The organism is Altererythrobacter sp. KTW20L (assembly GCF_023501975.1).
Lineage (GTDB): Bacteria > Pseudomonadota > Alphaproteobacteria > Sphingomonadales > Sphingomonadaceae > Alteraurantiacibacter.
On sequence record NZ_JAMFLH010000015.1, the window covers coordinates 1 to 50634 of the forward strand.

General features: G+C 65.2%; 47 protein-coding genes and 1 tRNA gene. 14 read left to right on the forward strand and 34 right to left on the reverse strand.

Translation table 11 applies throughout. The features are described 5' to 3' along the window. The first annotated feature begins 87 nt into the window (after positions 1 to 87). Complete coding sequence (locus M3P36_RS13835) at positions 88 to 2835, forward strand: G8 domain-containing protein (protein ID WP_249704283.1); 2748 nt, start codon at positions 88 to 90, stop codon at positions 2833 to 2835. Between the two features lie 33 nt (positions 2836 to 2868). Here M3P36_RS13835 and M3P36_RS13840 read toward each other — a convergent pair whose 3' ends face one another. Further along, a complete protein-coding gene (locus M3P36_RS13840; protein ID WP_249704284.1) occupies positions 2869 to 3210 on the reverse strand; it encodes a hypothetical protein in 342 nt (113 codons plus the stop codon). Positions 3211 to 3473: 263 nt separating this feature from the next. On the opposite strand from M3P36_RS13840, the gene M3P36_RS13845 reads away from it, so the two are divergent. Genes M3P36_RS13845 through M3P36_RS13860 form a run of 4 tightly spaced genes read left to right on the forward strand, consistent with a single transcriptional unit; the run spans position 3474 to position 8115 of the window. Continuing rightward, complete coding sequence (locus M3P36_RS13845; RefSeq protein WP_249704285.1) at positions 3474 to 3992, forward strand: Csu type fimbrial protein; 519 nt, start codon at positions 3474 to 3476, stop codon at positions 3990 to 3992. A gap of 16 nt (positions 3993 to 4008) precedes the next feature. Then, positions 4009 to 4746, forward strand: coding sequence for a fimbrial biogenesis chaperone (locus M3P36_RS13850; RefSeq protein ID WP_249704286.1), 738 nt, complete (start codon positions 4009 to 4011; stop codon positions 4744 to 4746). Continuing rightward, the gene (locus M3P36_RS13855) at positions 4697 to 7120 is read left to right on the forward strand and encodes a fimbria/pilus outer membrane usher protein (protein ID WP_249704287.1); all 2424 of its coding nucleotides are present in this window, start codon (positions 4697 to 4699) and stop codon (positions 7118 to 7120) included. Before M3P36_RS13850 ends, M3P36_RS13855 begins: the two co-directional genes overlap by 50 nt. Further along, entirely contained in the window at positions 7117 to 8115 is a 999-nt protein-coding gene (locus tag M3P36_RS13860) for a Csu type fimbrial protein (RefSeq protein WP_249704288.1), read from the forward strand. The genes M3P36_RS13855 and M3P36_RS13860 overlap by 4 nt, the downstream gene beginning before the upstream one ends. Before the next feature lie 9 nt (positions 8116 to 8124). Here M3P36_RS13860 and M3P36_RS13865 read toward each other — a convergent pair whose 3' ends face one another. Both M3P36_RS13865 and queF read right to left on the reverse strand, forming a co-directional pair. Then, complete coding sequence (locus M3P36_RS13865) at positions 8125 to 9441, reverse strand: UDP-glucose dehydrogenase family protein (protein WP_249704289.1); 1317 nt, start codon at positions 9439 to 9441, stop codon at positions 8125 to 8127. A gap of 98 nt (positions 9442 to 9539) precedes the next feature. Beyond that, a complete protein-coding gene (gene queF, locus M3P36_RS13870) occupies positions 9540 to 9998 on the reverse strand; it encodes a preQ(1) synthase (RefSeq protein ID WP_249704290.1) in 459 nt (152 codons plus the stop codon). Positions 9999 to 10077: 79 nt separating this feature from the next. Here queF and M3P36_RS13875 point away from each other — a divergent pair, with 79 nt between their 5' ends. The 8 genes from M3P36_RS13875 to M3P36_RS13910 all read left to right on the forward strand — a co-directional run bounded on the left by M3P36_RS13875 (position 10078) and on the right by M3P36_RS13910 (position 17175). Beyond that, the gene (locus M3P36_RS13875) at positions 10078 to 10923 is read left to right on the forward strand and encodes a sulfurtransferase (protein ID WP_249704291.1); all 846 of its coding nucleotides are present in this window, start codon (positions 10078 to 10080) and stop codon (positions 10921 to 10923) included. Beyond that, positions 10875 to 12122, forward strand: a complete 1248-nt coding sequence (gene metC, locus M3P36_RS13880) for a cystathionine beta-lyase (RefSeq protein WP_249704292.1) — start codon at positions 10875 to 10877, stop codon at positions 12120 to 12122. Before M3P36_RS13875 ends, metC begins: the two co-directional genes overlap by 49 nt. After that, positions 12119 to 13168: a mechanosensitive ion channel family protein gene (locus M3P36_RS13885; RefSeq protein WP_249704293.1), complete on the forward strand. Its 1050-nt coding sequence runs from the start codon at positions 12119 to 12121 to the stop codon at positions 13166 to 13168. The genes metC and M3P36_RS13885 overlap by 4 nt, the downstream gene beginning before the upstream one ends. A 78-nt stretch (positions 13169 to 13246) precedes the next feature. Continuing rightward, the gene (cobA, locus tag M3P36_RS13890) at positions 13247 to 14008 is read left to right on the forward strand and encodes a uroporphyrinogen-III C-methyltransferase (RefSeq protein ID WP_249704294.1); all 762 of its coding nucleotides are present in this window, start codon (positions 13247 to 13249) and stop codon (positions 14006 to 14008) included. Next, entirely contained in the window at positions 14002 to 14301 is a 300-nt protein-coding gene (locus M3P36_RS13895; RefSeq protein WP_249704295.1) for a DUF2849 domain-containing protein, read from the forward strand. Before cobA ends, M3P36_RS13895 begins: the two co-directional genes overlap by 7 nt. 1 nt (position 14302) lies before the next feature. Continuing rightward, entirely contained in the window at positions 14303 to 15937 is a 1635-nt protein-coding gene (locus M3P36_RS13900) for a nitrite/sulfite reductase (protein ID WP_249704296.1), read from the forward strand. Continuing rightward, entirely contained in the window at positions 15930 to 16385 is a 456-nt protein-coding gene (locus tag M3P36_RS13905; RefSeq protein WP_249704297.1) for a DUF934 domain-containing protein, read from the forward strand. Before M3P36_RS13900 ends, M3P36_RS13905 begins: the two co-directional genes overlap by 8 nt. Then, positions 16378 to 17175 carry a phosphoadenylyl-sulfate reductase gene (locus tag M3P36_RS13910; protein ID WP_249704298.1) on the forward strand — a complete coding sequence of 266 codons (798 nt, stop codon included), beginning with the start codon at positions 16378 to 16380 and terminating at the stop codon, positions 17173 to 17175. The genes M3P36_RS13905 and M3P36_RS13910 overlap by 8 nt, the downstream gene beginning before the upstream one ends. Before the next feature lie 151 nt (positions 17176 to 17326). Here M3P36_RS13910 and M3P36_RS13915 read toward each other — a convergent pair whose 3' ends face one another. The 31 genes from M3P36_RS13915 to M3P36_RS14065 all read right to left on the reverse strand — a co-directional run bounded on the left by M3P36_RS13915 (position 17327) and on the right by M3P36_RS14065 (position 49655). Beyond that, entirely contained in the window at positions 17327 to 18520 is a 1194-nt protein-coding gene (locus tag M3P36_RS13915; protein ID WP_249704299.1) for a cupin domain-containing protein, read from the reverse strand. A gap of 72 nt (positions 18521 to 18592) precedes the next feature. Then, complete coding sequence (locus M3P36_RS13920; protein WP_249704300.1) at positions 18593 to 19039, reverse strand: hypothetical protein; 447 nt, start codon at positions 19037 to 19039, stop codon at positions 18593 to 18595. Positions 19040 to 19207: 168 nt separating this feature from the next. Then, complete coding sequence (locus M3P36_RS13925) at positions 19208 to 20134, reverse strand: NAD-dependent epimerase/dehydratase family protein (RefSeq protein WP_249704301.1); 927 nt, start codon at positions 20132 to 20134, stop codon at positions 19208 to 19210. Then, entirely contained in the window at positions 20131 to 21264 is a 1134-nt protein-coding gene (proB, locus tag M3P36_RS13930) for a glutamate 5-kinase (RefSeq protein WP_249704302.1), read from the reverse strand. Before proB ends, M3P36_RS13925 begins: the two co-directional genes overlap by 4 nt. Before the next feature lie 49 nt (positions 21265 to 21313). Continuing rightward, positions 21314 to 22387, reverse strand: a complete 1074-nt coding sequence (gene obgE / locus M3P36_RS13935) for a GTPase ObgE (RefSeq protein ID WP_249704303.1) — start codon at positions 22385 to 22387, stop codon at positions 21314 to 21316. Between the two features lie 176 nt (positions 22388 to 22563). Continuing rightward, positions 22564 to 22639 (reverse strand) — tRNA-Ala (locus tag M3P36_RS13940). A 98-nt stretch (positions 22640 to 22737) separates the two neighbouring features. Continuing rightward, complete coding sequence (locus tag M3P36_RS13945) at positions 22738 to 23613, reverse strand: hypothetical protein (RefSeq protein ID WP_249704304.1); 876 nt, start codon at positions 23611 to 23613, stop codon at positions 22738 to 22740. 169 nt (positions 23614 to 23782) lie between these two features. Next, positions 23783 to 24541, reverse strand: coding sequence for a Bax inhibitor-1/YccA family protein (locus M3P36_RS13950; RefSeq protein ID WP_249704305.1), 759 nt, complete (start codon positions 24539 to 24541; stop codon positions 23783 to 23785). A gap of 113 nt (positions 24542 to 24654) precedes the next feature. Next, the gene (locus M3P36_RS13955) at positions 24655 to 25458 is read right to left on the reverse strand and encodes a pyrroline-5-carboxylate reductase family protein (RefSeq protein WP_249704306.1); all 804 of its coding nucleotides are present in this window, start codon (positions 25456 to 25458) and stop codon (positions 24655 to 24657) included. A 13-nt stretch (positions 25459 to 25471) separates the two neighbouring features. Then, positions 25472 to 25978, reverse strand: coding sequence for a type III secretion system chaperone family protein (locus M3P36_RS13960; protein ID WP_249704307.1), 507 nt, complete (start codon positions 25976 to 25978; stop codon positions 25472 to 25474). Between the two features lie 195 nt (positions 25979 to 26173). Next, the gene (locus tag M3P36_RS13965; RefSeq protein ID WP_249704308.1) at positions 26174 to 27706 is read right to left on the reverse strand and encodes an SPOR domain-containing protein; all 1533 of its coding nucleotides are present in this window, start codon (positions 27704 to 27706) and stop codon (positions 26174 to 26176) included. 56 nt (positions 27707 to 27762) lie between these two features. Continuing rightward, entirely contained in the window at positions 27763 to 29457 is a 1695-nt protein-coding gene (gene ftsZ, locus M3P36_RS13970) for a cell division protein FtsZ (RefSeq protein WP_249704309.1), read from the reverse strand. A gap of 132 nt (positions 29458 to 29589) precedes the next feature. Then, positions 29590 to 30879, reverse strand: coding sequence for a cell division protein FtsA (ftsA, locus tag M3P36_RS13975; protein WP_249704310.1), 1290 nt, complete (start codon positions 30877 to 30879; stop codon positions 29590 to 29592). Further along, complete coding sequence (locus M3P36_RS13980; RefSeq protein ID WP_249704311.1) at positions 30879 to 31790, reverse strand: cell division protein FtsQ/DivIB; 912 nt, start codon at positions 31788 to 31790, stop codon at positions 30879 to 30881. The genes ftsA and M3P36_RS13980 overlap by 1 nt, the downstream gene beginning before the upstream one ends. Continuing rightward, positions 31790 to 32737, reverse strand: coding sequence for a D-alanine--D-alanine ligase (locus M3P36_RS13985; RefSeq protein ID WP_249704312.1), 948 nt, complete (start codon positions 32735 to 32737; stop codon positions 31790 to 31792). The genes M3P36_RS13980 and M3P36_RS13985 overlap by 1 nt, the downstream gene beginning before the upstream one ends. A 37-nt stretch (positions 32738 to 32774) precedes the next feature. Further along, the gene (murB, locus tag M3P36_RS13990) at positions 32775 to 33653 is read right to left on the reverse strand and encodes a UDP-N-acetylmuramate dehydrogenase (protein WP_249704333.1); all 879 of its coding nucleotides are present in this window, start codon (positions 33651 to 33653) and stop codon (positions 32775 to 32777) included. A gap of 98 nt (positions 33654 to 33751) precedes the next feature. Next, a complete protein-coding gene (gene murC / locus M3P36_RS13995) occupies positions 33752 to 35185 on the reverse strand; it encodes a UDP-N-acetylmuramate--L-alanine ligase (protein ID WP_249704313.1) in 1434 nt (477 codons plus the stop codon). Beyond that, complete coding sequence (murG, locus tag M3P36_RS14000) at positions 35182 to 36366, reverse strand: undecaprenyldiphospho-muramoylpentapeptide beta-N-acetylglucosaminyltransferase (RefSeq protein ID WP_249704314.1); 1185 nt, start codon at positions 36364 to 36366, stop codon at positions 35182 to 35184. Before murG ends, murC begins: the two co-directional genes overlap by 4 nt. Further along, positions 36363 to 37598: an FtsW/RodA/SpoVE family cell cycle protein gene (locus M3P36_RS14005; protein WP_249704315.1), complete on the reverse strand. Its 1236-nt coding sequence runs from the start codon at positions 37596 to 37598 to the stop codon at positions 36363 to 36365. Before M3P36_RS14005 ends, murG begins: the two co-directional genes overlap by 4 nt. Next, complete coding sequence (gene murD / locus M3P36_RS14010) at positions 37595 to 38935, reverse strand: UDP-N-acetylmuramoyl-L-alanine--D-glutamate ligase (RefSeq protein WP_249704316.1); 1341 nt, start codon at positions 38933 to 38935, stop codon at positions 37595 to 37597. The genes M3P36_RS14005 and murD overlap by 4 nt, the downstream gene beginning before the upstream one ends. Further along, complete coding sequence (gene mraY, locus M3P36_RS14015) at positions 38932 to 40002, reverse strand: phospho-N-acetylmuramoyl-pentapeptide-transferase (protein WP_249704317.1); 1071 nt, start codon at positions 40000 to 40002, stop codon at positions 38932 to 38934. The genes murD and mraY overlap by 4 nt, the downstream gene beginning before the upstream one ends. Before the next feature lie 13 nt (positions 40003 to 40015). Further along, positions 40016 to 41476, reverse strand: a complete 1461-nt coding sequence (locus M3P36_RS14020) for a UDP-N-acetylmuramoyl-tripeptide--D-alanyl-D-alanine ligase (RefSeq protein ID WP_249704318.1) — start codon at positions 41474 to 41476, stop codon at positions 40016 to 40018. After that, a complete protein-coding gene (locus M3P36_RS14025; RefSeq protein ID WP_249704319.1) occupies positions 41473 to 42945 on the reverse strand; it encodes a UDP-N-acetylmuramoyl-L-alanyl-D-glutamate--2,6-diaminopimelate ligase in 1473 nt (490 codons plus the stop codon). Before M3P36_RS14025 ends, M3P36_RS14020 begins: the two co-directional genes overlap by 4 nt. Next, positions 42945 to 44702 carry a peptidoglycan D,D-transpeptidase FtsI family protein gene (locus M3P36_RS14030; RefSeq protein ID WP_249704325.1) on the reverse strand — a complete coding sequence of 586 codons (1758 nt, stop codon included), beginning with the start codon at positions 44700 to 44702 and terminating at the stop codon, positions 42945 to 42947. Before M3P36_RS14030 ends, M3P36_RS14025 begins: the two co-directional genes overlap by 1 nt. Then, on the reverse strand, positions 44699 to 45253 hold the full coding sequence (locus M3P36_RS14035; RefSeq protein ID WP_249704326.1) for a hypothetical protein: 555 nt from the start codon (positions 45251 to 45253) through the stop codon (positions 44699 to 44701). Before M3P36_RS14035 ends, M3P36_RS14030 begins: the two co-directional genes overlap by 4 nt. Continuing rightward, positions 45250 to 46221 (reverse strand): 16S rRNA (cytosine(1402)-N(4))-methyltransferase RsmH, encoded by a 972-nt coding sequence (rsmH, locus tag M3P36_RS14040; protein ID WP_349630578.1) that lies wholly within the window; start codon positions 46219 to 46221, stop codon positions 45250 to 45252. The genes M3P36_RS14035 and rsmH overlap by 4 nt, the downstream gene beginning before the upstream one ends. Then, on the reverse strand, positions 46218 to 46715 hold the full coding sequence (locus tag M3P36_RS14045; RefSeq protein ID WP_249704327.1) for a division/cell wall cluster transcriptional repressor MraZ: 498 nt from the start codon (positions 46713 to 46715) through the stop codon (positions 46218 to 46220). Before M3P36_RS14045 ends, rsmH begins: the two co-directional genes overlap by 4 nt. 231 nt (positions 46716 to 46946) lie before the next feature. Beyond that, positions 46947 to 47726, reverse strand: coding sequence for a motility-associated ABC transporter substrate-binding family protein (locus M3P36_RS14050; RefSeq protein ID WP_249704328.1), 780 nt, complete (start codon positions 47724 to 47726; stop codon positions 46947 to 46949). A 34-nt stretch (positions 47727 to 47760) separates the two neighbouring features. Further along, positions 47761 to 48117 carry a hypothetical protein gene (locus tag M3P36_RS14055; protein WP_249704329.1) on the reverse strand — a complete coding sequence of 119 codons (357 nt, stop codon included), beginning with the start codon at positions 48115 to 48117 and terminating at the stop codon, positions 47761 to 47763. 17 nt (positions 48118 to 48134) lie between these two features. Further along, positions 48135 to 49148, reverse strand: a complete 1014-nt coding sequence (locus tag M3P36_RS14060) for a cysteine synthase A (protein WP_249704330.1) — start codon at positions 49146 to 49148, stop codon at positions 48135 to 48137. 189 nt (positions 49149 to 49337) lie between these two features. Beyond that, positions 49338 to 49655, reverse strand: coding sequence for a 2Fe-2S iron-sulfur cluster-binding protein (locus M3P36_RS14065; protein ID WP_249704331.1), 318 nt, complete (start codon positions 49653 to 49655; stop codon positions 49338 to 49340). A 74-nt stretch (positions 49656 to 49729) separates the two neighbouring features. Here M3P36_RS14065 and M3P36_RS14070 point away from each other — a divergent pair, with 74 nt between their 5' ends. Then, on the forward strand, positions 49730 to 50344 hold the full coding sequence (locus M3P36_RS14070; RefSeq protein ID WP_249704332.1) for a DNA-3-methyladenine glycosylase family protein: 615 nt from the start codon (positions 49730 to 49732) through the stop codon (positions 50342 to 50344). Positions 50345 to 50634: the final 290 nt, after the last annotated feature.

A 50634-nucleotide genomic window follows, 5' to 3' on the forward strand; every position in this document is an offset into this window, starting at 1 on the left:
AGGCTACAGGCTGTCCACGATGCCACCCGGTTTTGCCGCAGCAGCCCCCTCGCCCGAAACAAGACTCCTGGACGGTTCCCCAGGTCAATGCTGACCATTGCGAACCGCTCGATACCAGACGGTCCGCTTTTTGCTGCTCGACCGCTTGGCAACAGAGATCATTCGATGCACAATCCTTCCCAAAACAAACAAAAGCGGGACACGGCGTCCCGGAGGGGGAAAGCCGTCATGCGTAAACAGTCTCGCCTGTGCCTTTACACTCGCCTCGTAACCGCCTCCCTGCTGCTCGGCACAGGCGCGGGTGTTGCGGCGCAGGATCACCATGATCACACCACCATGGCGATGGACTTGGCACCGCCGTCGGCGTTCTCGCGGACCGTCAGGTGGTCGGACGCCTCGGCATGGCCGTCGGGCCGGGTGCCCGCAGCGGGCGAGGAAGTGACGATTCCGCGCGGCACCGAAATGCTGCTCGATGTGAGCCCGCCCGAACTGCGCAGCCTGACCGTGCAGGGCAAGCTGACCTTCCTCAACGAGCGCGACCTGACGCTCACCACCGACTGGATCTACCTGCCCGGCGGCGAGCTGGAAATCGGCACCGAGTCCGATCCGTTCGAGCATCAGGCGATCATCACACTGACCGACAAGGTTCGGGGCGAAGACATCAACACCATGGGCGACCGCGGCATCATGATGTTGCGCGGCACGCTCAGCCTGCATGGCAATCGCCAGCACACCTGGTCGAAGCTATCCTCCACGGCAGAGGCTGGCAGCAGTTCCCTCACCGTGCTGGATGCGAGCGGATGGCGCGTAGGTGACGAGATCGTTCTGGCCTCCACCGACTTCGACCCGCGCCAGGCGGAAAAGCGCACCATCGCCGCCATCAGCGGCAACACCGTCACCATCGATGCGCCGCTGCGATACATGCATTTCGGCGAGATCACTTATGGCGTGGATCAGCGCGGCGAAGTTGCCAACCTGACGCGCAACATCCGTATCCAGGCCTCCGAAGATGCGGCGACGAGCCATTTCGGCGGGCACATCATGGCGATGAGCGGCTCCAGGGTGTTTATCGACAGTGTCGAGCTTTCGCGCATGGGGCAGCACCTAGAACTGGCGCGCTATCCCATCCACTTCCACATCCTTGGCGAAGGCGCGGGCCAATATGTACGCAACGCCTCCATCCATGACACTTTCAACCGCTGTGTGACGGTCCACGGTACAAACAATCTCCAGGTGGAGAACAACGTCACCTACAACACAGTAGGCCACTGCTTCTTCCTTGAAGACGGGATCGAAACAGGCAACCGCTTCGTCCGGAACCTGGCGATCCAGACCAAGTGTCATCCGACATTGCCATGCGTGCCGACCAACCTCGCCGCCAACGGAGAGAACAACTACACCTACGCCAACAGGATGACCGTCAGGCAGATCAGTTTTGCAGGCGGAGCAACGCTGCTGCCGTCGGACAACACGGTGGCGTCCTTCTGGATCACCAACCCGAACAACAGCTACATCGACAATGTCGCGGCCGGTTCCGACCAGAACGGTTTCTGGTTGTCCCTGCCTGAACATCCCAATGGCGCCTTCCTGGGTACGGAGGTCAGCCTCAACACCTGGCCGCGCCGGACGCCGATGGGCGAGTTCAGGGGCAACGTGGCCCATTCCAACTTCGACGGGTTCATGTTCGACCGGAACATCAATGAAGACAACACCTTCGGCCTGGCCGGCAACGCCTTCATGCCGCGGGAAAATCCGGCTGACCCGGACAGCGCCTTCGTGGAAACGGTGTTCGAGGACCTGACCGCCTACAAGAACCGCAATGGTGGCCTGTGGGGTCGGGGCGAGCTGCAAATATTCCGCAACATGAAATTCGCCGACAACGCCATCGGCATGACGCATTCGTCGGGCGACTTCGGCAGCCAGGAGTTTACCTCGCGGCTGGAGGATTCGCTGTTCGTGGGTGAAACAGACAATATCGGAAACCCGACCACGCCGGAGGAATTGGCCTATGGGCGCAGCCTGCCGAAGCCTTCCATCCCGGACTTCCCGATCCGCGCCTACGAATACTACGACTACCGCGATGAAGTGGCGAATACGACATTCGTGAATTACCAGGACAACGACAGGCGCAAGACAGGGGCCCTATCATGGCTGCTGTTCACCAGCTCAGGCGTCACGACAGCAAGCACCATCGAGGGCGCGCAATTCGTCAATGCCAAGCCGGTGTATTTTCCGAACATCGAACCCAGGTTCGACAATGATAATCGTGGCGGCGTGGCCTATCGGACCCTGTCGTTCCTCGATCTGGACGGTTCGGTGACCGGCATCGCCAATTCCCATGTCCTGCTCCACGACGGCGAGAACAACAGCGTCGCCACCGACGACACCTGCGAGATTCATCCGACCTGGAACGCCTCTGTTTGCACAGGCGATGTCGGGCGCCTGTATCTTGCACAAAGAAACGGGCGGCTCGGCGCCCAAACCGCCCCCGATGAAGCGTCCGTCGCGCTTGTTCGCAACGGCACGGAATTTCCCGTCACCGGCAACCAGAGCACTGTGCGTGCCGGGACCGACATCCAAGTGAAAACCGAAAGGCCGGAAGTAACTCTCAGCATCAGCGAAATGGACCAGGGCTCCTGGGTCATGTTCGAGCTGCCAGGATTCGCCAATGCAGCCTCCGGAACGCAAGCTGCCAGCATGGACGCATTGCGCCGCGCGAACGAGACATCCTGGTTCAGGGGCGAGGATGCCCTGTGGGTCAAACTGGTGGCCGCGCCTCCGGTCATGCCGGTTCGTCCATTGGTCATGCAGGCCAGTATTGCGGTCAGCAGATAGGGGCCGATCGCCTTTGGCTACTTGAGCGCGGGGTTACCAGTCGTCGTCAACGGGCGCGGGGTCCATTGCGTGCTGGGACGGGTCGAGCACTTCATCGAAGGTGTTGTCCGGCTCGACTACGTCAGGCGGACCGCTGTCGAAAAATTCCGCGTCGTCGATCACCGGCTCGTCATCCCAACCGACGGCTTCTTCGACATAATCGGCTGTGGCGGGGCGCTGGCTGTTGGCCAACTGTACTTCGCCCTGCGGCGTCCCATCGGTCTGCGCTTCAGCCGCAACAGTCCCCAGCGTGCCACGTTCATCGGCCACCATTGCCACCAACAGCAGGATGCCGGCAGCAAACAACAGGGTGTGCGAAGTGCGCGTAAAGATCATCGGTCCTGTCAGTCGAACGAGGTGGATATGCGACTGCCTAGCAACGATATGCCAAGAATTCTTTAACTGCCCGCCGGACCCCGCCCGCCCGCGTCGCCCTGCTCACAAGGCGGCCCGATAACTATTTCGCCAAGAGGGAACGCTGCTGTTTTTACGGGAATTTCCCAGGGCTCGCGACGACGTCCCGTTAACCACATCTTCAAAACCTATATTTAGTCAGCGCCCCGTCACCGCCTGTTGGTGGCACTACTGGGGATAATACAATGACCATGACCATCCGGTCGTCGGTCGTGCTTGCCAGCGTTGCTTTCGCCGCCATTTCGGCGACGGGCGCGCGGGCTGCCACGGAAACCGACACCTTCGATATCTCGCTTGAAATCACCGCTGCCTGTTCGGTTACCGCCGGCAGCGCATCGGACATCGACCTCGGCACCGTGGCGTCGACCGCGACCGACCTGTCGGGCAGCAGCACCATCACGGTGAACTGCTCGAACACCGTGCCCTATTTCGTCGGCCTGGCGCCGTCGAACAACGCCACCGACGGCGCGGGCGAACTGGATCCGGCTTCGGGTCCGGACACCGTGCCCTACCAACTGCGTTCGGCCTCCGGTTCGAGCGGCGCGATATGGGGCAACACTGCCACGACCACGGCAGTGGGCAATGGCGTGAGCGGCACCGGCAACGGCGCCGACCAGACGCTGACCGTCTATGTCACGGTTGACGACGCCAACTACGCTCCGGCTGTCTATTCGGACACCGTGACCGTGACGGTCAACTACTGACCGTTCGATGATTGTCATGCGATCCCTTCCGCATATCGCAATCGCCCTGCTGGCATGCGTGGCCCCCACCGGGGCCGCGCATGCCGAGGGATTGCAGGTGGCCCCGGTTTCGGTGACGATCCCGGAGCTTTCGGGCGTTGTCTGGCTCAACAACGGGTCGGACACGGCCCTGCGGGCCCAGGTGCGGGTGTTCCGCTGGCACCAGGACAATGGCGAGGACGAACTGGTCGAAACCGAGGACCTGGTCGCCAGCCCGCCGTTTGTGGAAATTGCGCCCAATGGCCAGCAGGTGATCCGCCTGGTGCGCTTCGGCAATGCGGCAACGCAGGCCGAGTGCGAGCGCAGCTACCGCATCATTGTCGATGAACTGCCACCGGCAGCCAGCGGCGAAGCTGCGGGACTGCAGTATGTCCTGCGCTATTCGGTGCCGGTTTACCTGACCAATCCTGCCTGCAATGCACCGCAGCAACCCGAACTAGACTTGAGCATCGTGGCCAACGGCGATGCCGCGTGGCTCGACGTAGTTAATTTGGGACAAACGCGGGCCCAGCTCGCCAATGTCCATTTCGTGGCACAGGACGGCCGGCGCACTGCAATCGCAGGCGGCCTGCTGGGCTATGTGCTGCCCGGGGCACAGCGCCGCTTTGCCCTGACACAGTCTGCTGCGGCCCTTGGCAGCGGCGGACAGATCGAGGTTCAACTCAATGGCTCGCAGACCAGGCAGCCGGTGTCGCTGGCTCCTTCGGGGCAGTGAGGCGGTAGTCCTGGGCTCGGCGCTGCTGGTTCAACCGGTTGCTGCCAGTGAGGACACCACCACCGGCGAGACCGCCAACATCATCGACCGCGCGCAGCTTCGTTCTGCCGTGGCACTGGAACAGCCTGGCATGCAGTTCCTGCAGGATAGCCGCGGCGTGGCCCTGATCCTGGCAGTCGAGGTGAATGGTATGGACCACGGCCTGGCGCAGTTCCGCCTGATAGACGACCAGCTTTGGGCGACGCGCCAGGTGATCGGCGAGCTGGGGCTCAAGACAGCGGCCGACGGCACGCCTGCCGACCTGCTTGCCCTGGCTGATGCGCTCGATGCCGCTGTGACCTACAACGCCGCGCTGCAATCGGTCTCGGTCATGGTCGAGACCAGCCGCCTTGCGGTGGGCACCAGCCGCCTGAACACCAATGATCAGAGCCGTCCGGTTCCCTCCAGCGCCACCGGCGCGCTGCTGAACTACGATCTCAACGCCAACTTCATCGGCGACGATGTGTCAATCGACGGCTTCACCGAAACGCGGCTGTTCTCAGGCAATGCCCTGGCGGAAAACACCGCCCTGTTCCATGTGGGCGGCGGGCCGGGCCGACGCAGCTTTCTGCGGCTGGATACCACTGTGTCACTGTCGCTGCCCGAACAGGGGCTGACGATCCGCGCGGGTGACATCATCACGCGCGGCACGAGCTGGTCGCGTGCGACGCGGCTGGGCGGTGTGCGGATCGGGACGGACTTCGCGCTGCAACCCTATCTGGTTACCGCCCCCATCCCGGCGTTCTTCGGCGACGCCGCGCTGCCATCGACGGTCGATCTCTATATCGACGGGCTGAAGCGCTTTTCGGGCGCGGTCGCGCCGGGGCCGTTCGAAGTCGGCAGTGGCGCCAACCGGATCAACGGTGCGGGCCTCGCGCAACTGGTGGTCACCGACGCCTTGGGGCAGGTCAACACCTTCGACTTCCCTATTTACGACACGCCCGCACTGCTGCGCGAAGGCCTGACCGACTGGTCGATCGAACTGGGCGCGGTGCGGCAGAGCTATGGCCTGCGCTCGTTCGACTATGCCTCCGACCCGGTGGCGAGCACCAGCTTGCGCACCGGTCTAAGCAATTACCTCACGCTCGAAGCCCACGCGGAAGCGGGCGCGGGGCTGGTCAACGGCGGGGCGGGAGCGGCCTGGCTGATGCCATTTGGCGGAGTGCTGGCCGGATCGGTCGCCGCCAGCGATCATCGCGGCGAGAGCGGTGCACGGGTCGAACTGGGCTATTCATGGACCGATAGCCGCTTCAACCTGTCGGCCACGGCCCAGCGCGCCAGCCGCGATTACCGCGATCTGGCCGCCGTCCACGACGCCCGCGTCCCCCGCGAGCGCGACGTGGTGACAGTGGGCCACAACTCAGGCCGGCTCGGCAGTTTCGGTGTCAGCCTTGTCCGCCAGCGCCATACCGCGCAGCCGACCACCAGCTTTGCCAGCATGAACTGGTATCGCTCCCTCGGACCGCGCTTCTCGCTCAGCCTATCGGCCCACCAGGATCTTCAGCGGACACGCGAGCGGGGAGCATTTCTCAGCCTGTCCTTCGTGCCGGGATCGGGCGATCATGTATCCGCGGGGCTGCAGGCCAACGAACGGCGGACCAGTGCCTCGTTCGGCTATCGCCGCTCGCTTCCGTATGAAGGCGGCACCGGCTGGGCCGCCGATGCTACCTTTGATGGCGACCGCTTGCAGACAGCCGGACAGGTCGATCACCTTGCGTCGGTCGGCCAGGCGACAGTCGGCGGACGGATGATCGGCGGGCAGGCCTCGGCCTATGCCGGTTATTCGGGCGCGCTGGTGGTGATGGAAGAAGGCCTGTTCGCCAGCCGCAAGGTGTTCGACGGGTTTGCCGTGGTTTCAACCAGCGGGGTCGCCGACGTGCCGGTGCGGGTCCACAACCGCGAAATCGGCCGCACCAACGACCGCGGCCACCTCCTCGTCACCGGTCTCAACGCCTGGCAGAACAACCGCGTGACAATCGACACCAGCGATCTTCCTCCCACCTTGTGGGTCGAACGGATCGAGAGCCAGGCGGTCCCCGCCGACCGCTCGGGCGCGGTGGTCGATTTTGCCATTACGCCGATCCGCTCCGTCCTGGTGAGCCTCGTGGATGAAGCCGAGGCCGAACTGCCGGTCGGTATGGCCGGATTGATGGATGACGATGCCAGCCAGCCGCTCATGGTGGGCTTCGGCGGGCAGTTGTTCATCGAGCGGGCCGAACCCGGCGCGCTGGTCGTGCTGCAATCCGATAGCGGCACCTGCACCTTCCGCCTGCCTGACGAACTGCCGTCCGACAATGCGGGACGGCTGGGCAAGACAACCTGCGAGGTTCTATGACACGCGCAATGGCCGACCTTTTCTCCCGCTTGCCGCTGGACAGCTTGATGCGGCTGTGCCTGATGCTTGTCGCAGCTCCGCTATTGTCGGCCCTGTTCCCGCAGGAAGCCAAGGCCAATATCGTTTGCCTGGTCGGTTCAGCGGGGTTGGACATGGGCAACTCCTCGTCAGGGACGGGCACGATCACCTGGACCTGCACCAAATATGTCAACCCACGGCGCACCTTCACCCTGTGCGTGGCGCTGGGATTCCCCAGCTGGCCAGGCACTGCTGCCCAGCCGGTGCTGCGCCACACCGGCAGCAACACCTTCCTCAACTACAACGTCTATCGCAATGCCAGCCTCTCCACCATCTGGACCGCCAGCCAGCCGCTGAGCCAGTCGATCACGATCACCGGCCGCCTCGGGTCGTCGGTTTCGGGCAGCTTCACCTTCTATGCCGGACGCGATGCGGGCAGCACGGCAGGCAATTACAACGCCTTTTTCTACAACAGCATTCTCGGCTTCCTCGACAACAACGGCAATTGCCAGACCTTTGGAAGCGTGGGGGGTACGCCACTCTCGGCCCAGCAGTTCACCCTGCCGGTGACCGCAGCAGTCTCGAACAGTTGCAATGTCTCGGCACTCGGCAATGCCAATCTTGGCACGGTGGCGGCAACCGCCGGCCCGGTGTTCGGGTCGACCGCGATCAGCGTGACCTGTCCCAATGGTACGCCCTATGCCATCAGCCTTGCACCATCCAACGGCAACAGCGCCGGCGCGGGCGTGCTAAGTGGGACCGGCAGCAACACCGACCAGCCAGCCTACCAGCTCCACCGCAACAGCAATACCGGACCGATCTGGGGCAATACGGCCAGCACCAGCGGCGCAGGCAACGGCGCTTCAGGCACGGGCAACGGCTCTGCGCAGAACTTCCCGGTCTATGTCACCGTGCCCGATGCTGACTATACACCCGACAACTACAGCGACACGGTGACAGTGACCGTGCACTTCTAGGCTGAACGCCTAGCGTCCCACGGCGACATATTCGAAACCCTGTTTCTCCACGTCTGACCGGCTGTAGAGGTTGCGCAGGTCTACCAGCAGCGGGCGCTTCATAACCTTGCGGGCGCGGGCAAGGTCGAGCGCGCGGAAGGCGTCCCATTCGGTCACGATCACTGCCGCATCGGCCCCTGTCATCGCGTCGTACGAACTTTCGCAATAGACCAGCCCGTCGATCACGGCTTTCGACGTTTCCATGCCTTCGGGATCATAGGCCCGCACGGTAATGCCGGCCGCACGCAGGGCGCGGGTGATGTCGATCGCGGGCGAATCACGCATATCGTCGGTATCGGCCTTGAAAGTGAGGCCGAGCAGGGCGACGGTCTTGCCGGCCACGTCCCCGCCCTCAACTCCGCCGCCCATCGCAGCCATGATCTTGCCGCCCATCGCCTGCTTGCGCTGGTCGTTCACCTTGACCACGGCATCGACGATCTGCAGCGGCGCACCATAGTCCAGCCCGGTCTTGAGCAGGGCCAGGGTATCCTTGGGAAAGCACGATCCGCCATAACCCGGCCCCGGCTGCAGGAACCGCGCGCCGATGCGGGTATCGCTGCCGATGCCACGCGCCACATCGCGCACGTCCGCGCCCACTTTTTCGCACAGGTCGGCGATCTCGTTGATGAAGCTGATCTTGGTGGCAAGGAAGGCGTTGGCGGCATATTTGGTCAATTCCGCCGCGCGCCTGCTCATCACCAGGATCGGCGAATCGTTGCGGGTCAGCGGGCGGTAGATTTCCTGCAGCACTTCTTCGGCATGGGGATCGTCCACCCCGATCACCACGCGGTCGGGCCGCTTGAAATCGTCGATCGCGGCGCCTTCGCGCAGGAATTCGGGGTTGGAGGCGACGGCGAACTTCAGGTCCGGCCGCGCCTTTCGGATGATCGCTTCCACCTCGTCGCCGGTGCCGACCGGCACGGTGGATTTATCCACTACCACCGCGCCATCACGCAGCAGCGGAGCCATCTCGGCAGCGGCGGCATAGACATAGCTGAGGTCCGCGTGCCCGTCGCCGCGCCGCGAGGGCGTGCCGACCGCGATAAACACCGCATCGGCCTGCGGCAGCACCGAGGCGAGATCGAGCGTGAAGTCGAGGCGGCCCGTGGCCACGTTGCTCGCCACAAGGTCATCTAGGCCAGGTTCGAAAATCGGAATGCGGCCCGCCAGCAGCGCGTCGATCTTGGACTTGTCCTTGTCCACGCAGGTCACATGGTGGCCGAAATCGGCGAAGCAGGCGCCTGAAACCAGGCCCACATAGCCCGTTCCGATCATCACGATACGCATTCAAGCAACCCTTTTTCCCCTCGGCCAGGCGGAAGCGCCCTTTACCCGGCAAACCTTGCGCTCGTCCTAACCAGACGCCTTCCCTGCAAGCAAGCGGATCAACCGCGCCCGCGATAGGAGGCAACGCCCTGGTCGGGCACCCACAGGCCGTCGGGGGCCGCGCCGCTCTGCCAGAACACGTCGATCGGGATGCCTCCGCGCGGATACCAGTAGCCGCCGATGCGCAGCCAGCGCGGCTGCATTTCGGCCATCAGCCGCTGGCCGATGCCCACGGTCACATCCTCATGGAAGCCCGCATGGTTGCGGAACGAGCCGAGGAACAGCTTGAGACTTTTCGATTCGACGATGGTTTCGCCCGGCGCATAATCGATCACCAGGTGGGCGAAATCGGGCTGGCCGGTGACGGGGCACAGCGACGTGAATTCCGGCGCGGCAAAGCGCACCAGATACAACGAACCGCTGCGCGGGTTGGGCACATAGTCGAGCACGGCCTCCTCGGGCGAGGCGGGAAGCGCGCTCTGCTGGCCGAGGAACTTGGGGGTAGCAGCATCAGTCATGCGCGCCTGATGCCGTTTCGGGCGCAGGGAGGCAAGCACGGCATTGTCGTCGGCCTGCGCTTGGCCTATCCCACAGCGCATGGAAAACCTCGTCTCGACCCAGTGGCTGGCCGACAATCTCGGCGCACACGACCTCGCCATTCTCGACGCTTCGGCGCACCTGCCCGACGCGGGCCGCGATCCCGCCGCAGAATTCGCCGCCGCGCATATCCCCGGCGCGCGCTATCTCGACCTGCCGAGCTTCTTCGATCCCGCCTCGCCGGTGCCATCTGCAATTCCCACGCCCGCGCAATTTGCCGAGCGGATGGCCAGGCTGGGCGTGGCGAACGGCATGCGGCTGGTGATCTATGACGACAGCTATGTGAAGACCGCCGCCCGCGCCTGGTTCATCGCCCGGATGCACGGGGTGGCAGAAGTCACCATCCTCGACGGGGGACTGGGCAAATGGCGCGACGAAGGCCGCCCCCTGGAAAGCGGCACGCCGCAAGTTGCGCCTGTGGCGCACACTCCGGCTGCTGGCCCCGCCCCGGTGCGCTTCAAGGCAGACATGCTCGCAAACCTCTCCAGCCGCGCCGAACAGGTGGTCGATGCCCGCGGCGCGGCGCGCTTCACCGGAGAGCAGCCCGATTTCCGCCCCGACATCGCCGATGGCCACATCCCCGGTTCGCGCAACGTGGTTTTCGACCAGGTGCTGAATGACGATGGCACCTACAAATCACCTTCCGAGATCCGCGCCGCGTTCGAGGCTGCGGGAGTTGATCTATCGCAGCCCGTTGTGACCACCTGCGGCGGCGGGGTGACGGCGGCGGTACTGCTGTTCGCGCTGGAACTGGCGGGCAAGACCGACGTGGCGCTCTATGACGGCAGCTGGAGCGAATGGGGTGCCGACCCCGCCCTGCCCAAGGAAACCGGGCCGGCGCGTTGAATTCCGGCAAAGACCACAAGCCTGCCACCCGGCTGGTAGAGGCAGGACGGCGGCCCGAATGGACCGGACCCGTGGTCAATCCGCCGGTCTGGCGTGCGTCCACCCATCTTTACGCCGATAGTGCGGACCTCGCCCGCGCGCGGCCCAATGACGATGGCACGTTCTACTATGGCCGCCGGGGCGCCCCGACCCAGTGGGCACTGGCCGATGCGCTGACCGCGCTGGAACCGGGCGCTTACGGCACGCTGCTCTATCCCAGCGGAGTCTCGGCCATTGCCGGGGCGCTGCTGGGCGTGCTGTCGGCGGGCGACGTGCTGCTGGTGACAGACAACGCCTATGAACCCAGCCGCTCCATGGCGCGTAACCTGTTGGCCGGATGCGGAATCGAGACGCGGTTCTTCGATCCGCTCGACCTTGCAGGGTTTCCGGACCGGTTCTGCGAACGGACCAGAGCGGTGCTGCTGGAAAGCCCCGGTAGCCTGACGATGGAAGTATGCGATGTGCCCGCCCTTGCCGCGATGGCGCGGGACAGGGGCGCGGTCTCGCTGCTCGACAACACCTGGGCCTCGCCACTCGGCTTTGCTGCGCTGGCCCACGGCTGCGATGTCACGATCATGAGCCTGACCAAACACGTCGGCGGCCATTCGGACCTGATGATGGGCTCGGTTTCTGCGGGGGAGGGCCTGTACACCCGCCTGCGATTGAAGGCCCAGGCGCTGGGTCTGGTTGTCTCGCCCGACGATGCCGCGCTGGCCCTGCGCGGCCTGCGCACCATGTGTGTCAGACTCGACCGTTCGACCGCCACGGCGCTGGAAGTGGCCCGCTGGCTGGAACAGCAGCCGCAGGTGGCGCAAGTGCTGTGCCCCATGCTGCCCGGCGCGCCGGGGCATGACCTATGGCGGCGCGATTTCACCGGCGGCTGCGGTCTGTTCAGCTTCGTCCTCGAAGGCCGCACGCCTGCTCATCGCGCCCGGCTGGTCGACGCGCTGGACCTGTTCGGCATCGGCTTTTCGTGGGGCGGGTTCGAAAGCCTCGCTATCCCGTTCGATCCCGCCCGCGTGCGCAGCGAGACCGCGTGGCCGCCCGCTGGCTGGCAGGCCGGTGACAAGCTGGGTGTGCGCCTGTCGATCGGGCTGGAAGATGCAGGCGACCTGATTGCTGACCTGGCTCAGGCGCTGGAGGCAATGGACGAGGCATGAGCACGCCCGCACCCGATCCGGCAACTACACATGATCCGGCACCCGCCATCACCCCTACCCCCACCCCCGCGCCCGAAGCCACGGAAAGCCTGGTCGAGACCGATGCCCTGCGCGATGCGGTCACCAGCCGCAGCAATACCGTGGGCGACATCATCACCCAGCTCGATGCCTGGGGCTTCACGGTGAACGACACCCGCTTCTCGCTGTGGAGCGTGCTGGTTGTCATCCTTGTCGTGCTGCTGGTTATCGTGATCGCCCGGTTCGGCGCGAAATTGGCTCGCGCCGCCCTTGCCCGCGTTACCTCGTTCGATCCTTCGCAGCGGCTGCTTGGCGAGAAGCTCATCACCATCGCGGTCTGGGCGCTGGCCCTGCTGATCGGCATAGACCTCTTGGGCGTGGATCTCACCGCGCTGGCGGTTTTCTCCGGCGCATTCGGCCTCGCCATCGGCTTTGGCCTGCAGAAGACCTTCGGCAACCTGATCGCCGGGATCATCCTGCTGATGGACAAGTCGATCAAGCCGGGCGACGTGATCGCCATCGCCGACATGAACGGCAACGAGGCCTATGGCCAGATCCGCAAGATCGGCATCCGCGCCATCTCGATCATCGCCCGCGATCGCAAGGAATACCTGATTCCCAACGAAAACCTGATGATCAACCAGGTCGAGAACTGGTCCTATTCCTCGCGCGATGTGCGCGTGAAGGCACCGGTCGGCGTTTCCTATGACAGCGATATCGCCAAGGTGGAGGAACTGCTGCTCCAGGCCACATTCGAGGTGCCGCGGGTGCTGATGGAACCTGTGCCAAAGGTGTTGCTGATGGGCTTCGGGGACAGCTCGGTGGATTTCGAACTGCGCTTCTGGATCAGCGATCCGGAAGAAGGGATGAGCAATATCCGCTCCGACGTGCTGAAGCGGGTGTGGCACCTGTTCAAGGAAAACGGCATCGAGATTCCTTATCCGCAGCGCGACCTGAACCTGCGCGACAACGACCAGTTGCAGCAGCTCGTCGCCGCCATCAGCCAGCGGGACGAGAAGGCCGACTAACCTACACTAAAGCTGACCTAGCCCCTGCCCAAACCATTCTCGTTGGCACCTTGGGGCCGGAACGATCATTTAGGCCCCATGCAAAGTGGCACGATCTTTCTCGTGGGCGCAGGCCCCGGTTCACCGGACCTGTTAACCCTGCGCGCCGCGCGGCTGATTTCGCGCGCCCGGCTGATCGTGCACGATGGCCTGGTCGATCCGCAGATCCTGGCCCTTGCCCGCCCCGACGCGCGGCTGGTTTCCGTGGCAAAGAGCCGCGCGCGCCACACCATGAAGCAGGACGATATCAACGCCCTGCTGGTGGCCGAAGCCCGCAAGGGTGAGGACGTGGTGCGCCTGAAAGGCGGCGATCCCTTCGTCTTCGGGCGCGGCGGCGAGGAGATGGAAGCGGCGTTGGCCGCAGGCGTTCGCGTCGAAGTGGTGCCCGGCATCAGCGCCGCCAACGGCGCGGCAGCGGCAGCGCAGATCCCCCTCACCCACCGCGACCATGCCTCGATCGTTTCGTTCGTGGCGGGCCAGTGCAAGGGCCTGAGCGAGCAGGACTGGTCGGGCCTCGCCGGTGTCGGCCGCACACTGGTGATCTACATGGGCGTATCGACCGCGCCGCAGATTGCCGAAAAGCTGATGGCCGATGGCCTCGCGCCCGACATGCCGGTGGCCGTGATCGAGAACGCCGCGCGCCCGGAAATGCGCGTCTTGCGCGGTCCGCTCGCTGCCCTGCCGCAACTGGTGGAACGGGAAAAAGTCAAAAGCCCCGCGCTGATCGTGATCGGCGAAGTCACCGCTGAACTGGTGATGCAGGGCGCACAACTGGAAGTTGGAGTGGAGAGCACGTGTTAATCCTTACCGGAAACGATCTGGGCAGCGGCGCCGTCACCTGGTGGGATGGCCAGGGCTGGTCGCTCCATGTCGACGATGCAGTCGATGTCGGGTCATCGGCCGACGAAATCCTCGGGCGCGAGCAGTCGGCCCGCCGGGTCAACGCCGCCTATGCCATCGAAGCCAGCAAGGATGCCGACGGCCGCGTCCGCCCCGCCCACATCAAGGACCGCGTCCGCGCGCTCGGCCCAACGGTCCGCCCCGACCTGACGCTCAAGCCCGCCGATCCCGAAGCATTGAACTGGGTGATCTGACATGTACAAGTACGACACCTATGACCAGGCCATGGTCGATGCCCGCGTCGCCGAATTTCGCGACCAGGCGCAGCGCCGCCTCGAAGGGAAGCTGACCGAGGACCAGTTCAAGCCGCTGCGCTTGCAGAACGGCCTCTACCTGCAACTGCACGCCTACATGCTGCGCGTGGCGGTGCCCTATGGCACCCTGTCGGGCGCGCAGATGCACATGCTAGGCGACATCGCCGACAAGTATGATCGCGGCTATGGCCACTTCACTACCCGCCAGAATATCCAGTACAACTGGATCAAGCTGGAGGATGCTGGCGATATCCTGGCGGATCTCGCCACGGTCGAAATGCACGCCATCCAGACTAGCGGCAACTGCATCCGCAACATCAGTTCGGATCACTATGCAGGTGCCGCGGCAGACGAGTTGGTCGATCCGCGCCCCTATGCCGAGCTGCTCCGCCAGTGGTCGAGCTTCCACCCGGAATTCCTGCACCTGCCGCGCAAGTTCAAGATCGCGGTGATCGCGTCGGACACCGATCGCGCGGCCATGCGCCTGCACGACATCGGCATCCAGATCGTGCAGAATGCCGCTGGCGAGATCGGCGCTGCGTTCTATGTCGGCGGCGGCATGGGCCGTACCCCGATGATCGCCCCGCTGATCCGCGAATTCGTGCCGCTGGACGAGCTGGTGACCTATTCCGAAGCCTGCCTGCGGGTCTACAACCGCTATGGCCGGCGCGACAACAAGTACAAGGCGCGCATCAAGATCCTGGTCCACGAACTGGGCGCGGACGAATACAAGCGCCAGGTGGAGGAGGAGTTCGCGCTTCTTCGCCAGCAGAACATCGAACCGCCGCTGGCCGAGCTGGAGCGGATAAAGGCGCACTTCCCCGATCCAGAGTTCAAAACCGGGATTGCGACCGAGGCGGACCGTTCGGACCCCGACTTCGCCTTGTGGATGGATCGCAACACCCATCCGCACAAGCAGCCGGGCTATGTCTCGCTGACCATCAGCCTCAAGCCCGTGGGCGGCATTCCGGGCGATGCCTCGGCTGACCAGATCCGCCTGATGGCGGCACTGGCGAAGGAATACAGCTTCGACGAATGCCGCGTGACCCATGCGCAGAACATCGTCTTTGCCCATGTCGAACTGGGCAGACTCTATGAACTGTGGCAGCAGCTCGAAGCTGCGGGCCTCGGCACGCCGAACCTCGACCGGATCGACGATATCATCGCCTGTCCCGGTCTCGACTATTGCAGCCTGGCAAATGCCCGCTCGATCCCGGTGGCACAGAAGATTTCGCAGCGCTTTGCCGCCAACGGCAAGGGCGACGAACTGGGCCAGCTGAAGCTGAAGATTTCCGGCTGCATCAATGCCTGCGGGCACCACCATGCAGGCCACATCGGCATCCTCGGCGTCGACAAGAAGGGCACCGAAAATTACCAGCTGTTGCTTGGCGGGTCCGAGGCGGAGGATTGTTCGCTCGGCAAGATCACAGGGCCGGGCTTCTCGGAAGACGGCATCGTCGATGCGGTCGAGAAGGCCACCGATGTTTACCTCGCACAACGCGAAGAGGGTGAGCGGTTCCTCGATACCTACCGCCGTATCGGCATGGAGCCGTTCAAGGAGGCGCTTTATGGCTGATGCAGATTTGGGCCAGGGGGCCGACGAAGTGCAGTTCCGTTTTCGTGACGATGCGCGGGTGGATCATCCGGCGGTGACGGTGGATTCGTTCCTTGACCAGTCGAACGCCACTGCCGTGCGCATCGAACCGGGTGACGATGCGCGCCTGCTGCTGGGCCATCTCGAACGGCTGGCGCTGGTGGAAGTGAACTTCCCCGGCTTCGGCGACGGGCGCGGCTATTCGGCGGCCAGGATCCTGCGGGAGGCCGGCTATACCGGCGAACTGCGCGCCGTGGGTGACGTGCTGGTGGACCAGATTGCCGCCATGCGCCGCTGCGGGTTTGACAGCTTTGCCCCTGCCGTAAAGCTGGACGAGGCCGATGCGGCCGCCGCCTTCGATCGCTGGCCGCATGTCTACCAGCCCACTACCGATGGCCGGGTGCCGATCTGGAAGCTCAGGCATGGCTGATTCCGCTGCTGTTGCCCGTACCCGTGACGTAATCGATACCACGCCTGCCTTCGTGCAGGCCGATGCCGACCGCCTCAACGCGCGCTTTGCCGGGGTGGACGCGGGCACGATGCTGGCCGAACTGTTTGCCGAAGGCTCGCTGGGCCGCGTGGGCGTCGTCTCCAGTTTCGGCACCGAAAGCGCCGTGCTGTTGCACCTTGTGGCCACGGCCGATCCGACCGTGCCGGTGATCTTCGTCGATACCCTTAAAATGTTCCCCGAAACGCTCGACTATCGCGAGACGCTGACCGACCGCTTTGGCTTGGTCAATTCGTCGGTCGTCGCGCCCGATGCCGCCGTGCTGGCCGCCAAGGACGAGAACGGCCTGCGCTGGAGCTGGGACCCCGACGGATGCTGCGAAATCCGCAAGGTGGAGCCGCTGGCCCGCGCCAAGTCAGGCCTCGACGCGTGGATTTCGGGCCGCAAGGCGTTCCAGTCTGTCACCCGCGAGAACCTGCCCCGGTTCGAGATCGAGGAGGGAAGGCTGAAGATCAATCCACTGGGCAACTGGGCCAAGGATGACCTCGAAGCCTATTTCGACCTGCACGACCTGCCGCGCCACCCGCTGGAGGCGCAGGGCTATCTCTCGGTCGGTTGCGCGCCCTGCACCAGCGTGGTGAAGCCGGGCGAGGATCCGCGCGCAGGACGCTGGCGCGGATGGGACAAGACCGAATGCGGCATCCACACGCCGACCGCGCCCGACAATGGCGGCGAAGGCGAATTGCCGCCGGGTTACGAGCCGGTTTTCTAGGATTTCGGGCACTATGTTGCGCCAGACGCAACAGGTCTTGCACTAATCGCGTTTGTCCGAATCAGTGTTTCGCCGCACATAGGGGGTGCCTTTCAGGCATCCTCTCCCAAAACTTATCTGGCCCGGTCGGCAACGACCGGGCCTTTTTTTGTCATGAGGTCGCGCGTTCGAGCAGGCCATAGGCGACCAGCGTTTCCACCGTATCGCGCAGGTCGGCCGCATCATCGACGGTGAAATCGGCGATGCACACGCTGCCCGCCGCCAGTTGCGCCTGCAGTTGCGGGGCGAGGTCCGGCTTCAGCGCCACTGCCGTGTCGGCGATGGTAAGCTGCGGCTCTTCGCCATCAAGGTCGATCGAATAGAGGATGCTCTCGCGCAAGGTCAGCCGGTCGGTCTCGGCAATGCCGCTGGCCAGGGCATTGAGCGCGCCGCGCACCCGCGGCCCCTGGGCCATGACGAAATTGCTGCCGAACACCGCCAGTGTGGCATCGAAGCTGGCCTTGCGGGCCAGTTCGTCCATCAGGTGCTGGAACGTGGCGGCATTATCCGCGCGCGTCGCCGGATCGAAGAACAGCGAACGCGGCAGCGACTTGCGCATATCGGGCGAACGAAGGGTGACTTCGGCCACGGCTTCCAGCAGGAATTCGGCCCACGTCTGCACCAGGATGCCCACGGTAATGTGCAGGCTGGGTTCGGTTCCCTCGTTGGTGGCCCGGTGCGCCAGCCCGCGCGGGACATAGAGGCACTGGCCCGGCTCCAGCACGAATTCGGCCTTCAGTTCGCCCGGATCGTCATGGTCCTTGCGGAACTTCTCGCCGCGGAACGGCAGGCCGTCGCGCTGGCCAAATATCTCCCACTTCTTGCGGCCTGAAACCTGCAGGACCAGCACGTCATGATCGTCGTAGTGGATGCCGAAGCCCTGCGAGCTGTCGGGCGTGAGATAGATATTGGTCTGGATCCGCGCGCCGAAATCGCGTTCCAGCCCGAGGCAGAACTTGTACAGCTTGCCATCGGCGAAATGCATCTGGGGCAGGACAATGGTCACCCCGTTGCGGAAGTTGTCGAGCACCGCCCCGCGATCAATCGCGCCATTGGGGTGGGTGTATTCCTCTTGCGCCAGCCCCTGCCCCGATTGGGCCATGGACAAGGAACTGGGCGGCAGCTCGGTATCAGAGATGATCTCGTCGATCCGGTCGATCGAGATGAGATCAGCCACCGCAGCCACTCGCTCAGGCGTGACGTACCAGTCCTGTTCGTAATACCGAGCGAAGAACTCATCCGGCGTCAGCGGCGCGATCAGACTGGCCAGCAGGCTGCCCGCTGCAGGTGTGGTTTGCGCATGCATAGAGTGGACCTGCCCCGATCAGCCGGAGGAATGGCAGGCCCGCCCGCTACAGGCAGGCCTGCAATCCGTGACTCAGCGGCCGGTGCCGCGCCCACGCCCGTAGGACGCCTTGTCGGAAGCATCGGAATCGGTGATGCCCGAACGGCCCCGGCCCGCGCCATCGTTGGGATCGCTGTCGGTCCGACCGGTTCCCTCGCCGCGACCGCGACCTGCCGCATCCCGATTGGAACCGGTATCGCTATCGGTCACGCCGGAGCTGCTGCGGGTGCCGCCCCGGCCATAGCTAGCCCGGTCGTTCGAATCACTGTCGGTCACGCCGGTGCGGCCACGACCGGCACCGTCGTTCGGATCGCTGTCGGTATAGCCGGTACGGCCAGATCCGGCGCGATCATTGGCATCGCTGTCGGTTCGCCCGGTGTTCTGCGCCTTGGCAGGCGATGCGATCATCGCGCTGGCGGCTGCGCCGGTAACCAGCGTCACAAACGAACGACGAGAAACGCGACTGGTCTTCTTTGACATGAAAATTACCCCCATTGCAGCCCGAACGCTGCACCTTGCGGTGCCCCCGGCGATCAGGCCTGGCGATTCCCTAGCACCATAATCGATCGGATGCGAAACATCTGTGACATATGCTGATAGTTTTGCTCAGTTCTGCGCAATAATCGGGGCAATCCGGGCAAAAACCCCTCAATTCTTCGCAATCCAGCCCTCGGCCGCATACCAGGCTGCAGTCTGCGCAAGGCCTTCGGGAGTGTCGATACGGGGCTTCCACAAGGCTGCAGGCACGGCCTTGTCAGCATGGCAGGCCCAGTCGGGATGGACCATGTATTGCGCCCGGTCGGGCGTCAGCCGCGCCTTGTTCCCGCGCACCAGGACGTCGGCGCGGGCCGCGAGCTTGACCAGTGCGGCGGGCATGGCCGGAGCCCAGACACGCTTGCCCACAGCATGGCCGATGGCCCGCGCCAGATCGCCATGCGGCCACCCCCCGGCGCGGCCATCATCGGGCTCGAACACGGCATGGCGCGCCATGTCGCTGGCAAGGCAATCGAGCAACAGCCGCGCCAGGTCATCGACATGGATCACCGAGGCACGGCCGGCAGGCGGCATCGGCACCACGCCCATCCGTGCGGCCCGGAACAGGTCGAACATCTCGGTATCGCGCGGGCCGTAGATCGCGGGCGGCCGCACCAGAGTCCAGTCGAGCCCGCTCGCCTCGACCAGCAGTTCGGCCTCGCGTTTGGAAGCACCATAGTCGGACAGGCCTGGCTCGCGCGCGGACAATGAGGACACCGCCACGAAGCACTGCACGCCTGACCCTTGAGCAGCGGCGATCACGTTCGCAGTGCCCTCGACATTGCCTGCGTGGAACCCCGCCTTGTCGTGGCTGCTGACCACGCCTGCAATGTGAAGAACCGCGCTGGCGCCCTCAACCAGCCGGGCGAGCGCTGCTGCATCTTGGAGGTCGCCGCGCAGCCATTCAACGCCCTCGCGGGCTGCCATGTCGCGCCGCGCGAGCGCCCGCACCGCCAGCCCGCGCCGGTCCGCTTCGTCCAGCACTGCCTGCCCGACAAAGCCCGTGGCGCCGGTAATGGCGACCGGACCGCTTGCTGTCACAGCAGCACCAACTGGTCACGATGGATCACGGCAGAGCGCGGGGCATAGCCGAGGATCTCCGCCAGTTCCTCGCTACGGTGGCCAAGGATCGCCTCGACCTCGCTCGCTTCGTACTCGATCAGTCCTTGAGCCAGGGCACGGCCCGCACTGTCTCGCACGGCCACGGCGTCGCCCCGACGAAACGCGCCTTCCACGCCGGTGATACCCGTCGCCAGCAGGCTCCCGCCACGCATCAGCGCCGCGGCGCAGCCATCGTCCACCACGATTGCGCCTGCCATGCGCTGCCTGCCGCCTAGCCAGGCCTTGAGCGATCCGTCGCGGCGCCGTGGCAGGAACAGTGTGCCCAGGTCATTACCGATGGCGCGCGCAATCGGCCGGTCATGGGTGCCGTTGATGATCGCCAGCACGATGCCCGCACGTCCGGCAATCTCGGCCGCCTGCAGCTTGGAAGTCATCCCGCCCGACCCCATGCCCGAGGTCGAGCCCGTGCTGGCCATGTCATGGATTGCCCTGGTCACCCCCTGCACCCGCGGCAACATGGTGGCACCGGGTTCGCGCGGATCGCGATCGTAGAGCCCATCGACATCGGACAGCAGGGCCACGGCATCGGCCCGGGCGGCCTGTGCGGCGCGCGCGGCCAGCCGGTCATTGTCGCCGAAGCGGATTTCCTCGGTCGCCACGGAATCGTTCTCGTTGATGACCGGTATGGCGCCGGCTTCCAGCAGCTTGGAGATCGTCGCGCTGGCGTTGAGATAGCGCCGCCGGTCGTCGAGATCCTCCAGCGTTACCAGCAACTGCGCGGCGGTAAGGCCCTGCGCGCCCAGCAAGTCCGCCCACAGGCCCGCCAGCGCGATCTGTCCGACAGCCGCACTCGCCTGCGCATCGGCCAGGCTCCCGCGTCCGCCCTTGGCCAGGCCCAGCTTGGCCGCACCCAGCGCGATTGCGCCCGAACTGACCACGATCACTTGCTGTCCGCGCGCCCGCGCCTCGGCAATCTCGCTCGCCAGCGCCGCCAGCCATTCGCGGCGCGGCTGGCCGTCCTTGCCCACCAGCAGGGCCGAGCCCACCTTCACCACCAGGCGCGGAGTCTTGGCGGGGTCCGCCAGGTCGGCAAGATGTTCGATCATCATGGAAACTGCGCTTAGCGAAAGTCGAGCCTCGCGCAAATGGGGGCGTTGATCAGCGCAGCGGATCCCAGCTCGGGTCTTCCTCCGGCGCATCGGGGTCGGGTTCGACCGTGCTTTGCCCCGGATTCTCGGTCGAGGTGCGGTTGGGCAGGTAGCCGAGGACGGCATCCATCAACTGTTCGATCCCGGCACCGGTGGCGGCGCTGATTGGATAGACCGCCTGGGCGCCTGCCTCGCGCAGTTCGGCGGCATAGGCGGAAACCAGCTCGCGGTCGGCCAGGTCCACCTTGTTCAGCGCCACGATCCGAGCCTTGTTTTCCAGCCCTTCACCATAGGCGGCGAGTTCGTCTTCCACGATCCGCATTGCCTCGACCGGCTCTACCCCGGCGATGTCGATCAGGTGAATCAGCACGCGGCAGCGCTCGATATGGCCCAGGAACCGGTCACCGATGCCTGCGCCCTCGGCTGCGCCCTCGATCAAGCCGGGAATGTCTGCGATCACGAATTCGCGGTTCTTGTGCCGCACCACGCCCAGCTTCGGCACCAGCGTGGTGAAGGCATAGTCGCCCACCTTGGCCCCGGCATTGCTGACCGCGTTGATGAAGGTGCTCTTGCCCGCGTTCGGCAGGCCAACCAGGCCCGCATCGGCCAGCAGCTTCAGCCGCAGCCAGACCCACATCTCCTCGCCCGGAACGCCGGGCTGGTGCTGGCGCGGGGCACGGTTGGTGCTGGTCTTGTAGGAGGCATTGCCGCGCCCGCCCATGCCGCCTTCGAGCAGGACCACACGCTGGCCCTGTTCGGTGAAATCGGCCAGCACGGTTTCCTGGTCGTCGGCCAGGATCTGCGTGCCTACGGGCACTTCGATCACCAGGTCCTCGGCGCCCTTGCCGGTGCGATCACGGCCCATGCCGTGTCCGCCGCGACTGGCCTTGAAGTGCTGGGTATAGCGGAAATCGATCAGCGTATTGAGGCCGGGCACGGCAACGAACACGATGTCCCCGCCCTTGCCACCATTGCCGCCATCGGGGCCGCCGTATTCAACGTACTTCTCGCGCCGGAACGCCACCGCCCCGGGCCCGCCGCCGCCGGACTTCACATAGATCTTGGCCTGGTCGAGAAAATGCATAGTTTTATCAGCCTAAAGCCCTTGCGAGCCGGATACTTCGCCTATGGGTTAAGCGCTGGACCGGTTCGCTGCAAGCGGACCGCAAGGCCGAGCGGCCGTCCGCAGGTGCCCCGCAGCGAAGCGAAGGGAATGGCACCGAGGATCGAGTGCCCGGATGGGAACTCGCAATCAACTGGTGGTGGAGCCGAGCGGGATCGAACCGCTGACCTCGTCATTGCGAACGACGCGCTCTCCCAACTGAGCTACGGCCCCGTCCCAGTCATCGCCGCGAAGGTTGGGTCCAACGCGAAGAGCGCGCGTCTTAGCGAAAGGGTCTGGTGGTTGGAAGCGAAAAACGCGCGGCTTTCCCGTCAGCGACTGGCCCCGGCAGGCAGCGGCTGGACTACTGGCGTGGCGACCGATCCCTCATCGGCCGGGATTACCGGAACGACAACGCCCGTGGCGGAATCCACAACCTCGCCTGCAACCACAGGCTGGTCACCGGACACCAGGCTGGCCGCAACGCCTGCGCCCTCGGAACCGTAAACCGCTACGTAGCCGGGCTGTGATGCGCCATACTGCGCGCCATATAGTCGGTCCCACTCGGCCGCCTGCTCGCGGTAGGTCTCGTAATCACGGAAGAAATTCTCGAACGCATTCTCGAACAGGGCGAGGTTGGCCACGGCGTAGGAATTGAGTTCGGTCGGCGGAGTGGTGCTCCAAAGTGCCGATACCAGTCGGGCGGTGTTGCAGAAATCGGCGCGGGCAGCCGGTTGGGCAAAGTAGTTGTACACCTGCGTCAAACCCAACTCTCGCGCGCGGTTGCCATCGCGGGTTGAGCCTTCGGACTGCCTGAACCGCCGGTCGAGCGCGGTGTTAACGGCCGAAAGTTCGCTCCTGAAGCGGGTGAGGAAATTGCTGTAGCCGTCAATGATCGACGCATCTTCCGCCGTCACGCAGTTGAGTGCGGCGACGTTCCATGCGGCGCGGAAATGCCACACGGCCTGCATCTCGTCGATGCCGTAGTTCACGCTCATCCGCTGGCCGGCAGCATCCTTGCCGGGGATCTGCATGACATAAGGTGCGCCGCCCGGCGGGATCGGCCGATAGGGGATCGGCGCGACTTCGACCACCGGAGGTGGCGGCGGAGGCGGCGGGGGCGGCGGAGGTGGAGCGGCCGTCTGGCAACCGGCCAACACGGCAAGGCCCGCGGCCAGCGCAACGTTCTTCCAACGGATATTCAACATGACTTCGTGATTCCTCTCAGCCCCGACCGATGCAGCAGCGCAGCCGGACACCCGGCCTTTTCTCTCAGCCTTTGACTAGCGCCATGGCGAGGCAAAGAAAATGCCCGGGATGCGTTATGCACCCCGGGCACGATGAATCGAATCGCTGTTGCGACAGACCGAGCGAGGATTACTCGCGCTGGCCCAGGAAACTGAGCAGGAACTGGAACATGTTGATGAAGTCCAGGTACAACGTCAGCGCACCAAGGATGATCGCCTTGCCTGCCATGTCGCTACCCGCGACATAGGCATACTGCTGCTTCAGGCGCTGCGTATCGTAGGCGGTCAGGCCCGCGAAGATCAGCACGCCGATGAAGCTGATGGCATACATCAGGCCGGGCGACTGGAGCCACATGTTGAGCAGCATGGCAACGATCAGGCCGACTACGCCCATGATCAGGAAGCTGCCCATGCCGCTGAGGCTGCGCGGGGTGGTGTAGCCATAGAGGCTGAGGCCAGCAAAAGCCGCTGCTGTGGCAAAGAACGTCACCGCGATCGATGCGCCGGTATAGACCAGGAAGAGCGTCGACATCGACAGGCCCATCAACGTGGCGAAGCCCCAGAACATCATCTGCAGCGTCGGGGTGCTGAACTTGTTGGCGCCAAAGCTCATCGCCATCACGATCGCCAGCGGCGAAAGGATAATGAGCCACACCAGTGGGCCGCCGCTGGTGAAGATCTGGGCGGCAAGCGACTGTTCGCCGCCGCGCGAGAACATCAGCGCCACGACACCCGTGAGCAGGACGCCCGAGGTCATGTAGTTGTAAATCGAAAGCATGTGCTTCCGCAGGCCGGCATCAAAAGTGGTGCGGGCCGCAAGGTCGCCCCCCTGGCTCGGCGCCACGCCGAAACCCTGGCGGGCTGCCTGGTCGTCGTTCCAATTTGCCATGTGATTCAAAACTCCTCTTTCCAAGCCTCTCATGTCGGGCTGGAATGAGGTCAATATCAGGCTTGTGCCCCGCGATTTCAAGCAAAACCGGACATTTCGCGGTTAACCGACTGCTAGCTCTTCCCGCGCGCTTCTCGGGCCATTTCTGCACTGCGATCGCGCGCGGCGCGCAGGGTGTCAGTGACCAGCCGGTTGAGCGCACCGTCAGCATCCAGCACGTCGAGCCCGGCGCGAGTCACGCCGCCCTTGCTGGCGACCATTTCAGCCAGTTGCCCGGGATCGTGCGGCGACTGCGCCGCGAGCGCCGCTGCCCCTTCCACCATCGCCAGCGCAAGGGCGCGCGCTTGGTCCTCGGGCAGGCCCAACCGCGTGGCAGCCGCGCCAAGCGCATCGATGAAACGATAGACAAAGGCAGGGCCACTGCCCGCCAGAGCCGTGACAAGGTCGAACCGGTCCTCACCGATCCAGCCGGGGGTGCCGAGCGGCTCCATCAGCGCGGTCACGTCTGCGCGGCCCGCCTCATCCAGGCCCAGGGCCACCAGTGCGATCGGTGCCTTTCCGAGTGACACTGCGAGATTGGGCATGACCCGCACCTGTGCGGAAGCATTGGGGAAATTGTGCCGCAAGACTTCCAGCTCGATCCCCGCCAGTAGCGAAAGAATCAAAGTGCCGGTCCCCGCCAGAGGCGCGAGCAGCGGGGCAACTTCGCCCAGATTCTGCGGCTTTACGCCCAGAACGATCGCATCGAACGCACCGGCTGCCGGAATTTCCCGCAACACCGCTATGCCGCCTGGGGCGCTATCGCGCAGCGGATCGACAACCGTGAACTGCGCGGGATCGTGGCCCGCAGCCAGCCAGCCTTCGACCATGGCACCGGCCATGTTGCCGCACCCGACGATGAGAATGGAATTGATCATGGTCCGCGCGATATCAGGCTTCGCCCGCCGCATCCACCAGCGCTGCATCGAGCGCATCCTGCGGCTTCTTGTCGCCCCATAGCACGAACTGGAAGGCGGGGTAGAACCGGTCGCATTCGGAAATGGCGTTCTCCACCGCCGCCTGGGCCACCGACAGGCTGAGCAGGCCATCATCGCCCAGCATGATAGCGTGGCGGTAGAGCAGCACCCCGCCGTTCGACCAGATATCGAAGTGGCCGAGCCACAGTTGTTCGTTGATCAGGGCCAGCAATTCGTGCGCCGCGCGGCGCTTGGGAGCGGGCACGCGCACTTCGGGCAGGCACAGCATTTGTAGCACCCTGTCTTCGGATCGCCACACGCCGCGCAACTGGTAGGTCGTCCAGCTGCCGGGTATCTCGACACTGATCTCGTCGTCGCTGACATATTCGGACGTCCAGCCATGGGCATCGAACAGCGCCGCCAGCATCTCCACCGGAGCGGCGTCGTCATTCTCGTCCATTGTCTCTCGTCTGGTATCCATCGCTGATCCTGTGTCTGCTCGCTTGCCAATGCATGGGCCGGGCAGCCATCGCGGTGCAATTGGCGGGCGCTGCTTGGCGGGGGAGAACTGCACAAGCCTGTTGGCAAGATGTGCAGAACTAGCTGGGGATCAAGAGGGAGAAAGTGGGGACAAGCTGAGGATAACCGCGCTTTTCGCAGTCAAATCAAGGTGCCGTCAGTTGATAGCGACCACTTCCTCACCCGCCGAACTGGTGAAGCGGAAGGCGTCGATGCCTTTCTCCCCCAGCGCGGTGACAAAGGCATTGGCCTCACGCGTAGTGGCAAATGGGCCGGTGACGAGGCGGTTGGTCTGCCCCCACCGCGCCCGATATGCCTGACGGTTTGCCAGCAGGCCGTCGGCCTCACGCACCAAGCGGCGCCAGTCGAAGCGGAAGGCCGCGACATCCTGCCCGGTGGCAACCTGCACCCAGATCCGGCTGGGATGGGGCGGAGGTGGCGGCGGCGCGGGTGGTGGAGGCGGGGCACGCACCTCGCGCACCGGCTCTATCGCCGTGATATCGACCGCGCCGGGCACCGATTGCACTGGCAGGGCGGCAGGCGGTAGCTCGAACGAGGCGAAGGCTTCCGCCAGGCTAACCGGGTCGGGCTCTGGCTCTTGCTCTGCCTCTGGCGACAGAGCGGCTGTCGCCTGCGGTTCCGCCGCCGCAATGGAGAACGAGGGAACAGGTACGGCGGAGGCCTCTGCGATTTGCGGCTCGGGCTCGGCAGGCGGCTGTTGCGCCAGCGGCGGCAGTTCGTCGGGCACGGCTGCCTGGGGTACGGCCGCCTGGGCGACCGGTCCCAGCGGTTCGCCGCCAGGAATCAGCCGCGCATCGCTCTGTCCCGATTGCGCGGGCGGCCCGGACAGGTCGATCGAGCGCGTCAGTTCCACCGGCTGGCGACCCATCTCGCTGCTTGAAGGGAAAACCCCCAGGTTGGCGGCTGCCGCCTGCTGCGCCGAGGTAAGCTGGCCCATGTTGCGCAAGTAGGGGTCCATCCGCCGCGCGATCCGCGCCGGCAGCATGATTTCGGCGATCGACACCGCCTCCTCCTCGCGCCCGAGGATGGCAAGGGCGAAGGCGCGGGTGCGGTAGGCCGCCACGTCACGCCGCTGGAGCAGTGGCAGCAACGTAGCTTCGGACGCATCCCCGTCGCCCGCGATGGCATAGCTCAATGCCAGCCGCCGCTCGACCTCAACATTGCCGCCACGTGCCAGCGCCACGCCGTAGCGTTCCTGGGCCTCAGCATTGCGACCTACCAGGTCATAGGCGAGGCCGTGATCGGCTGCATACAGGTCAATGTTCTCGCCCGCCGCGCGCGCCTGCTCGAACAGGCGGATGGCCGTATGCGGATCGACCTGCCGCACCGCCACCAGCGCGAGCCCGGCCAGCACTGCGCCATCGTTCGGTGCGACAGCGGCAGCACGCACGAAGAAGCCTTCCGCCGCATCCACGTCGTCCAGTTCGAGCGACGACCGGCCGGCATCGAGGAGGGCAGGCAGCGAATTGGGGCTGCGCGACAGGCGGCGCAAGGCATCGTTGAGCGTGGCAGAAGCCGGGTTGGGCAATTGCTGCACAACTTCCTGCGCCCTGGCCTGCCCGCTCCCCGGCAGGGAGAAAGCCAATCCGGCCGCAGCAAGCACCACGAGCGGGAAACTGGGCCATCCTGCCGAACCCCGCCCCAATGTTGCAATGTTACGCAATGTCATGCCAACCACTTGATGGCCATGGCCAGCCACGTCAAGCGGGGCTGGCGCCGGTTGCCTTACTGGTTGTTCGTCCGACCGAGAAAGCGCGGAATCCGCAAGGCGGCGCTGCCATCTTCTTCCTCTTCCTCCTCGGCGTTGGAGCGCGAAAGGTTGGCCATGCGTTCGAACAGCGTGCTGCCCGCTACGGGAGCCGCCGCCGACGGTGCAGCAGGCGTGACCGGAGCCGGAGCTTCGGGCTCATCATCGCTGCCGCCACCGAAGAACCGGCGTCGGCGCGACGCCGGGGCCGGTTCGTGGCTCTCGTCCTCGGGCTGTGCCAGGCGTCCCGCATCAAGCAACAACTCATCCTGCGCGGGAGCCTCGGGCTCGACCTCGGTGGTCAACTCGAAAGCCTCGTCGCCGCCTTCTTCCGCTTCACTTTCGCCGCGCTCGGCATTGTGCAGGCCCGACATTGAACCAAAACCGTCACCAGCGTGCTGGCCATAGTGGCTGCTGTCGACCGGATCGGACATAGCCTCGCCCGCATCGGTTTGGTCACCATAGCCATCGGCCAAGTCCAGCGGCTCACCCTCTGAGTCATCGACCGGGGCCTGGTGCGCCACATCGACCGTGGCGATGTCCGGCACTGAACTGCCGGGGAAGCTGCCGCTTTCACCCGAAGACTGGCTTTCGGCGCTACCCTGGGCAGCAGACTGCGCATCGTCAGCAAAGGGAAGGATCGGCCGCTTGGGCCCGCGTGAACCGCCCAGGCCCAATGGCTGGTGCGGCTGGTGCACATGGTTGGCGCTCTGCTCGATCCCGGTGGCAACCACCGAAACGCGGATCTTGCCATCCAGATCGGGATTGAAGGCCGAGCCCCAGATAATGTTGGCTTCGGGGTCAACCAGCTCGCGGATGTGGTTGGCCGCTTCGTCGACTTCGAGCAGTTTCATGTCTTCGCCGCCGATGATCGAGATGATCACGCCCTTGGCGCCCTGCATCGACACGCCGTCGAGTAGCGGGTTGGCGATGGCCCGTTCGGCCGCTTCCAGCGCGCGGTTGGGGCCATCGGCCTCGCCGGTGCCCATCATCGCCTTGCCCATTTCGTTCATGACCGAGCGCACGTCGGCGAAATCGAGGTTGATCAGGCCAGGCATCACCATCAGGTCGGTGATCGAGCGCACGCCCTGCTGCAGCACTTCATCCGCCAGCATGAAGGCTTCGCGGAAGGTTGTATCGGCCTTGGCCACCAGGAACAGGTTCTGGTTGGGAATGACGATCAGCGTATCGACGTGCTTCTGCAGTTCCTCGATCCCGGCATCGGCCGCGCGCATGCGGCGGGTGCCTTCAAACAGGAACGGCTTGGTCACCACGCCAACGGTCAGGATGCCCTTGCGGCGCGCCACTTCGGCAATCACCGGCGCGGCGCCAGTTCCGGTGCCCCCGCCCATGCCTGCCGCGATGAACACCATGTTCACGCCTTCCAGAGCGCGCTCGAGATCCTCGACCGTTTCTTCGGCAGCAGCGCGGCCTACTTCGGGGCGCGATCCGGCACCAAGGCCCTGGGTGATGTCGGGGCCGAGCTGGATACGATGCTCGGCCACGGCATTGTTGAGCGCCTGGGCATCGGTGTTGGCGACGATGAAATCGACGCCTTCGATCTCCGCCTCGATCATGTTGGCGATGGCGTTGCCGCCGGCGCCGCCCACGCCGATTACGGTAATCCGGGGGCGAAGTTCTTCCACCGAGGGGGGGCCGATATTGATGCTCATGTCAGTGCTCTCCTACGGAGCGTTCGCGAAAGTTGGTCCGATGTCCCTTGTGCCACAAAGGGATTCAACCCGTTAAGGGAAAAATCGATGTATCCACAACCGTGAACACCTCCCGCATCCGCCGCAAACCGTTCAAAAATAGTCTCTTACCGCCTTCAGCACATGACGGACGACAGAAAGGCCGCTCATCCGTGTGGTTTCGGTGTAGTTTGATCCGACCGAGCGGATATCCACCGGGTCTTCCGCTGCGTAGAGCACCAGCCCGGCCAGGGTGGAAAAACCGGGTACCGAGTGCGCTTCGGGCAGGCCGCGCAAGGCCGGCGGACGGCCGATCCGCACCGGCATGCCAAGCACGCTCTGGGCATAGTCGGCCAGGCCCGACATCTCCGCCCCGCCGCCGGTCAGCACCACTTGCCGCGCAGTCGGCTTGCCGGTGGAAAAGCCCATCGATTCCAGCGCCCGGCCCACCTCGGCCATCAGGGTATCAAGCTCGGCAGTGATGATGGCGATGAGTTCAGCCCGCGGAATGCGCCCTGCGGCATCGGCCCCGCGCGCCACGGTGGCCGAGCCTTCGTCATCCGGACCCACCACCGAGATCATCTCGCGGTGATCGTGCGGGCTGGCGATGGCCGAACCGTTCACGCATTTCAGCCGGTCTGCCTGGAACCGTTTGATGCTGAGCGACGAGGCCACGGCATCGGTGATATCGGCAGAGCCGCGCGGGATCGTGGTCAGGCCCAGCAGCATCCCTGCGGCATAGACCGCCACATTGGTCACTTCCCCGCCGAATTCGACCAGCGCCACGCCTAGGTCGCGCTCTTCCGGTGTCAGGCAGGCGTAGCCTGCCGCCAGCGGCGAGGCGACAATGCCTTCCACTTCCAGATGGGCGTTCTGCACCGCTTCGGTTACGTTGCGCATCGGCGCGCCATCGGCCAGCATCACGTGGATATCGACGCCCAGCCGGTCGGCATGGAGGCCCTTGGGATTGGCCACGCCGTCTGCTCCATCGAGGAAGTAGCAGGCGGGCTGCGCGTGCAGCACCATGCGGCCATCGGGTTCCAGCCCTTCGCGCGCGGCGACCAGCAGGTGCTCGATATCCTCTTCCTCGATCCGCCGCCCGCCGATCTCGATCTCGACCGGGTTGATTATGCTGGCAAGGCCCGCGCCGGAGCAGCCGATCCACACGCTGGTCACAGTGGTCCCGGCCAATTTCTCGGCCCGTTCCACCGCATCGCGCACGGCATAGGTTGCCGCCGCCATGTCGGTCACATAGCCGCGCTTGATGCCCTGCGCGGCGCGGCTGGAACTGCCGAGCACCTGCATGTCGCCATGCTCGGTGATCCCCGCGATAATGGCCGATATGCGGTAGGAACCGATGTTCACCGCCCCGATGACATTGGTGATACGCGGCTGGCTCGCCATCAGCTTTCCCCCTGCTGCAATTCAAGTTCCCGATCCGCCCGGTCCGGCACCTGCAGGAACACCCGCGGCCAGTTGCGCATGTCGAACCGCACGACTTCTCCGCCGATCAGGCGGTGAACCCCGTCTGATTGGGCAAAGCCGATCAGCGCGGCGGGCGCGCGATCCTCGCCCTCGGGCAGGGCGAGCACCTGGTCGGTGGCAAAGGTGAGGTTCCAGCGGCGATTGCCGATCCATTCGGCGGCGCGAATCTGTGGACGCAGGGCGGGGGCGGCATCGAGCAGGTCCTCCAGCGCTTGGACCTGCCCTTGCGCACCCTCGCCCGAGATCACCAGCATGTCGCCGACATTGGCCGCCGAGACCGGTTCAAGTTCGGTCCCCGTACGGTCGATCAGGACCATCCGGTCGGCTCGGCGCAGCACGGCGTGAGGCTGGCGTTCGACGATGTCCACCACCAGCGTATCGGGCAACTGCCGCGCAACGCGGGCATCGGCCACCCAGTTGAGGCCCAGCAGTTCTGACCGCAGGTCTTCCAGATCGACCAGCACCATCGACAGGTCCTCGCGGCCCAGCGCCTTTTCATAGACCCGCGCCTCGTTCAGGCGCTCGGTCCCGCGCACCTGGACCTGGTTCACCTTGAACCCGGCATTGGCGGCCACTTGAGCGAAATACTGCTCGGCCAGTGTGGTCCCGCCGGAAACACGCGCGATCACGACAACCACGGCAAGGGCCACGGCCAGGATCAGCACGGTGAAAAAGCGGTGCCACTGGTCCTCGGTAAAGGGCAGCGCGGTCATCATCCGGTCGAACAGTCCGGTGGTGTGGGCCCGCGCCTTGCGCACCTGCCCCGCACGACCCTGCGCCGCTGTTTGCCGGCGCACGCCGGTGCCGCTGCGGCGGATGGTCTGTGCCATCAGGACATCCTCCCGGAATGGCGAAGCGCATCCTCGATGATGATCTCGACCAGTTCGGGATAGGATATGCCGCAGGCCAGCGCCTGCTCGGGCACCAGACTGAGCGGTGTCATCCCTGGCTGGGTGTTGGTTTCGAGCAGGAACAGCCCTTCCTCGCCCCGCTCGTCATCCCAGCGGAAGTCCGAGCGCGACACACCACGGCAGCCCAACCGGCGATGCGCCGCCAGCGCATATTCCAGGCACAGGCGCGCAATGTCCTCGGGGATCTGCGCCGGACAGACGTGCTGGGTCATGCCCTCGGTGTATTTGGATGCGAAATCATAAAAACCGCTCTTGGGCACCAGTTCGGTCACCAGCAGCGCGCGGTCGCCCAGCACGGCGGTGGTCAGTTCGCGGCCGCGGATATAGGGTTCGGCCAGGAGACTCTCGAATTGCTGCCACGGCCCTTCGGCATCGGGACGGATGGGATTGCCGCAATTGCTGGCTTCGGTCACGATGGCAACGCCCACGCTGCTGCCCTCGTTCACTGGCTTCAGCACATAGGGCCGCGGCATCGGGTCCGCCGTAAAGAGATCGGCGCTTTTCACCACGCGGCCACCGGGCATGGGAATGCCGTGGGGCACCAGCGCCTGCTTGGTCAGTTCCTTGTCGATGGCGATGACCGACGTGGCCATGCCCGAATGGGTATAGGCAATGCCCATCAGGTCCATCATGCCCTGCACCGTGCCATCTTCGCCCGGTACGCCGTGGAGCGCGTTGAACACCACGTCGGGCGCGGCATCGGTCAGGCGCACGGCAATATCGCGATCGAGGTCGATCAGGGTGACGCGGTGGCCCAGCCCTTCCAGCGCATCGGCCACGCCGTTGCCCGACATGAGCGAAACCTCGCGCTCGTTGGCCGGTCCGCCCATCAGGACGGCAACGTGGAGGTGGGGCAAACGGCTCATTTCAATTCCACTTTCAATTCCGGCTCACAAAACCGGCTCAGGGCCTTCCGACCCGCTTGATTTCCCATTCGAGCGCCACGCCCGTCTTGTCGGCCACGCGGCGGCGGACTTCCTCGCCCAGGCCTTCGATGTCGGCGCTGGTCGCCTCGCCGGTGTTGATGAGGAAGTTGGCGTGCTTCTCGCTCACCTGCGCGCCGCCGATGATAAGGCCGCGACAGCCGGCCTTGTCCACCAGTTGCCACGCCTTTGCGCCGGGGGGGTTCTTGAACGTCGATCCGCCGGTCCTGGACCGCAATGGCTGCGATGCCTCGCGCTCTGCGGCGATGCGGTCCATTTCCGCGCCGATTGCCTTGGGGTCACCAGCCGTGCCCCTGAACCGCGCGGCAACCACGATGGCGCCATCGGGCAGGCGCGAGTGACGATAGGAATAGTCGAGATCGGCGACCGGGATATTCACGCAGTTGCCATCGGCCAGCACCACGTCGCAATCGACCAGGATATCCGCCACCTCGCGTCCATAGGCCCCGCCGTTCATCCGCACGAAGCCGCCGACGGTGCCGGGAATGCCGCGCAGGAATTCCAGCCCCGCAATGCCCGCGTCGCGCGCGGTCGACGCCACGAGGATGCCAGGCGCGCCGCCGCCGCATTCCACGATATGGTCGCGCCGCACTTCCACGCTGGCGAAAGCCTTGCCAAGCCGAACCACCACGCCAGGCACCCCGCCGTCACGGATGATCAGGTTGGAGCCGAGGCCGATGGCCATGACCGGCGTGCCTTCGGACAATCCGCCGAGGAAACTGGTCAGGTCATCGAGGTCGGCGGGCTCGAACAGCCAGTCGGCCGGGCCGCCGCTCTTGAACCACACCAGCTTGTCGAGCGCGGCGTGCGGGGTCAGCCGGCCGCGCACGGCAGGCATCAGCGACTGGCCGCCGCTGGTTACCGTGCCTGCGCCGGGCGCGTTGAGCGTGGGGTCGAAATCGCCTGGCTGCATCGAAATGGATTGCTGGGACCACGTCATGCTGCAGCCCCCGGCTTGCGCTGGGCGGCAATGGCAGTAGCAAGGCCCGCCGCCCATTTGGTTATATCGCCCGCGCCAAGGCACACCACGATATCGCCCGGGCGGATCACCTGCGCCAGTTCCGCCGCCAGCGCGTCGGCTCCGGCGATGGTGCTGGCCTGCCGGTGTCCGCGCGCCTTGATCCCTTCGACCAGTGCGTGGCTGTCCACGCCCTCGATGGGCTGCTCCCCTGCGGCATAGACCGGTGCGGCATATACCACATCGGCATCGCCGAAGCAGGACTGGAAATCCTCCATCAGGTCGCGCAGGCGGGTGAAGCGGTGCGGCTGGGCAACAGCGATCACGCGGCCGCCCGAACCGGTCGCCACGCTTTCGCGTGCAGCGGACAGCACGGCGCGAATCTCCACCGGATGGTGGGCATAGTCGTCGATGATGCGCACGCCATCGACCTCGCCCGCCAGCGAAAACCGGCGGCGCACTCCGCCGAAGCGGGCGAAACCGCTGCGGATCGTGTCGTCGGCGCATTCCATCTCGCGCGCCACGGCAATGGCGGCCAGCGCGTTCTGCACGTTGTGGCGGCCGGGCATGGGCAGCACGATGCCATCGATCCGGTGTTCGCGCCCGTCCCTATCGCGATGGACGGCATCGAAGCGGGTCGATCCCCCTTCCGCCATCAGGTTTTCCGCCCGCACGTCGGCATGGGGCGAGAAGCCATAGGTGATGACCCGCCGGTCGCGCACGCGGGCGATCGTGTTCTGCACCTCGGGATGGTCGATGCACAGCACCGCCGCGCCATAGAACGGCACGTTCTCGATGAACTGCAGGAATGCGTCCTTCACCGCATCGAAACTGCCGTAGTGGTCGAGGTGTTCGGGATCGATATTGGTAACCACGGCGATGGTGCCGTCCAGCCGCAGGAAGCTGCCGTCGCTTTCATCGGCCTCCACCACCATCCAGTCGCTCCCGCCCAACCGGGCGTTGGAGCCGTAGCTTTCGATGATACCGCCGTTGATCACCGTGGGATCGACCCCGCCCGCGTCGAGCAGGGCCGCGACCATCGAGGTTGTGGTAGTCTTCCCGTGGGTTCCGGCCACGGCGACGGTGTTCTTCAGCCGCATCAGTTCGGCCAGCATTTCCGCCCGCCGCACCACCGGAATGCGCGCTTCCAATGCGGCGGCTACCTCGGGATTGTCGCGCTTCACCGCAGTGGAGGTTACCACCACTGCCGCATCACCCAGGTTCGCCGCATCGTGCCCGATGGCAACCGCGATGCCGCGCTTCCTCAGCCCTTCGATCACATAGCCTTCGGAGATGTCCGAGCCTTGCACGCTATAACCCAGGTTGTGCATCACCTCGGCAATGCCCGACATGCCGATCCCGCCGATGCCAACGAAATGGATCGTGCCGATATCGGTGGGGACGCCTTTCATTTGATGTTCCGAGCGGTTGCAGGCTGCACGCCATCGGTGGTCGCAGCATTGGAGGCGCCGACTCGGATCACGTCCTGGATCGGCGTGGCGCCGAAGCTCTCGACAAGGTCTGCCAGCTTGGCCGCCGCGTCGGGCCGCCCGCAGTTCCACGCCGCGTGGGCCGCATTGGCCAGCGTTTCGGGATGCTGGGCCAGAGCCTGGATCTGCTTGGCGAGTTCGGCGGCGGTAAACTTGTGCTGGCGGATCGAGCGCGCGCCTCCCGCCTTGACCATCTCGCGCACGTTGGCGGACTGGTGGTCGTCCGTCGCGATTGGCAGCGGCACAAGGATCGCAGGGCGGCCCACGGCGGTGAGCTCGGCAATCGTGCTCGCACCAGCCCGCCCGATGAACAGGTGGGCATCGGCCAGCCGCGCCTGCATGTCTTCGAAATAGGTGCCGAGCTCGGCGGGGATATCGTGGCTGGCGTAGCGCTGGCGCACAGCGTCCAGATCCTCCGGACGGCATTGCTGCGTCACCTGCAAGCGGCTGCGCAAGGCGGGCGGCAGCATGGCAAGGCCATCGGGCACCACTTCGCTCAACACCCGCGCACCCTGGCTGCCGCCGGTTACCAGCACGCGGAGCAGGCTGTCAGCGGTGAATGGCGGGAATTCCTGGTCGCGCAGGGCCAGCACTTCAGGCCGCACCGGATTGCCAACAAGGTGCGTCCTGGGCGCGTACTTGTCCTTCAACCGCGCTACTTCGGGATAAGCCGTGGCAATGGCATCGACCCGGCCCGCCAGCAGGCGGTTGACCCGGCCGAGCACGGCGTTCTGTTCGTGAATGATCGCCGGAATACCGTCTGCCGTGGCGGCCAGCAGCGCCGGAAGCGCGGGATAGCCGCCGAAGCCGATCACCGCGCCGGGCTGGAACGTATCGTACAGTCGCCGCGCCATCGAACGGCCCTGCAGCACGGCGCGCAGGCCAGACCACCAGTGCAGCGGGTTCTTGCCGAAACGACCCGCCGGCAGCACGTGGGCGGGCAGGAAATCGGGCTTGCCAGGGATTTCCACGCCCCGCGTATCGGTCACCAGGGCAACATGGTGCCCGCGCGCGACCAGCTCCGCCGCAAGGGCAAAAGCAGGGGTCAGGTGTCCGCCGGTCCCGCCGGCAGCAAGCACATAGTGGCGTGTAACCGAATTCATCGGCGTGTCTCCCGACCCATTTCCTTGTCCAGCGCAGCGCTGAAATCGAACGCTTCGCGACTGAGGAACGGGTTGCGGCGGGTGATCGCCAATAGCAACCCTATGGTGAAGCACTGCGCGATGGTGGACGATCCTCCATAGCTGACCAGCGGCAGCGTCATGCCCTTGGACGGGAACATTTGCAGGTTCATCAGGATGTTGATGAAAGCCTGGCCGCCGAACAGGGCGATCAGGCCGGTGGCCGACAGGATGATGAACAGCCGGTCTTCCTCAATCAGCCGCACCAGCACGCGCAGCACGATGGCGATATAGACCAGCGCCAGCACCATGCACACGATCAGCCCGAACTCCTCGCCGATGACCGAGAAGATGTAGTCGGTATGGGCTTCTGGCAGTCGCATCTTCTGATTGCCCAGGCCAAGGCCGGTACCGGTCCACCCGCCGCCCAGCAGCGTCCGGCGGGCCAGGTCCACCTGGTCGAAGGCCGTCCCACCGCCGAGGAAGGCGTCGATGCGGTTGCGGCCGTTGTCATACAGCGCATAGGTTAGCGCGAGCGCCGCCACGCCCACGCCCGAGAAGATCGCGATACGCTTTATCGGCAGCCCGGCCAGCAGCACGACCACGAACCAGCAGCCGACAAACAGGATCGCCTCGCCAAGGTTGGGCTGCATCATCAGCAGCAGCACGATCAGGCCTACCAGCCCGCCGGTAATGCCAATCACCGGCAGGCCCGGATCGCGCAACTTCCATGAGAGGATCCAGCCCAGCATCACCGCATAGGCGGGCTTGAGGAATTCCGACGGCTGGAAGGTCATGCCCAGGTTCAGCCAGCGCACCGCGCCGTTGCGCTCCACCCCGACAAAGGGCACCAGCACCAGCAGCGCCAGCATCAGCCCGCCCAGCAGGATCGCTCCGCGCCGAGCGCTGTCCATCGGCAGCAGCGAGGTGACCAGCAGCACGCCAAGGCCCAGCACCTGCCAGCGCAGGTGCAGCCAGAAGAAGTAATGCTCGCCAAGCGTCACGTCCGATGTGGACAGCCGCCCGGCGCTGGCAGGCGATGCGGCATAGACCGCGATCGTGCCGATCACCATCAGACCCAGCACAAGGAACAGCAGCGTGCGGTCGATCTCACGCCACCAGACGAACAGCTGCCGTTTGCGATCCTGCGGGAAGGCGGGCTGCTGCGGCGCGCGCTGGCCGGGCATGGGAACATAAGGGCGCGCGGACTTCATTTGGCGAGCCTTTCGCGATTGTCCTGCGTCAGGCCGGTTACAATCTCGCGAAAGCTGTCACCGCGCGCCTCGTAATCGCGGAACTGGTCGAAGCTGGCGCAGGCGGGGCTGAACAGCACCACATCGCCGGGTTTTGCCGCTTCGAGAGCGCGCGCGGTGGCGGTGCACAGCATCTCGCACTGCTCGACCTTGCAATGCCCGTCCAGCAGCGATGCAAACAGCGGCCCCGCCTCGCCGATGGTATAGGCGGCAGCGACATTGCCGAGGTGCGGCAGGCATTCATCGAGGTTATCCGCCTTGGGCAATCCGCCGCAGATCCAGTGGACGCGCTTGTGCGGTGCAGGCTTCCACGCCGCCAGTGCGGGCGCGGTGGAGGCGGCATTGGTGGCCTTGCTGTCGTTGATGAACAGCACGCCGTTGAAGGTGCCGAGCACTTCCATCCGGTGCGGCAGGCCGGGATATGTGCGCAGGCCCTGCTCGATTGCCTCATCCGACAGGCACAATGCCTCACAAACCATGATTGCGGCCGCTGCATTCTGTGCATTATGCGGGCCTTGCAAAGTGTCCCATTCGCGCTGCCGTTCACCGATCGCGCCGTTGTTGAACTGGACCACATTCTTCAAGCGACCGTGATCGTGTTCGAGCCGGTAGGCCACTTCGTCGGCCTCCCGATCAGCTTCCCCGATGACGGCCACGTTCTTGTCCGACTGCATCAGGAACAGCCGCTCTTTCGACCGGCAATAGGCCGCGAAGTCGGCATAGCGATCGAGGTGGTCGGGCGTGATGTTCAGCAACACCGCCACGTCGCAATCGAGGCTGTGCGTCAGGTCAATCTGGTAGCTCGACAGCTCCAGCACATAGACCCCGCCAGCAGGCAGGGGCTCCTGCGCCAGTATCGGCAGGCCGATGTTGCCACCCATCAGCGTGGCAACGCCTGCCGTCTTGAGGATATGGGCGACCAGTGCAGTCGTGGTGCTCTTGCCGTTGGTGCCGGTGATGCCGACCACCTTGTGCGGCGGCAGGCTTGCTCGCGCCTGGGCGAACAGTTCGATATCGCCGATGATCGGCACGCCCGCGGCCCGCGCCTTGCCTGCCAGCGGGTGGGTGTTGAGCGGCACACCGGGGGAAACCACCAGCGCGTCGAAGCCCGCAAGGTCGATCTCCATCGGATCGGCCAGGGTGCAGCGGCCTGCCAGCTTGTCGCGCGGGATCTGCTGGCGGTCCCAGGCGGTCACCTGCGCCCCGCTCGCCAGCAGGCTCTCCACCACCGCCATGCCCGACCGCGCAAGGCCGAGGACGGCGTAGCTCTTGCCGGAAAAGGCGGGGCTGGTGATCATCTGATCTTGAGCGTGGACAGCCCGATCACGGCCAGGACAATGGCAATGATCCAGAAGCGGATCACCACGGTCGATTCCTTCCAGCCGAGCTGTTCGAAATGGTGATGAATGGGGGCCATGCGGAACACCCGCTTGCCGGTGCGCTTGAACCAGAACACCTGGATGATGACGCTGGCCGCTTCCAGTACGAACAGCCCGCCGACGATGGCGAGCACGATCTCGTGATGGCTCGCCACGGCAATCGCGCCCAGCGCGCCGCCAAGGGCCAGCGATCCGGTATCGCCCATGAACACTGCAGCCGGCGGCGCGTTGAACCACAGGAAGGCGAGGCCCGATCCCATGATCGCGGCGCACAGGATCGCCAGTTCGCCCGCCAGCGGGACGTGCGGAATGCCAAGGTATGCGGAATAGTCCACCCGGCCGACGAGGTAGCAGATCAGCATGAAAGCACCCGCTGCGATCACCACCGGCATGGTGGCGAGGCCATCCAGCCCGTCGGTGAGGTTGACCGCATTGCCCGCACCCACGATCACGAAGGCGGCAAAGACATAGTAGAACGGCCCCAGCGGGATCGAATAACCGCTGAGGAAGGGGATATAGAGGTTGGTGTTGATCTCGCCCACGATCAGCCAGACCGCGATGCCCGCCACGATGAATTCGGCCAGCAGCCGCACCCGCCCGGACAGGCCCTTGTGGTTGCCCTTGGTGACCTTGTCGAGATCATCCAGGAAACCGATCACCCCGAAGCCCAGGCACACCGCGATGCAGGCCCAGACAAACGGGCTGGACAGGTCCATCCACAGCAGCATCGACAGGACCAGCGATGTCAGGATCATCAGCCCGCCCATGGTCGGCGTGCCGCGCTTGGCGAGGTGGCTTTGCGGCCCGTCTTCGCGGATCGGCTGGCCCTTGCCCTGCCGCACGCGCAGCATGGCGATGAATTTCGGGCCGATGATCAGGCCGATGGCGAGCGCGGTCATCATGGCCGCGCCGGATCGGAACGTCTGGTAGCGAATGAGGTTCAGGACCCCTTCGAAGTCCAGCAATGAGGCGAGATAATAAAGCATCGGTCCTGTTCGATCAGCCTTCCCGGGCAGCAAAATGCGCCACGACGCGCGCCAGCCCGACCGAGTTGGAGCCCTTGACCAGCACCGCGTCTCCGCCTGCCAGGCCGAATTCCTCCAGCGCGGCAATCGCTTCGCCCGCATTTGCGCAATGGGCAAAGTGCAAGGGCTTGCCAAGCGCATTGGCAAGGCCTTTCCCCAGTTCACGCGCCAGGGCGGTCATCTCGTCGCCCACCAGCACCGCATAGTCGACATCGGCGCCGATCAGCGGTTCGGCCAACTGGGCGTGGAAGCCGGGGGCAAAATCACCCAGTTCCTTCATCGCGCCCAGCACCGCCACGCGGCGGGTGGCAGGGGTCTGCCCCAGTTGCGCCAGCGTTGCCCGCATCGAGGCGGGGTTGGCGTTGTAGCTTTCGTCGATCACCAGCGCATGGCCGCCGGGCACCGCCACACGCAGCCGCGCACCCCTGCCTTTCAGGCCGCCCATCTCTGCCAGGGCCAGACCCGCTGCACCCAGATCGCCGCCTGCTGCATGGACTGTCGCCATGACCGCTAGCGAATTGTTGACCCAGTGCTCACCCGGCTCGGCCACGGTGTAGCACAAGCGGTGGGCACCCAACGCGGCCGTCACCAGCGATCCTCCGCTGCTGTCGGGAATAGCATCGAGCAGGCGCATGTCGGCATGGGCTGCGCGCCCGAACGAGACCACCCGCGCACCCGCCGCCACCGCGGCATCGCGCAGCCGTTCGAAATGCGGGGTGTCGGTGGGGATCACTGCCGTGCCGCCCTTTTCCAGCCCGCCGAAAATCTCCGCCTTGGCATCGGCAATCGCCTCTTCGCTGCCGAGGTTCTCGATATGGGCCGGCGCGATGGTTGTGATAACCGCCACGTTCGGGCGCACGAGAGAGGTCAGGTGGGCGATCTCGCCTGCATTGTTCATACCCATCTCGAACACGCCGAAACGGCTGCGTGGGTCCATGCGCGACAGGCTGAGCGGCACGCCGACATGGTTGTTGTAGGACCGGATCGAGCGGTGCGATGCGCCCCTGCTGGACCTTTCAAGCGATGCAAAGATCGCTTCCTTGACACCTGTCTTGCCGACAGAACCTGTTACCCCGACAATGGTGGCCGCAACGCGGTTGCGGGCAGCATTTGCCAAGGCCTCAAGCGCACTTGAGGTATCGGAAACCAGCACGTGCGGGCCGTCGACCGGGCGATCGACGAGGGCCGCCACCGCGCCATTGGCAAAAGCCTTGTCCACAAAGCGGTGGCCGTCCATCGCCTCGCCGCGCAGGGCCACGAACAGGTCGCCCGAGCGCACGTCGCGGCTGTCCATTTCCACGCCGCTAACCTGAAATTCACCATAAGCGGTCCCGCCTGTCGCCGCGGCGATCTCGGCCGAGGTCCACAGGGCAAGGCGCAGGCGATCCGCCTCCAGGTTGGGCCAGCGCAGGATCTTGGCGGCAATGGCATTCATTGGGCTTGCGCTCCTGAAAGGGCGGCCGCGCATTCGCGCGCCACGGTAACATCGTCGAACGGGTGGACCCGGACATCTGCCCCGCGTCCGATAATCTGGCCTTGCTCATGGCCCTTACCGGCAACCAGGACGATGTCCTGCGCTTCGGCCATGGCGACGGCTGCGGCGATAGCCTCGCGCCGGTCGCCGATCTCGATCGCACCGGGGGCCCCTGCCATGATGGCGGCACGGATTGCCGCTGGTTCCTCGCCGCGCGGATTGTCGTCGGTCACGATCACCACGTCGGACCCGGCCACGGCAACAGCGCCCATCGGCGCGCGCTTGCCCTTGTCACGGTCGCCGCCTGCGCCGAACACGGTAATCAGCTTGCCCGTTACATGCGGGCGCAAGGCGGCAATGGCCGCTTCAAGCGCATCTGGCGTGTGGGCATAATCGACATAGACCGGTGCGCCTGCCTGGGTGATTGCTGCCCGCTCCAGCCGCCCGCGCACCGGCTGCAACCGCGCCACCGCATCGAACACCCGCGCCGGATCGCCGCCCGTCGCCAGCACGAGGCCCGCCGCAACCAGCGCGTTGGCTACCTGGTAGGCCCCGATCAGCGGCAGGCGCAGCTTGCGCACCTCGCCTTGATAGGAAATCTCGAGGTCCTGCCCCAGCGTGCTGGGCTTTCTCGAAACGATCTTCAGATCGGCCCCGGCTTCGCCAACGCTGAACACGTGGAGCCCACGAGCCTGCGCGACCAGCGCGGCAGGCTGCGACCATTCGTCATCCGCCCAGACAACTGCCGTGCCGCCATCTGCCACCACTTCGGCAAACAGCCGCATCTTGGCGGAGAAATAGTCTGCCATGTCGGCGTGGTAATCGAGATGGTCGCGGCTGAGGTTGGTGAAGGCCCCTGCCTGCACCGCCAGCCCTTCGTTGCGGAACTGCGACAGCCCGTGGCTCGACGCCTCATAAGCCAGGTGGGTCACGCCTTCGCGGGCCAGGCCCGAAACATTGTGGAAGAAGGTCACGATGTCCGGCGTCGTCAGCCCGGTCGATACACTTTCGTCCGGCGTGGTCACCCCCAGCGTGCCGATGGAGGCCGCGCGGTGGCCGCACATGCGCCAGATCTGGCGGGTCATCTCGACTACCGAGGTTTTGCCATTGGTGCCGGTAACCGCGACCACAGTGGAAGGGACCGGTGTGAAGAACCGTGCGGCCAGGCGGGCAAAGGCGCGCCGCGGCAGCGGGTCGGCCAGGTGCAACGCACCTGTCACCTGTGTCTGCGGACGGGCGACCACGGCGATGGCACCTGCCGCCACGGCAGCGGGGATGAAGTCCTCGCCATTGACCGCCGTGCCTTCGAACGCACCGAACACGTTGCCGGGGGCGACCTTGCGATGGTCGATGGCAAACCCGGTGACGGTTTCCGCGCCCGCAGTTCCGGCGTCCTGTCCCAGCGCTCCGGCCAGTTCGGCCAGCCGCATCAGTGCGCCCCGCCGCCGACCAGCGGCTCCAGATCGGTGAGGTCGATGTCGCGGCCTTCATCGGGCAGCACGCCCAGTTGCGGGCCGATGCGCGGGATCAGCCGCTTGACGATAGGCGCAGCGTTCCATGCGGCCGTGCGCTGGTAGGAGCTGGCGGCAGTGCCCTTGGGCTCGTCCAGCATGATGATGACGACATAACGCGGCCGGTCCATCGGGAAGACGGCGGCAAAGGTCGCCACCAGCGAGGTCCGGCGATAGCCGCCCGCCCCCGGCTTTTCCGCCGAGCCGGTCTTGCCGCCCACGCGGAAGCCCGGCGCATCGGCGTTACGACCGGTGCCATAGACCGTAATCATGCGCATCAGCTGGTTCATCCGCGCCGAGGTGCTGGCCTTGAACACCCGCCGCCCGCGCGGAGCCATGCCGGGTTCGATCTTGTGCAGCGTGGCCGGACGCCAGATGCCGCCGTTCGACATGGCGGCATAGGCACTGGCGAGGTGCAGCGGGGTCACGGCAATGCCATGGCCGAAGCCCACAGTCATGCCGGTAATGCGCGGCCAGTTCCCGCTCTGCCACAGCGGGAAGCCGCGACCCGGCAGTTCGATATACGGCCGTTCGTTCATGCCGAGATCGACCATGTAGCGGCGCAGGACATCCGGCCCCATCTCGTCGGCAATCTGCGCGGTAACGATGTTGGACGAATGGATCAGCGACTGAGGCGCGTTGATCGAAGCACCGATCACATGGCTGTCGCGGATCTGGTGCCCCCCGATGCGCACCGGCTGGTTCGCCTGGTAGGGGCGTGCGAGGTTGGTGATCGATCCGTTGTCGATTGCGGCCGCCACAGTCAGCGGCTTGAAGGTCGAGCCCAGCTCGTAAACCTGGTTGGTCACGCGGTTGAAGGCGGCCGGCATGATCCCTTGCGCAGCCAGTTCGGGGGACACCGTCAGATCAGATGGCAGGACATTGTTGGGGTCGAATTCGGGCATGGAGGCCATGGCCATCACTTCACCGGTATCGACATCAAGCACGATACCCGCCGCGCCCACCGCATTGACCGCCCGCATGCCGCGGCTCAGTTCGTCTTCCAGTGCGCCCTGCACCCGCACATCGATCGACAGCGGGATGGATTCCGACCGGTGCAGCGGATCGCTTAGCCGCTCGTTGAGGACCTGCTCCATGCCCACCCGACCTTCGCCATCCTGGACGAAGCCAAGGACATGGGCAGCAAGCGAACCCTGCGGATAGTACCGGTCGTTCTCACGCGGAAGTTCAAGCGCCAGTTCGCCGATCTGCATGACCTTGTTGGCATCCTCGGGCAGCACCCGGCGGCGCAAGTAGGCTCCGCGACCGGCGCGTAGCTTTTCCGCCACTTCGACCGGGTCGAGATCGGGGAAGATTGTGGCAAGTTCTGCCGCCACGGCATCAGGCGAACGGACCAGCGGCGATCCGCCATCGTCCATCGCCCGCGGGTTGAACCACAGGGCATAGGCCGGAAAGGCGCGGGCCAGCGGCACGCCGTTGCGGTCGGTAATCTCGCCACGCGACGGCAACAGCGCCTCGGCCATCGACGTGGTGGCGGGTGCAGGCTGGATAACGCCCAGCCAGGCAATCCGCGCTACGGCGGAAGTCGCGATCAGCAGGAAGGCCGCCGCGATGATGAGCACGCGCAGCCGCGCGGTCAGCAGCGACTTGCGGCGGTAATCGACCAGCCGGACGCGCCCGGTGGCAGCAGGACGCGGGGCGGCAAAGCCCGTCACTGGCTCCCCCCGCCAAGCGCGATACGCACGGTTGCGGGGCCGGATTCATCCGGGCCGCCCATCGGCACCCGTGCGGAAGCACCGGTCAGGCGGGCCGCCAGCGTGGTACGATTGTCGTTGTTGGCGTGAGCCGGTTCGATCAGTGCCACGTCAACCGGCTTGCCGGTGATCAGCGAGACAAGACGGGGAAATGGCGGGGCCTCGGCATCTTCCTCGGAATAACCGGCCAGATGCAGCTGGGGCGCATCGTCGTCTTGCCTGCTGCTGAACCGCGCCAGCTGCCGCTCGTTGTCGATGAACTGGCCCGCTTCTGGCGCGCCATAGCCGAAATCGACCCGGTTCCACGCCGCCAGCTGGACCTGGCTCGACCGGGTGAGGAATTCGGTTTCCAGCAGCATGTTGGCCTGTTCCAGCGCCACGATCTGGCGTTCGGTACGCTTCACGTCGCTGGCGACCGACCAGACCTGGAAATGCAGCACGCCATAAAGCGCGGTGCACAGCGCCAGGAGGGCGAACCAGCCGATACGGCGCAAACGGGCTTGCTGGGTCATGCGGCCTGTCCTTGCTTGAAGATCGACGGGGCGGCGGTGCGGGTGGCGGCGCGCAGGGTGGCGGAACGCGCGCGCGGGTTGCGGGCAACTTCGGCCTCGGACGGACGGATCGCCTTGCTCACCGCGACAAAGCGCGCGGGGTTCTGCGCGGTGCGGACAGGCATGTGGCGCGAGCCGCCGCTGTTGGCATTGGCCGCATCGCGCAGGTACTGCTTGACCTTGCGGTCCTCCAGGCTGTGGAAGCTGACCACGGCCAGCCGCCCGCCTTCGCGCAGCAGTTGCTCGGCGGCGACGAGGCCCTGGTCCAGCTCGTCCAGCTCACCGTTCACGTGGATGCGGATCGCCTGGAAGCTGCGGGTGGCCGGATCCTTGGGCGCGGGGCCCTTGTTGTTGTGCGGACGATAGCCCAGCGCCTTGCGCACCACTGCGGCCAGCTGGCCGGTGGTTTCCAGCGGGCGCGCGGCAACGATGGCACGGGCCACACGGCGCGACTGGCGCTCCTCGCCGTATTGGTAGAGTACGTCGGCAATCGCGGCTTCATCGGCCGTGTTGAGGAAGTCGGCGGCGTTGGGTCGCTGCCGGTCCATCCGCATGTCGAGCGGGCCATCGGTGCTGAAAGCAAAGCCGCGTTCGGCCTGGTCGAGCTGCATCGAGGACACGCCGATGTCCATCGCCACGCCATCGACCGTGTCGATCCCGGCTTCGGCCATGGCCTCGACCATTTCGGAAAAACGGCGCGAGTGGAGCACCAGCCGCGGCGGCTGTTCGCGCGTTTCGGGCCATTGCTCACCTGCCGCAATGGCATCGGGATCGCGGTCGAAAGCGTGGACCGTGGCCCCCTGGTCGAGGAAGACGCGGGTATAACCGCCGGCACCGAAGGTGGCGTCGATCACCACGTGGCCCGGCTGGATTGCGAGCGCGGTCACCACTTCATTTAGCAGGACGGGGATGTGCGGGGCGGCAATCACTTGCCCTTCCCCTTGGCCATGGCCTCGGCCATTTCCTGCTCGCAATAGATCTTGAAGAAGTCGAACTCGTCGCCCAGCCCCAGCAGGATCTGCGGGTTCCAGATGGTTACGACCTCGCCTACGCCATGGAAATAGAGCTGGTCCTCGATCCTGCCCAGCTTGACCGACGAGGGGTTGAGCACGAAGCGGCCGCTGGCATCGAAGGCGTGCTTCTTGAAGCTCCACAATTGGCCGGACCGCAGCGCGCGGTCGAACTTGTCGCCATTCTGGCGGGCTTCGGCCTGCTGCATGTCGAGGATTTCGTCAAACCGGGCGATCCGGTCGGTGCCAAAGCCGACCAGGCAGGGCCATGTTTCATGGCGGCCCACACACAGCACCCGCTCGCCGCTGGCTTCGGCGATGGGATTGCGCATGTCGGACGGCAGCACGAAGCGATCCTTCTCGCCGCGAAGCGAAAAGCCCTGACCGCTAAATCCTGTCGGCTTGTGTGCCACGTCCCCCGGTACCTGCCCTCAATCAACCCGCATTCGGGTACTAACCTGATCGGCAAGGCTCCCCCGTCCGCGCCGCGCAGGTGCGCAGCCCGTCCATCCTGACGAGAATCAGGATGCAACGCGGGTGTCATGTCCGATGAAGGACGTGATAACGCGGGTGCAGGCGGGATGAAAGGGGAAATTACGGGATTTTCGGGGATTGAGCTCCAATCCGCTGGAATCCTGTGGATTTCATGGTGTGGTGTCCGGCAGCGAAGCGCCCCTCTGCCCGTCAGCCGAATAGCGCTGGCCCCCTGTTCGAGACCCAGTCCGATAGTCGGGGGCAGGCTTTCCCGTAATTTCCCCAAAACCGGCTGCCATCGCGCCAGCGAGATCGGCCAACATGGTTTCAGCGCCCGGATGGGGACCATCAAAGTCGAGCATCGCAGCATCGGCGTAAAGCAGAGCCGTACCCTCGCCGATAAGGCACAGTGCCTGCACGCTTTCCTGCGTGACATTGCAACCCGCCTCGGGATCGCGCAGCACGAACAGCCCGGGCAGGTTGACCGGCACTTGCGCATTGTCGATTTCCAGCATTTGCAGCCCCGCGGGCTGGTCCTCGTTAAAGTGCAGCTCCAGCCCCCAATGCGCCAGAATCGGCGAGAGCAGCGCCACGTCCTGCGGGCGGCGGCGGTCGCCCAGGCCATAGTGGGAATGGCCGGTCATCATCGGATCGGCAAACAGCAGCAGGTTCCCGCCATCCCGCACCCAGGCATCGAGCGCCACGTTCTCCTCCGCCGACAGGGCACGCGGCTGGGCCATCATCAATGTGCTGTGCGGCGCCAGGGCATCGGCCGAAAGATAGTCGATCGGGACCAGTTCGAACTCGCGCTCCAGCACGGGGCGGGCCCAGTGGCCGCTTTCGCTGGTGTCGAGCAGGCCCTCCAGTCCCTCGGCCTCGCCCCAGTAGATCGGCACTGTGCCCATCAGCGCCAGTTGCGGGCGCGCGGGTTCCTGCGCTGCGACAGGCATCGACCAGGCAAGGGCAGCAAGTGCCCCCAGGATGCTAGTTCTGGACAGGGACAAGCGGGCCACCCGGGGTTGCGGTAATCACCGGCGTCGGCGTGGGGGCGGGAAGTTCGGGCACGACGCCTGCATCGGCCAGCGGATCACGCGGGGCAGGCGGCGGCGGCACGTCCTCGTTGCTCACCGGCGGCAGGGCCTCGGGCATGGCGGCGCGGTTCTGTGCCACGCTGCTGGTGACGATATCGGCCAGGCCAACCATCAGAACCATCGCGCCCAGCCCCAGCACGCCGACCTGGAGCCGCTGCCAGCGCTGCCGCCGCGTCCCGCCGAGCGGCGAGGCGGCAAGGTCATCGAGCGACTTGTTGGCTTGCAGGATTTCGTGCGGATCAAGGGCCATGCGGCCAATCTAGCGCCTCAACCTGAATGCAACCAGTCGAAAACCGGCAGTTTCTTGGATTTCAGCCACTCGGCATTGTACAGGCTGGACAGGTAGCGGAAGCCGGTGTCGCACAGGATCGTGGCAACGCGGGGCTTCTCGCGCCCTTGGGCAAGCAGGTGGCGACCGAGCAGCACCGCCCCCGCCACGTTGATGCCGGAGGACAGGCCAAGGCACAGTCCTTCCTCGCGCAACAGGCGGGCAACCCATTCGAGGCCTTCCTCGTCGGACAGGCGAAACTGGGTGTCGATCGGCGCGCCTTCGAGGTTGGCGGTGATCCGGCCCTGGCCGATGCCTTCGGCCACAGAAGACCCTTCCGCCTTCAGTTCACCGTTGGCGTAATAGTTGAACAGCGCCGCGCCATGCGGATCGGTCAGGGCGATGCACACGTCCTCGTCAAACGCCTTGAGGCCCATGCCCACGCCCGCCAGCGTCCCGCCGGTACCGACCGCGCAGGTAAAGCCATCAATCCTGCCACCCATCTGCTCCCATATTTCGGGCGCGGTGGCATCGATGTGGGCGCGGCGGTTGGCGACATTGTCGAACTGGTTGGCCCAGACAGCACCCGGTGTTTCCTCGGCCAGGCGGCGGCTGGTGTGGACGAAGTGGTTGGGGTCGGCAAATTTGGTCGGCGGCACCAGCACCAGTTCCGCGCCCAGCGCGCGCAAGGTCGCCATCTTCTCGACCGACTGGTTGTCGGGCATGACGATGATGGTCTTGTAGCCTTTGGCATTGGCCACCAGCGCCAGACCGATGCCGGTATTGCCCGCCGTTCCTTCCACCACCGTGCCGCCGGGCTTGAGTTCCCCCCGCGCCTCGGCATCGCGCACGATCCACAGCGCCGCGCGATCCTTCACGCTGGCACCCGGATTGGCGAATTCGCACTTGCCCCAGATCTCGCAACCGGCGGCGGCGCTGGGGCCTTCAAGCAGGACCAGCGGGGTATTGCCGATGAGGTCCAGCGTCTTGGTGACAGGAACAGGTGCAGTCATGCTGGGGGAATTAGGGTGCAAGGGAGCGCGGCGCAACGGATTTGCGCTTGGGAAGGCTAAAGCCATTCTCCCCACCTGTGGGGAGGGGGACCGCGCGAAGCGGGGTGGAGGGGGCTTGCAGGAAACGCGGCGATGGCCCGCAGCCCCCTCCACCACCTTTCAGGTGGTCCCCCCCCGTTTCGGGGAGGATTAATCTTCCTCGGCGATGGTCACCTTCAGCCCGTCCAGCTCCGCCGTGAACGGCAGCTGGCACGACAGGCGCGAGGTTTCACTGCGGCTGTCGCTGGAATCGAGCAGGTCGTTCTCGTCCTCGCTCATCGGCGGGAGCAGGCTGGCGAACTCCGGATCCACATGGACATGGCAGGTGGCACAGGAACAGCAGCCGCCACACAGGGCCAGCAATTCATCGAACCCGTTGTCGCGGATGGCTTCCATCACGGTCAGGCCGGTTTCGGCCTCCACAGCGCGTTCTTCCCCGGCACGGTTGACGACAATCAGCTTGGGCATGGCGACATTATCCTCGTGTTCTGCTTTCGCGCGGCTGCTAGGCAATTGCCGGCATTTACGCAAGCGGAGCGCATATGGGCCTTGATCGGGATCAGTTGAAGCACGGCATCGACGCCGTTGCCGCATGCGAACCGGCCATCGCCCGCGCGCTGGAACGCTGCGGCTATCCCGAACCGCGCCTGAGGGAGCGTGGCTATCGCACCCTGCTGCGCACCATCGTGGGCCAGCAGGTTTCCGTCGCCGCCGCCAGCTCGATGTGGCGCAAGCTGGAGGCCGAAGTGGGCGAAGTAATGGTCCCCGCCGATATCCTCGCCCGCGATTTCGACACCCTGCGCGCCTGCGGGCTATCTCGCCAGAAGCAGGGCTATGTCCGGTCCCTGTGCGAACTGGTGGAAGGCGGCCTCGATTTCGACAACCTTCCCGCCGATGACGAGGAAGCGATCACCGAACTCGTCCGTATCAAGGGCGTGGGCCGCTGGTCCGCCGAAATCTACCTGCTGTTCGCCGAAGGCCGGTCGGACATCTGGCCGGCGGGCGACCTTGCGGTAATGGCCGGGCTGGGCAGGATATTGGGGCTGGAAGAGCGACCCGACGAGAGGGCCACCCGCGCCATGTCGGAACAATGGCGCCCGCACCGGGGGGCCTTGGCGATTTTCACGTGGCACTGTTACGACAGTGGCGTCATCTGATCCTGTTTTAAGTTATTTTTCAATGGTTTACCGAATGAACAGATTTTGGCATTTTTTGGTCGATTCCACGCGCCGTTGCGCCGCATCGTTAGAAAACAAGGGATTACGTTCTTCCGCACCACTTTAACAATCCGGCGCTGACTGTATCCCCGCCCTGGCTAAAACTTCTTACCCATGAACAACGCCTCATTGAACCTCTCGGCGGACTGGCAGCTTCCCCTTGATTCTGGAAAAAAGCAGCCGGTCGGGAAACGACCCGTTACGGACGTTGTTCGAAGACGGTTTTCCAC

Coding starts and splice junctions, on each gene's coding strand:
- murD (WP_249704316.1), bottom strand. CDS start 38,935: ATGATCACCAGCCCCGCCTTTTCCGGCAAGAGCTACGCCGTCCTCGGC.
- M3P36_RS13905 (WP_249704297.1), top strand. CDS start 15,930: ATGGCTGATGCAGATTTGGGCCAGGGGGCCGACGAAGTGCAGTTCCGT.
- M3P36_RS14025 (WP_249704319.1), bottom strand. CDS start 42,945: ATGCGGCTGGCCGAACTGGCCGGAGCGCTGGGACAGGACGCCGGAACT.
- ftsZ (WP_249704309.1), bottom strand. CDS start 29,457: ATGAGCATCAATATCGGCCCCCCCTCGGTGGAAGAACTTCGCCCCCGG.
- M3P36_RS13845 (WP_249704285.1), top strand. CDS start 3,474: ATGACCATGACCATCCGGTCGTCGGTCGTGCTTGCCAGCGTTGCTTTC.
- M3P36_RS14035 (WP_249704326.1), bottom strand. CDS start 45,253: ATGACCCAGCAAGCCCGTTTGCGCCGTATCGGCTGGTTCGCCCTCCTG.
- M3P36_RS13860 (WP_249704288.1), top strand. CDS start 7,117: ATGACACGCGCAATGGCCGACCTTTTCTCCCGCTTGCCGCTGGACAGC.
- mraY (WP_249704317.1), bottom strand. CDS start 40,002: ATGCTTTATTATCTCGCCTCATTGCTGGACTTCGAAGGGGTCCTGAAC.
- M3P36_RS14055 (WP_249704329.1), bottom strand. CDS start 48,117: ATGGCCCTTGATCCGCACGAAATCCTGCAAGCCAACAAGTCGCTCGAT.
- obgE (WP_249704303.1), bottom strand. CDS start 22,387: ATGCATTTTCTCGACCAGGCCAAGATCTATGTGAAGTCCGGCGGCGGC.
- M3P36_RS13875 (WP_249704291.1), top strand. CDS start 10,078: ATGGAAAACCTCGTCTCGACCCAGTGGCTGGCCGACAATCTCGGCGCA.
- cobA (WP_249704294.1), top strand. CDS start 13,247: ATGCAAAGTGGCACGATCTTTCTCGTGGGCGCAGGCCCCGGTTCACCG.
- M3P36_RS13855 (WP_249704287.1), top strand. CDS start 4,697: ATGGCTCGCAGACCAGGCAGCCGGTGTCGCTGGCTCCTTCGGGGCAGT.
- murB (WP_249704333.1), bottom strand. CDS start 33,653: ATGCCTGCCGTGCGCGGCCGGCTGACCCCGCACGCCGCGCTCGACAAG.
- M3P36_RS14065 (WP_249704331.1), bottom strand. CDS start 49,655: ATGCCCAAGCTGATTGTCGTCAACCGTGCCGGGGAAGAACGCGCTGTG.
- M3P36_RS13835 (WP_249704283.1), top strand. CDS start 88: ATGCTGACCATTGCGAACCGCTCGATACCAGACGGTCCGCTTTTTGCT.
- M3P36_RS13865 (WP_249704289.1), bottom strand. CDS start 9,441: ATGCGTATCGTGATGATCGGAACGGGCTATGTGGGCCTGGTTTCAGGC.
- M3P36_RS13965 (WP_249704308.1), bottom strand. CDS start 27,706: ATGACATTGCGTAACATTGCAACATTGGGGCGGGGTTCGGCAGGATGG.
- queF (WP_249704290.1), bottom strand. CDS start 9,998: ATGACTGATGCTGCTACCCCCAAGTTCCTCGGCCAGCAGAGCGCGCTT.
- M3P36_RS13915 (WP_249704299.1), bottom strand. CDS start 18,520: ATGCATGCGCAAACCACACCTGCAGCGGGCAGCCTGCTGGCCAGTCTG.
- M3P36_RS13980 (WP_249704311.1), bottom strand. CDS start 31,790: ATGGCACAGACCATCCGCCGCAGCGGCACCGGCGTGCGCCGGCAAACA.
- M3P36_RS13885 (WP_249704293.1), top strand. CDS start 12,119: ATGAGCACGCCCGCACCCGATCCGGCAACTACACATGATCCGGCACCC.
- M3P36_RS13920 (WP_249704300.1), bottom strand. CDS start 19,039: ATGTCAAAGAAGACCAGTCGCGTTTCTCGTCGTTCGTTTGTGACGCTG.
- M3P36_RS13955 (WP_249704306.1), bottom strand. CDS start 25,458: ATGATCAATTCCATTCTCATCGTCGGGTGCGGCAACATGGCCGGTGCC.
- M3P36_RS14005 (WP_249704315.1), bottom strand. CDS start 37,598: ATGAAGTCCGCGCGCCCTTATGTTCCCATGCCCGGCCAGCGCGCGCCG.
- M3P36_RS14020 (WP_249704318.1), bottom strand. CDS start 41,476: ATGAATGCCATTGCCGCCAAGATCCTGCGCTGGCCCAACCTGGAGGCG.
- M3P36_RS13960 (WP_249704307.1), bottom strand. CDS start 25,978: ATGGATACCAGACGAGAGACAATGGACGAGAATGACGACGCCGCTCCG.
- M3P36_RS13850 (WP_249704286.1), top strand. CDS start 4,009: ATGCGATCCCTTCCGCATATCGCAATCGCCCTGCTGGCATGCGTGGCC.
- M3P36_RS13985 (WP_249704312.1), bottom strand. CDS start 32,737: ATGAGCCGTTTGCCCCACCTCCACGTTGCCGTCCTGATGGGCGGACCG.
- murC (WP_249704313.1), bottom strand. CDS start 35,185: ATGAAAGGCGTCCCCACCGATATCGGCACGATCCATTTCGTTGGCATC.
- M3P36_RS13910 (WP_249704298.1), top strand. CDS start 16,378: ATGGCTGATTCCGCTGCTGTTGCCCGTACCCGTGACGTAATCGATACC.
- M3P36_RS13945 (WP_249704304.1), bottom strand. CDS start 23,613: ATGTTGAATATCCGTTGGAAGAACGTTGCGCTGGCCGCGGGCCTTGCC.
- metC (WP_249704292.1), top strand. CDS start 10,875: ATGGGGTGCCGACCCCGCCCTGCCCAAGGAAACCGGGCCGGCGCGTTG.
- M3P36_RS14050 (WP_249704328.1), bottom strand. CDS start 47,726: ATGCCTGTCGCAGCGCAGGAACCCGCGCGCCCGCAACTGGCGCTGATG.
- murG (WP_249704314.1), bottom strand. CDS start 36,366: ATGAATTCGGTTACACGCCACTATGTGCTTGCTGCCGGCGGGACCGGC.
- M3P36_RS13840 (WP_249704284.1), bottom strand. CDS start 3,210: ATGATCTTTACGCGCACTTCGCACACCCTGTTGTTTGCTGCCGGCATC.
- M3P36_RS14060 (WP_249704330.1), bottom strand. CDS start 49,148: ATGACTGCACCTGTTCCTGTCACCAAGACGCTGGACCTCATCGGCAAT.
- M3P36_RS14070 (WP_249704332.1), top strand. CDS start 49,730: ATGGGCCTTGATCGGGATCAGTTGAAGCACGGCATCGACGCCGTTGCC.
- M3P36_RS13900 (WP_249704296.1), top strand. CDS start 14,303: ATGTACAAGTACGACACCTATGACCAGGCCATGGTCGATGCCCGCGTC.
- ftsA (WP_249704310.1), bottom strand. CDS start 30,879: ATGGCGAGCCAGCCGCGTATCACCAATGTCATCGGGGCGGTGAACATC.
- M3P36_RS13950 (WP_249704305.1), bottom strand. CDS start 24,541: ATGGCAAATTGGAACGACGACCAGGCAGCCCGCCAGGGTTTCGGCGTG.
- proB (WP_249704302.1), bottom strand. CDS start 21,264: ATGATGATCGAACATCTTGCCGACCTGGCGGACCCCGCCAAGACTCCG.